38 protein-coding genes and 1 pseudogene are annotated in these 43,609 nt (G+C 63.3%); 13 read left to right on the forward strand and 26 right to left on the reverse strand.

What is annotated here, in order from left to right:
• Positions 1-265 precede the first annotated feature (265 nt).
• From V7Q39_RS04665 to V7Q39_RS04675, 3 genes are all read right to left on the reverse strand, one after another.
• Positions 266-2,404, reverse strand: a complete 2,139-nt coding sequence (locus V7Q39_RS04665) for a DEAD/DEAH box helicase (protein ID WP_333815359.1) — start codon at positions 2,402-2,404, stop codon at positions 266-268.
• Positions 2,401-3,285: a HamA C-terminal domain-containing protein gene (locus V7Q39_RS04670; protein ID WP_333815360.1), complete on the reverse strand. Its 885-nt coding sequence runs from the start codon at positions 3,283-3,285 to the stop codon at positions 2,401-2,403. Before V7Q39_RS04670 ends, V7Q39_RS04665 begins: the two co-directional genes overlap by 4 nt.
• Before the next feature lie 191 nt (positions 3,286-3,476).
• Positions 3,477-4,067 carry a recombinase family protein gene (locus tag V7Q39_RS04675; RefSeq protein WP_333815362.1) on the reverse strand — a complete coding sequence of 197 codons (591 nt, stop codon included), beginning with the start codon at positions 4,065-4,067 and terminating at the stop codon, positions 3,477-3,479.
• A gap of 569 nt (positions 4,068-4,636) precedes the next feature.
• Between V7Q39_RS04675 and V7Q39_RS04680 the strand changes: the two are divergent.
• From V7Q39_RS04680 to V7Q39_RS04690, 3 genes and pseudogenes are all read left to right on the forward strand, one after another.
• Positions 4,637-4,792, forward strand: a pseudogene (locus V7Q39_RS04680) (DUF4236 domain-containing protein); the annotation flags it as partial.
• A 144-nt stretch (positions 4,793-4,936) separates the two neighbouring features.
• Positions 4,937-5,827, forward strand: a complete 891-nt coding sequence (locus V7Q39_RS04685) for a hypothetical protein (protein WP_333815412.1) — start codon at positions 4,937-4,939, stop codon at positions 5,825-5,827.
• A 250-nt stretch (positions 5,828-6,077) separates the two neighbouring features.
• A complete protein-coding gene (locus tag V7Q39_RS04690) occupies positions 6,078-6,758 on the forward strand; it encodes a hypothetical protein (RefSeq protein ID WP_333815364.1) in 681 nt (226 codons plus the stop codon).
• 307 nt (positions 6,759-7,065) lie between these two features.
• Here V7Q39_RS04690 and V7Q39_RS04695 read toward each other — a convergent pair whose 3' ends face one another.
• The 7 genes from V7Q39_RS04695 to V7Q39_RS04725 form a co-directional block, all read right to left on the reverse strand.
• Positions 7,066-9,894 carry a primase-helicase family protein gene (locus V7Q39_RS04695; RefSeq protein WP_333815365.1) on the reverse strand — a complete coding sequence of 943 codons (2,829 nt, stop codon included), beginning with the start codon at positions 9,892-9,894 and terminating at the stop codon, positions 7,066-7,068.
• A gap of 1 nt (position 9,895) precedes the next feature.
• Entirely contained in the window at positions 9,896-10,060 is a 165-nt protein-coding gene (locus tag V7Q39_RS04700; protein ID WP_333815367.1) for a hypothetical protein, read from the reverse strand.
• Positions 10,057-10,248 (reverse strand): hypothetical protein, encoded by a 192-nt coding sequence (locus tag V7Q39_RS04705; protein ID WP_333815368.1) that lies wholly within the window; start codon positions 10,246-10,248, stop codon positions 10,057-10,059. The genes V7Q39_RS04700 and V7Q39_RS04705 overlap by 4 nt, the downstream gene beginning before the upstream one ends.
• A 228-nt stretch (positions 10,249-10,476) precedes the next feature.
• Complete coding sequence (locus tag V7Q39_RS04710) at positions 10,477-10,653, reverse strand: hypothetical protein (protein WP_333815369.1); 177 nt, start codon at positions 10,651-10,653, stop codon at positions 10,477-10,479.
• 95 nt (positions 10,654-10,748) lie between these two features.
• Entirely contained in the window at positions 10,749-11,108 is a 360-nt protein-coding gene (locus V7Q39_RS04715; protein WP_333815370.1) for a hypothetical protein, read from the reverse strand.
• Between the two features lie 428 nt (positions 11,109-11,536).
• Positions 11,537-11,995, reverse strand: coding sequence for a hypothetical protein (locus tag V7Q39_RS04720; protein ID WP_333815371.1), 459 nt, complete (start codon positions 11,993-11,995; stop codon positions 11,537-11,539).
• The gene (locus V7Q39_RS04725) at positions 11,992-12,543 is read right to left on the reverse strand and encodes a hypothetical protein (RefSeq protein ID WP_333815372.1); all 552 of its coding nucleotides are present in this window, start codon (positions 12,541-12,543) and stop codon (positions 11,992-11,994) included. The genes V7Q39_RS04720 and V7Q39_RS04725 overlap by 4 nt, the downstream gene beginning before the upstream one ends.
• Before the next feature lie 211 nt (positions 12,544-12,754).
• On the opposite strand from V7Q39_RS04725, the gene V7Q39_RS04730 reads away from it, so the two are divergent.
• Both V7Q39_RS04730 and V7Q39_RS04735 read left to right on the forward strand, forming a co-directional pair.
• Complete coding sequence (locus V7Q39_RS04730; RefSeq protein WP_333815374.1) at positions 12,755-12,988, forward strand: hypothetical protein; 234 nt, start codon at positions 12,755-12,757, stop codon at positions 12,986-12,988.
• A gap of 12 nt (positions 12,989-13,000) precedes the next feature.
• A complete protein-coding gene (locus tag V7Q39_RS04735; protein WP_333815375.1) occupies positions 13,001-13,510 on the forward strand; it encodes a DUF6998 domain-containing protein in 510 nt (169 codons plus the stop codon).
• A gap of 12 nt (positions 13,511-13,522) precedes the next feature.
• On the opposite strand, the gene V7Q39_RS04740 is transcribed toward V7Q39_RS04735, so the two are convergent.
• Both V7Q39_RS04740 and V7Q39_RS04745 read right to left on the reverse strand, forming a co-directional pair.
• Positions 13,523-15,190, reverse strand: coding sequence for a tyrosine-type recombinase/integrase (locus tag V7Q39_RS04740; protein WP_333815377.1), 1,668 nt, complete (start codon positions 15,188-15,190; stop codon positions 13,523-13,525).
• A 285-nt stretch (positions 15,191-15,475) separates the two neighbouring features.
• On the reverse strand, positions 15,476-17,209 hold the full coding sequence (locus V7Q39_RS04745) for a Na/Pi cotransporter family protein (protein ID WP_333815408.1): 1,734 nt from the start codon (positions 17,207-17,209) through the stop codon (positions 15,476-15,478).
• Between the two features lie 313 nt (positions 17,210-17,522).
• On the opposite strand from V7Q39_RS04745, the gene V7Q39_RS04750 reads away from it, so the two are divergent.
• The 3 genes from V7Q39_RS04750 (at position 17,523) to V7Q39_RS04760 (ending at position 22,866) form a co-directional block, all read left to right on the forward strand.
• On the forward strand, positions 17,523-18,236 hold the full coding sequence (locus V7Q39_RS04750) for an endonuclease III domain-containing protein (RefSeq protein WP_333815379.1): 714 nt from the start codon (positions 17,523-17,525) through the stop codon (positions 18,234-18,236).
• A gap of 382 nt (positions 18,237-18,618) precedes the next feature.
• Positions 18,619-19,749 (forward strand): efflux RND transporter periplasmic adaptor subunit, encoded by a 1,131-nt coding sequence (locus tag V7Q39_RS04755; RefSeq protein WP_333815381.1) that lies wholly within the window; start codon positions 18,619-18,621, stop codon positions 19,747-19,749.
• A gap of 3 nt (positions 19,750-19,752) precedes the next feature.
• Complete coding sequence (locus tag V7Q39_RS04760) at positions 19,753-22,866, forward strand: efflux RND transporter permease subunit (RefSeq protein ID WP_333815383.1); 3,114 nt, start codon at positions 19,753-19,755, stop codon at positions 22,864-22,866.
• Positions 22,867-22,878: 12 nt separating this feature from the next.
• On the opposite strand, the gene V7Q39_RS04765 is transcribed toward V7Q39_RS04760, so the two are convergent.
• The 4 genes from V7Q39_RS04765 to V7Q39_RS04780 are packed head-to-tail and all read right to left on the reverse strand — an operon-like array spanning position 22,879 to position 26,902.
• Positions 22,879-23,829 (reverse strand): GlxA family transcriptional regulator, encoded by a 951-nt coding sequence (locus tag V7Q39_RS04765; protein ID WP_333815384.1) that lies wholly within the window; start codon positions 23,827-23,829, stop codon positions 22,879-22,881.
• A 60-nt stretch (positions 23,830-23,889) separates the two neighbouring features.
• Positions 23,890-24,870 (reverse strand): glycine betaine/L-proline ABC transporter substrate-binding protein ProX, encoded by a 981-nt coding sequence (gene proX / locus V7Q39_RS04770; RefSeq protein WP_333815385.1) that lies wholly within the window; start codon positions 24,868-24,870, stop codon positions 23,890-23,892.
• A 23-nt stretch (positions 24,871-24,893) separates the two neighbouring features.
• Positions 24,894-25,832: an ABC transporter permease gene (locus tag V7Q39_RS04775; protein WP_333815387.1), complete on the reverse strand. Its 939-nt coding sequence runs from the start codon at positions 25,830-25,832 to the stop codon at positions 24,894-24,896.
• Positions 25,832-26,902, reverse strand: coding sequence for a quaternary amine ABC transporter ATP-binding protein (locus tag V7Q39_RS04780; RefSeq protein WP_333815388.1), 1,071 nt, complete (start codon positions 26,900-26,902; stop codon positions 25,832-25,834). The genes V7Q39_RS04775 and V7Q39_RS04780 overlap by 1 nt, the downstream gene beginning before the upstream one ends.
• 126 nt (positions 26,903-27,028) lie before the next feature.
• Between V7Q39_RS04780 and V7Q39_RS04785 the strand changes: the two genes are divergently transcribed.
• From V7Q39_RS04785 to V7Q39_RS04805, 5 genes are read left to right on the forward strand one after another with little or no spacing between them, the layout of a single operon-like run.
• Positions 27,029-27,748, forward strand: coding sequence for a GntR family transcriptional regulator (locus V7Q39_RS04785; protein ID WP_333815389.1), 720 nt, complete (start codon positions 27,029-27,031; stop codon positions 27,746-27,748).
• Positions 27,745-28,647 carry a dihydrodipicolinate synthase family protein gene (locus tag V7Q39_RS04790; RefSeq protein WP_333815390.1) on the forward strand — a complete coding sequence of 301 codons (903 nt, stop codon included), beginning with the start codon at positions 27,745-27,747 and terminating at the stop codon, positions 28,645-28,647. Before V7Q39_RS04785 ends, V7Q39_RS04790 begins: the two co-directional genes overlap by 4 nt.
• Positions 28,648-28,651: 4 nt before the next feature.
• Entirely contained in the window at positions 28,652-30,145 is a 1,494-nt protein-coding gene (locus V7Q39_RS04795) for an aldehyde dehydrogenase (RefSeq protein ID WP_333815391.1), read from the forward strand.
• Position 30,146: 1 nt separating this feature from the next.
• The gene (locus V7Q39_RS04800; protein ID WP_333815392.1) at positions 30,147-30,911 is read left to right on the forward strand and encodes an NAD(P)-binding domain-containing protein; all 765 of its coding nucleotides are present in this window, start codon (positions 30,147-30,149) and stop codon (positions 30,909-30,911) included.
• Positions 30,908-32,248 (forward strand): NAD(P)/FAD-dependent oxidoreductase, encoded by a 1,341-nt coding sequence (locus V7Q39_RS04805; protein ID WP_333815393.1) that lies wholly within the window; start codon positions 30,908-30,910, stop codon positions 32,246-32,248. The genes V7Q39_RS04800 and V7Q39_RS04805 overlap by 4 nt, the downstream gene beginning before the upstream one ends.
• Positions 32,249-32,377: 129 nt before the next feature.
• Here V7Q39_RS04805 and V7Q39_RS04810 read toward each other — a convergent pair whose 3' ends face one another.
• The 10 genes from V7Q39_RS04810 to V7Q39_RS04855 all read right to left on the reverse strand — a co-directional run.
• Positions 32,378-33,112, reverse strand: a complete 735-nt coding sequence (locus V7Q39_RS04810) for an SDR family NAD(P)-dependent oxidoreductase (protein ID WP_333815394.1) — start codon at positions 33,110-33,112, stop codon at positions 32,378-32,380.
• 11 nt (positions 33,113-33,123) lie between these two features.
• The gene (locus V7Q39_RS04815) at positions 33,124-33,852 is read right to left on the reverse strand and encodes an SDR family NAD(P)-dependent oxidoreductase (protein ID WP_333815395.1); all 729 of its coding nucleotides are present in this window, start codon (positions 33,850-33,852) and stop codon (positions 33,124-33,126) included.
• An 8-nt stretch (positions 33,853-33,860) separates the two neighbouring features.
• A complete protein-coding gene (locus V7Q39_RS04820) occupies positions 33,861-34,964 on the reverse strand; it encodes a mandelate racemase/muconate lactonizing enzyme family protein (RefSeq protein WP_333815396.1) in 1,104 nt (367 codons plus the stop codon).
• Positions 34,965-34,978: 14 nt separating this feature from the next.
• Complete coding sequence (locus V7Q39_RS04825) at positions 34,979-36,055, reverse strand: alcohol dehydrogenase family protein (RefSeq protein ID WP_333815410.1); 1,077 nt, start codon at positions 36,053-36,055, stop codon at positions 34,979-34,981.
• A gap of 61 nt (positions 36,056-36,116) precedes the next feature.
• A complete protein-coding gene (locus tag V7Q39_RS04830; protein WP_333815398.1) occupies positions 36,117-37,667 on the reverse strand; it encodes a trimethylamine methyltransferase family protein in 1,551 nt (516 codons plus the stop codon).
• A 132-nt stretch (positions 37,668-37,799) separates the two neighbouring features.
• Positions 37,800-38,114 (reverse strand): ArsR/SmtB family transcription factor, encoded by a 315-nt coding sequence (locus V7Q39_RS04835; RefSeq protein WP_333815400.1) that lies wholly within the window; start codon positions 38,112-38,114, stop codon positions 37,800-37,802.
• Between the two features lie 9 nt (positions 38,115-38,123).
• On the reverse strand, positions 38,124-38,327 hold the full coding sequence (locus V7Q39_RS04840; RefSeq protein ID WP_333815402.1) for a YgaP family membrane protein: 204 nt from the start codon (positions 38,325-38,327) through the stop codon (positions 38,124-38,126).
• Between the two features lie 3 nt (positions 38,328-38,330).
• Positions 38,331-39,617, reverse strand: a complete 1,287-nt coding sequence (locus V7Q39_RS04845; RefSeq protein ID WP_333815403.1) for an NAD(P)/FAD-dependent oxidoreductase — start codon at positions 39,615-39,617, stop codon at positions 38,331-38,333.
• A 19-nt stretch (positions 39,618-39,636) separates the two neighbouring features.
• Positions 39,637-42,837: an efflux RND transporter permease subunit gene (locus tag V7Q39_RS04850; RefSeq protein WP_333815405.1), complete on the reverse strand. Its 3,201-nt coding sequence runs from the start codon at positions 42,835-42,837 to the stop codon at positions 39,637-39,639.
• The coding region (locus V7Q39_RS04855; protein WP_333815406.1) for an efflux RND transporter periplasmic adaptor subunit at positions 42,830-43,609 on the reverse strand (780 nt) is incomplete at its 5' end. The genes V7Q39_RS04850 and V7Q39_RS04855, both read right to left, overlap by 8 nt.

The raw sequence follows: 43,609 nt of genomic DNA on the forward strand, positions 1-43,609 counted from the left end.
GAAAACCGTTGTAGGTTTGCGCCTACCGTGGGTTCGAATCCCACCCTCTCCGCCAATCACCCATCTAATTGATTTCAATGAAAAAGTAGCCATCTTGGGGGCTCTCCGACTCAGGCTATTGTACTCCCTATTGTACCTACAACGACACCTCCCAGCATTAAGTCAGAGCACGACGACTAAGGAAGCCCTCAGTTTCAGGTGGCTCTAGCACCGAAATACCTCAGCACCTCACCTTCACTCCTTAGAACAGTCCTACTCCTCCGCCTTAGAGCAACGCGGAGCCCCTCCGAAGGTGTTTCGTGGCTCTGGAAAGAAGCAGCCTGTCTATTGGGGAAAGTCTCCTAAGAGTGTCCTCTGAAAGTTCGGACATCTTCCTAAGGGCATCTCTATAGTTATTTTGGCGACCAACAAAATCCTGTAACCGCTCCGAGAGAGGAACCGGCACACCAAGCTCGTCCAATTCCTTCAGCCAAGGCTGTCGGAACCAAGATTCAAGCTGAAGCGCATATAACGAATAGTCAGCGCGCAAAGTCGGTCGGAGCTCGGAAACGAGACGGTTTACTGCAGCCGTTGCCGTTGCATGGTTGAACTCGCACGAGCTTAAGAATTCCAAGGCCCTGTCAATGCCTTCTTGAACTGCGTCACCTGAGAACGTCTCTTGAAACCATTGAATAAAATCTGGTAGCGATCCAAGCTTCATCAATTTATCCCACGCCCACACCATTTGCTTTACTGTCAACCTAGCGGACTTGTCTCCTTTAGCAGAAAGGAGCGGTCGAATTACCGTCGCTAACGCAATCTTCTGATTGTAGTCAGGAAATCCATTCCACTCAAAGCTCTGAGGTCTCTCAACGAGCAGCTTCCTAATTGCACCCTTTGTCTCTTGGAGCGCATGACCTCCAAAATGCCCGAACTGTTTCAGCGTCTCAAAATTTACTTCGTACTCAAGTGGCAGGGCGAACTGTTTCTCAAGAGCCGCGCCATCAAGATCACCGGAGTCGTAGTTCATAAGTATATAGTCATCTGACTCACTTGGATCGCCAAAAACCGGAACTTCAACAGTTAGTTCGTCTGGCAGAGGAGGCGCATGATAAAGAAAAACCCGCCCGACAAAATGACGCATCATTCGACCCACACGACCACGAATATTGGCAAACGAGAAATAGTCAAACGGCCGAGTACTAATCTCTTTATCAAAAACGAAAACATTCTCAGCGGAGGTATTGACCCCCTCGATAAGCGTAGAGGTACATAACATGACGGGAAGCTCACCGTCATTGAATAGTTTTACAAAAAGCTGTGCAAGCGCCCGAGGTATCTTGCCATGGTGCAATGCAATACCGTTCTTAACAGCATCGGTTAGCACCCAATCGGGATGATAATTCGCAGCTATCCATTGGCTAAGCTCCGTGCCGACCTCACACTCTTGAGAATAGCCTGCTGAAAGCAAGTCTTCCAACAACCGTCGGGAGGCCGGAGGCGATTTAGAGTATACAAGAGACTGTTGCTCACCGACAGATCGCAGATCATTTAAGAAAGTTCCAAATTTCTCATCGCTCGTCGTTCGATCAACTGTATTAAGCGTTACAGTCTGATAATCTGATCGAATGAAATTGATGCGACTCTTCCACGCAGGCCCTCGACTCAAAGCGGTAATATTTGGACCTGCGAGGAGAAACTGCTTGCATACTCGCTGTGCGCGATAAAGTGCCACATTCAGCGTCCGAAACCTCAAGTCCTCGCGGCGCGGATCAAGCTTGTAAAACTCGTCTACAAAGAGAAAGTCAATTTTCGAAATTTCATCGCGATTGAGATAGCGCTCTTGAGTAAGCACATAAATTGCACGCTCTGCCACGCGAGAATCGGACGGTTTCGAGATTACCTGATATCGGTCCCCAAAGTTTCTTTCTAGTCGTCTCCGAGTTTCATCAATCAACGCAATAGTTGGAACAATCGCAACAACAGTCTCCGGGCCAGATTGCTGAACAAATGCGTCAACAATCAGGCTCTTCCCAAAGCTAGTCGGAGCACTTAGGGCGACGTTTTCCCCGGCCAGCAAGTGGGATAGCACCTCCATCTGTTTTGCATGGAGATAGACTTTCTCGTCCAAACCAACAGAAAAGGATTCTATGAGAGAGGCGCGGAGAGGGTTTAGCTTCTCGATATCAACGTAGGGATACAGCCCACACTCTTCCGCAAGGTGCTCGATTGCACCGTGTGAACCGTATGGAACAAGGCCCCGCTCGCTTGCATCAAGTAGACGAATGGCAATCTCGAGTGCTTCTTGGTCCTCATAGCGATCTGACTTGGAAATCTTGCTCGCTTCGAGAATGGCGTCAAACACGATATCCCCTGATAGTGGCAACCCATCTTCGATTTTGCGAAGAGTCTCCATCACGCTCATTGGAACGCCTCCAGTTTTTTGTCAAAGTGCTCGATAAGGTCATTCTTCAGAAAAATTGGAACAAAGATAACTTGAATTCTGATCGGAATTCCGACCGCTTCCTTCTCAAGATATTGGAGTAGTGCATCGCTTTCCGCCTGAAGTTCCTGAACGTAAGTGTCTGAAAGCGCCTTATGACCAGCGACTGTTTTGCTTTCATAGGAAACGAGCACCGGAAAGACTGACCGCTTCAAAAGGATGTCGCTCGATGTATTCTTGTGAAAGAGGGCCCGAATCTTTTCTGCATTTGGAATGTGGTCGGGCACGTGCCCGTACAACATCGCTTTCTCTGTGTCCAAAAAGGTTGGCAGGAGATGCTCACGGATTGACTTAATTGCGTCATCTATTCCCCGCTTTGAGTCTTTATAGAACTTAGATTCTCCGAGCCACAGCTCGAAATCATCATCGGAATAGACGACGTGTACTGCATCAAAGCCCTTTACAGTATCGTTGTGGCTCGTTTTGAGAACCAATTTGCACAGAACTGGTAGAGTGCCGAAGTCCTGTACGCATGCAATGTGCAAGAGTATTTCACCAATCTCGCCCCTGTTCGCGGTCTTCTTCGTCCGGTAGACGTGTGCTGCTGCAAGCTCTATCCGCTCCTCCCAGTTAGACACGTCGAATGTGTCTTTGCGAGCTTGGTCTAGAGCGACCTGCGGAAGCCAAGCAAACAGATGAGACGCAAGCTTCTTGGAACGCCAAGCCTCGCCCTCGTACCCTGCGCAAAGCACCAGAGCCTTGGTTTCCTTCTCGCAACACTTACAGCGAGCTTCAAGAAACCGACTAGGTATTTCCGACACTACTTGCCTCGCATTTTCTATTCTTGGTTTAATATGCGACACGTTGGCTCTCGGAGCAAGCGAGCACACTGCTAGAACAGCACGCGCATGACGTCTGAGACGCTTTAGTTGCTGTGCAACCTGCTCGCGGCCACTACCCGGCCACATGACCGAGGCTAGTACGCCCCCCCTTGGGTCCCTACCGGCCTCTTCTCTTGCCTCACTGTAGGTCCACTCTCTTAGGTGTACGTTAGTTAGCTGAGCTGACTTGCGCGGTTCTCGACGTCTTTCATATATCGATAGACAGACGATCTAGCGATCCCCAACACCTTCGCAATCTGTGTTGGCGTCTTTCCCACCGCCTTCAGCTTCGCCACCCTATCTCCATCGATAGTTGCGGGACGACCCTTGAAAGGGCTAGCGCTACCCTTCGCGAGAGCGGCGTCGATCCCCTCACGTTGGCGTTCGGCACGGATAGTCGCCTCAAACTCGCCGAATGCACCAAGAATAGTAAAGAACAACTTGCCGCCGGGCGTACTGGTGTCAATTGGCTGATCGAGAACCCGAAGACTCACGCCCTTGCTTTCGAGCGTTTCAGCAATCTGCAGTAGGTCGCGAGTGCTTCGGGCAAGTCGGTCGAGACGGGTGCATACAACGGTATCACCTTTGCGGATTCCACGGGTGAGCATTTCCTCAAGAGCTTCCCGGTTCTCGCGCTTCCGACCGCTGGCCTTCTCCGAGTACAGGTGTTCCGGCTCGACGCCTGCGTCCTTCAGTGCAGCCTCCTGAAGATCGAGAGACTGAGCACTGCTCGATACCCGCGCATATCCAATCAACTCGCCCATGTACGCCCTCCCTGTCTCGTATGACTGTCCGAAAATAGTCTACCGTCCTATAAATGATTCTCCAAGTCTATTCGGACAAAAACGTGGGCATTCTGGGCGAGCTTTTTGAGTATACTCCAATCGGACAGGTGAGCGAGAAGGACAGTTTTCAGATTCTTGTCGGCCAATCTTGGGACAGGCAACGAAGTACGGCTCACTTCTGTAAACCGGTCGGAACACTCCAGTGTGAGGTCTCCGTCTCGGGGCGTGTTGCGGGATGTTATCTGGAATCTGCCGCGCGCGGCTTCAGGCGCGGTTGCAACCGGTTGCATCGATTTAAGACGCCGAAGGCACATTGCACGCGCCTGCGTGAGTAGACGGCAGTATCTAGAGAAATCGTATGAAAACAAGTTCATGCGGATGTTCCAACCCGCGTCAAAGAGTCTTCCGCCGAAGCTTCAAACGGCCCCAACTGCAACGGTCAGGAGTTGCAGTCGACGCGGTCGACAGCACCTGTGGGGAGTTTTTAGACATTCTCTCAATCCATAAAACTCGGCTATAAAGTCACTAGGTCCTATTCAGGTTGCGGAATGACATTGCGTTTCAGGCAGACATTCACCCTCTTCCCCGGTGTCCGGATCAATGTCGGGAAGCGAGGTATCAGCACAAGCATTGGAGTACCCGGCGCGACGGTGAACATAGGCAAGCAGGGGGTCCGCACCACGATAGGAGCGCCCGGTACGGGTCTGTCCTATAGCTCGCATGTGGTGCCCTTCGGACGGGGGGGAGGGACTGCCCCTGCGTCGCGTGGGTTCGACGGTCCGCCGGTCGAGACGCCAGCAAACGGCAACACGCCTGAGTCCGCGCGGGTCTACATGCCGCAGGCCGGTATGACTGAGATTTCCAGTGCGTCTGTAGAGGTCCTTACCAGCAACTCTCTACTGCCGTTGCGGGACCTCATAGCCAAGGCGCGGGAGCAACAGGCACAGGTCAAGGCCGACCTTATGGAAGCGCGTGGCGAGGAAGTCCAGCAAAGGGGGGAATTAAACCGGCGGAAGGGAAGCCTATTCCGATGGTTTTACAAGCAGCGCATTGCGGAATTGGAGGTCGCATTGCCGATCACGAAAGCGGAGGTGGAAAGGCTGGCAAGCTGGGAAGGTAATACGAAGATTGAAGTCAGCTTTGAATCGGGGGACGCTGCCCAGCGTGCCTATGCAACTGCCGTCCGCGCCTTTGATGTGCTGAAATCTAGCAACAAGATTTGGGACGTTACTGCGGATCGGGCCACCAATCAGCGTGTGGAAAGATCACTCACGGATCGGGTGGTGAACCGCCACCCCGTGACCTTCGAATTCAGTTCCTCGGACCTGATTCAGTTTGCGGGACGCGCCATGCGACTCCAGAACGTCAACGGCGACGATGTACTAATCTATCCCGGTGTGGCCGTGATCCCACGGGCGGACGGAGTGTTCGCGCTTATCGACGTTCGGCAACTACAGGTCAGCTTCCAAGGGGTCGGCTTCCATGAGACACAAAGCGTACCGCCGGATTCCAAGTTGGTAGGACAGACGTGGGCCAAGACGAACAAGGACGGGTCCCCTGACCGGCGGTTCAAGGACAACTACCAGATACCTATCTGTGCTTATGGTCAGGTCAGTTTCCGGTCGGACACGGGCATGCGGGAAGACTACATGGTATCCAATGCGGACGCGGCTCTTGCGTTCGTGGAGGCGATCAAGGCCTATCAGAAGGCGCTAGCAGAGACGGATGCCTCGGAATGAAGAAAGACGAAGCCGAAACAGCAATCCGCCACCTCGCCCACAAGTGGGCAGAGGCAACGGGCGTCCAGCCGGGGGCTGGGAAGCTCCGTAGCTTCGGCGCGTTCCGTTCATGGTTGGATGACAAGGGGTATGGTCACTATCTGGACTTCCGATCTGTTCGGGGTGCAAGTGCGGATGCCGAGACGTGGTTTGACCAAGAGCTAGGTCAGGCAGGGTGGGACTAGGAACGGTAGAGGCGCGGAAGACTGGAATGTTTCAGAGATACTATCAGACGATTGCAAGAATTGCTGCAGGGACCTCGTCGCTCCTCATGCTTGCATGGTTTCTATGGCCAAGGAACACGCCACTTCAGGAGAGAGAAGAAGCGTTCTTTGCGTTTGTGATCGCTGTGGTTTTCTGGCTTCTTACTGAGTTCAAGGAAAGCGATGAGGTAATTTATCGAGCTGCGACAAAGAATGATATTAGGCTTGCCAGAGAAATTGCATCTTACTCGGCCGACAAGTTCAAGACAATGCTCTTGGATCACGATTATCATAATGCGATCAGCCCTCAGTATCTAACCGAGATGGGCATGCTGATCAGTGAGCATGATTCAGGTGTAGCGTTTTTTCAGGATCGCCGCGTGCAACCGATGTTTGTGGATTTCTGCTTCTCTCTAGACCGTTTCGCCCGATTTATGGCAGAGCATTCGTCTCCCAATCGCTTTGGAAAGAACTCGATTATTCCCGAACATATTGCAAGCTATGGCGAATTACCTCACCATGTCCATAAAGAGATTTCAGAAGCAAATTTGCTTGCCTCTGCGGCATGGCGGATGTTACTTCCCTTGATCAAGGTGATAAAGGATCGAATCCCTGAAGCATTCGACGACCCAATCGAATATCGTTGGTTTAGGTCCGAGAGCATCTATCGGGATCGGAAAACCCGCTGACGCGGGTCACCCAACCCGGCTGGCATTGGCTAACGTGGGGGCGCGAACGTGGGGTTGTCTGTACTTCCCACTTCTCTGAATTGTTTCTCTATCTTGTTGTATTTGTTGTTGTTGTTGTAAGAAAATAAACTGTATAAGAAAAAGCCGTGGGGCGGAATAGGGCCTGTGACTGCCCCACGCCAGCCATTCACGCAATTTGAAAATCCCTTGCAACACGCAACGTTCACAACATTGCTTATATTTCAGTAACTTAGGAAAGTCGGTTTACAACACCCGCAACAGAAAAGGCGGCTGACGCCGCCCTCGCTCAATTCTCTGCCTCTCGACCCGTTCTGTCATGGATCATGTCTCGGATCGTCGGCACACCCGGCAAGCTATACATTGGCGTATTGAACGCGAAGGGCTGCCACGCATATTCGGAATCTCCCGCGCCTTCGTCGAGGGTCTGCCGCTCGCCCGTCGCACGTGCCGGTTTCGGTCTATCCAACTCCACCCCGAAGAGGCGCTTCCAGACAGCTGCAGCGGGGCGCATGTCGCTGTCATACCGCCCGGCAAGGCTGCGAACCCATTCGTCCAGCGCACGGGCCGGGATACGGTTTTCCCCGTCGCCGAACACAACGCGGAAAGTTTGCTGCCCTTCGCGCCAGATGAATTCGCCATCTTCCAGCAACTGCAGGAATGCCTTGTCCGATGCCCGGAGCGATTCAACGAACATGGCTTTCCGGGCGGTTGTTTCAGGAGCGGTCCTGACGTCCGTCCAGTCGAGACCCGCGTCAGCGGGGTTCCACCGCCCCAGCCATTCGGCATAGGCGCACATCGCCGGGCCTTCGATATGCTCATAAAGCTTTCTGAAACCGTCGCGATTGCCTTTCATGGCCTCGGAAACGTGCAGGACCATGTAGCGGCGCTCGCTGTTGTTGCCTTCGATCCGCACGGCAGTGTTGTGGTTGCTGTCGATAATGATGCGGAAGAACACGTCCATCTGGACGGACTGGACCTGCTTCGCCTCCACACGCATGTCTCGCTGTGTGGCCATGCCCTTCAACTGATCTGCTGCCTCGGCAGACTTCCCGAACACGGCTTCTTCGGACACGACACACAAGGACGTTGCCAGCGAGGGGCCAGCGAACCGGCCTAGCAGATGTTCCGGGTGTGTGGCGAGAAGGTCGTAAGGCTCTACCAGCCGCCTGGCGATCCTGCCGAATGTGCCCTTGCCGACGCCCCCGTTGCCATACAGAACCAAAGCCGTTCCCGGCCTCTCCCAAGGTCGCTGGACCATGTGCGCGAAGTAGAGAGTGACCCATTTGTAGGCCTTGTCATCCCCGCCGCAGATCACGTCGCGGATGAAGTCTTGAATCGGGCTGGGATCACCCGCTGCAGGGATCAGCGCCAACAGGTTCTTGTCATATAGGTTCACGTCGTATTCGCGCGGCCGGTCGGAGGGATCGAAGACAACGCGGGAATGGCGTTTCGCCTCATCCGTCCACCACCTATCAACAGGGTTGACCCATACTGTCTTCTTGTTTTTGCCCTCGCCCACTTCTTCGGGCCACGCCTCGTGGGCATAGAAGTCTCTCAGCGCGGGCTTAGTCCAGAATTCGAGAACGTCGTCCCCCGCCAGCATTCCGGCCCGGTCAACGTTGCGGATCACCAGAACCTTGCCCTTGTAATTCACGAGCTTGAACCGGGCGGAAAGGCTGGCCAGCTTCTGTTTCGCGGTCTTGCCAAGGGGCGCGGCGGGATCGAGGCTAGACTTCGCCGGGGATTCCTCGATGACTTCTCCGTCTTCCAACTCTTCGTCGGACAGCGGCACAAGGTAATCGTCCGACACGAGACCGGACTCGTCAAACCACCCATCGGAAACGGCCTTGTGCAGCATGTCGAGGCGGTCATGCCCACTGCATGAGTTGTGCTTGCAGGCCCACACAAATCCGGTGTCTCCGTCTGCGTCGCGGACATGGCATCCGGTGTCGTCGGGGTCGCCTGCGTTTCCGTGCCATTCGTCAAACGGACATTCGACCACCAGAAACCCGCCCTTGTCTTCCCTGACCTTTCCATCTGCTTCCAAGTTGATCAGACGGGCGATTTCCAGCCGTTTAGCGTACTTCGCCGCCCAAGCCTTTGCCGACATTCCGGCTATCTCGCGTCCGTCCGCTTCGGCCCCAGCGCCCGCTTTCTCGAAGGCGTTCCGCCTGCTGGACTCACCTTCCGGCAGTTCTTCGAAGGTCAGGGCGCGGCCCCGGACAATGTCGATCACGCCTTCCCGTCCGGGCGGGTGTGACGGCATGTAGAAGGCGCGCGAGACGTCGATACACGACTCGTCGATCACAAGCCCCAGCTTCTCTGCCAGCCCCAGCAACTTCCTTTTGTAGAGGTCGCGGCCATCCCGCACCTTCCGCGCAATGCGTCCAATCTCCACCGGCTTGTCGAGTACGAAGACCATTCGGAATTTGTCGAGCGGATCGTGGGCAATCTCGATCATCACGCCCAAAGGCGTGTGGATGTATGGGGTCGCGATACGGACAGAGTCTACATGCCACGGGCGGTACTTGCCCGTTGCAGTCATCCATTCCCTTACATCGTCGTCGGTCGGGTCACCCTCACGCCCTGCCTTGTCCATCCACGCAAGAACCTTGTCGCGTTCGATGTGGGATTTCTCCGCCTGATCGTTGAACGAGGTATAGGCAAGGCAAGCAATCCCAAGCGCCGCCACACTCTCCACCGCATCCAAGTAGAAGTCCCCGGACTCGAGGTCCAAGGTCATGCATTCCTGCGTCACCATGGCATTGGCGGTACGTTCCTTCCCCGCAGACGCCCCGAAGACGATAGGGAAGTACCCTTTTGCCTTGCGCTCAAGGTGACGCGACAGGCCACATTCCGCCCCGCGCCCTTCCTTGACCTTCTGCCCCTTGATCCAGTCGCGCAGGGTGCCCGTGGCATTGGTCCAGCGCTTCTGTTCCACATCCTTCTTGAGGTCATCGGGAAGAAGGAAGGTCATGGGCCGGTCAAGCAGGACCTGCCATTCCGGCGAGTCTTTCCCGCTGACGCGGGCATTGTTCAATTCGGTTTCGACGCTGCCCAGCAACGGGTCGTCATCTTCAATCAGGGCGAAGTCAGAGGCAGTCTGTTTGTTCAAGTCATGCGTCTTTCGTGGTCAAAGTCTCTGCCGTCTCGGCAACACGCCGCGCCAGCTTGGCGACGTGGCGGAAGGCCCCTTGCTCCCCCCTTTCCACCAGTTCGGCGGAGAGGGTCAGGATTTCCGTCTCGGCACGTTCGCGGGCAGTGAGGTCGATCAGGTTCATCCTGCGGCCCCCACATCGGCCATCTTGCGCAGCATCTGCGAAACGCTGGCACTCGAATGCCCGGCGTCTTCCAGAACGGCGGCGAGGACCAAGATTATCTCACCTACAGGGCGGGGATCGAAGCCATCCCATTCGATAGCTTCCAGCGCCTTCCGGGCGGCGGCGGCGTATTCGTTGGCATAATCCATTTTACTTTCCTTTCTATTTTAGGTGCGTCAGTGCACATAGTCCTTGTGACACGATTCGGGGGCACGGGTCAACCGTGGTGTCTGAAAAAGTGTTTAATATCAGCGATTAAGCTTGAAGCCGAAGTTGAGGCTTCTGCGTGAACCGTCCCCGCGCCTACCTCTTCGGCTTCAAGCTGAATTCCCGACTTTCACATTTTCGCACAGAATTCAGCTTCAAGCCGAAAAAGCTCACACGCGCTCATCCACGACCCACCCGGTCAGAAGGTTTGACAGGTCCGCATCGCGGTTCAGCAACGCGCTACCCGCGAGCTTCTGGACTTCCCCACGCTCCACCCGGTGCGCAATCTCCGCAGCAAGCGCTGCCTCTTCGGCTTCAAGCTGATCAGCCGTCCAGCCATCGCGCACCTGCGCGGCTGCCCGCCATTTTGCTTTCCATACCTCGCGGGCGGCATCGCGGCGGCGATCTTCGGCGACTCGCTTTGTGGCGGCGCTACTCTGCGTTATAGCTCCGCCCCGACGATGTACGGGCGGCAGAGGCCCAACGGGTCAAGCGCCTTGATTGCGCGGCGTAGCGCCGGGGCCAGTGCCTTCACGTTCACTTCCTTGCAGGGGGTTGGGTCGTAAGTCGACCGGGGCTTGAACCAAAGCCCATCGGGATCGGGATCGAACTGACGACGCCGCAGGACGCGGTAGGTGTACCGGTCGCCGATGACTTCGGCGAGGTCATCAAATTCGACCATCCACGGATGCGTCAGGTTCGGGGACATATGTTCATAGAGCAAGTTGCTAAACTCCATGACTAGATCGTGGTCGATTGCAGCCGTCATCGCACCCGCAGATGCGGGGTCAAAGTTGTTCATGTTCATTCTCTTGGATGTTGGTGGTGGGGGCGGGCCGAACCCTACGATGGCCCGCCCAAGGGCGCTGACAGCGCCACGATCAGCGGCGTCTGCGTCTGTGTGTATCTGCGGCCTCAGCCTCTGATATCGACCTGTGCTGCCCCGCCGTGAGGGGGGCCGCAGGGCGAGGTTCAGGCGGGGCGAGCTTGACCACTTCTGCGGCAACGGGCTTCGTCACCTTCCGCTGGACCGGGTAGAGTTGGTCAATGTCCGCGCCCGGATGCACGGCCTGCAGGACCTCATTTGCCCACACCGCTGAAAACGTATGACCCGTCACTGTGAAGGTGAATTTGTCGAAGCCTGTGCGTTTCCATGTTGCGACAAACCCGCCGTTGTTTCGGGTCAGGGCGATCAGGCGGTTAAGTATTTCGTCACTGCGACTCATTTGATCAAACCCCACTTTCTGCCCAACGAAATCTTACGGCCATCACCGGGGGCAGCCCGACAAGAAATTGCAGTTTCTGCTCATCCGTAAGCGAGTCGATAGGCAACGGCCCTTTGGGGGCCTTAAAGCCGTTTGCTCGGGCTTCCGCAAAGTTGCGCGCCGCAGTGCGGGCATCCGGCAAGGATTTCTGCTCTTGCGGGCTGGTCTCCTTTGCGGGCTTTGACTTCGCCGGGTTTCGCGCCTTCACTTTTTCCAGCGCAGACAACTCGTCCATATAGTCATCCAAATCATGCCGCCCTAGCGTTGCCGCCCGTGCCGCCGTGATCGAAGCCACGTCATCGTGATCCAAGTGGACGCCAAACAGTTCGCGGGCAGCAGAGACAATTTCACCTGCTACTTTCACCCATTTTTCCGAGAGAACAGGGGACGCGTTTACCATCTCAAAGAAGCTTGTATTGCTCATGCTGCCGCCTCCAATTCTTCCGGCTCATAGGTCGAATTGACCAAGGCGAAAGCCGGGGCGAAATGTTGGAAACTGATCCTATTGGGAAGTCCCAGAACCACGTGGCGCAGCACGTCACTGTGGAGCAAAACCTTGCGGTTAAGCGTTTCCAAGAAAGGCATATATGCGGCCCCGCCACGTGCGCTCGCAAGGCTGGCAGTCATAGCATTCCGAACAGCCGCGTAGCGCTGGCGCATCGGCACCGTAAGCCATTGCTCCAGCCTTTCAGCGCTCGCCATGACAGAAGGACCACTGCCCACGTTAAGGCTCATGTCGTCCTGTGCCGCTCGGATGAGCGGGCCAATGTGGATAGATTTCGTCACCTTCGAGAGAACATCGGCAAGCTGATAGCTATGGTGCGGGCGGCCCTTACCAGCGCCCGGCAGGTTCTTCACCGGAAGATTTTTCAGTCTCCGGGATACTGTTTGGAGATTGCATTTCCACGCGGGCGCAATAGCCCGCCGGGTGATGGTGAGAGGCATCGTTATGTCCATGATTAGGTAAGCCATCTGTGCCCCCCGGGCACTTCTGGTATGCTCGAATACTGCCTTAAAACGAATCAGAAGTCAAGCAAAGTGCGATTTCGGTTCAAGGCTAGTTTCGAAAAGTCAATAGGAATCTATCAAAAGTTGGCAGGGCGGGCAAGGGGTTAGGACGGAACGGCTTTCCCGTAATCTGGCCCTCAGCTATGCCTGTCGCGATGTAACATAGGAGCTACTGATGTTTTTCACGAAGGTTGGTCTGGGCGTCGCGCGGTTGGCATTTTGGCTTGGCGCGGCAAATGTAGTGATCGGTGCGATAAGCGCCTTCACGGATGGCGGTCCATCTACCGTGGCGGGTATGTCGCCGGGTAGACTTATGAACTCGGGCCTGTACGGTATGCTGATCGGGGTTGGCCTCGGAATCCTTGCCGAAATCTCTCAGTCGATTGCCGCAAAAGTTCAACAAGATTGAGAAAGGTTTCTCATGCTGACGTTCTCACTACCCCCTGCCATCGCCGATCTAGTAAGCGCTCGTAATCGCGTCCGGGATCACTACTGGCAGATGTTCGACAGAGGCGGCCACCAGACCCGATTGAACTTCACTCTCGATGGGAATCTCGTTGGCGATATCGGGGAATCACTAGCGGTCGAGTTGTTCGGCGTCCGACTTGTTGACAGCAAATCGCATCCCGGCATTGACGGCTATGCGCCAGACGGGAGGTCAGTTCAGGTCAAGGCGACAGGGAGCGGACTTGGTCCGGCGTTTCGCCCGGTTGAGTTGAGAGCAGAGCACCTACTTTTCTTCGATCTTGACTTCGACAAGTGCCAAGGAGTCATCAGCTACAACGGGCCAGAGCATTACGTAATCCAAACCCTCCCAGCCGTCTGGACGGGGCAGCGTCTTGCCTCTAGACGGCGCATCCGAGACCTTGATGCAGCGCTCGCGGAAACTGAGCGCCTGCCGCTGATAGCAACGCAGTCTGTGCTGTCGTGATCGTGCCCCGCGTCAGCGGGGTGCAGGAAGGCAGTTCATCACGTCCAGATACTTTCGCTTTTCGTCCAGCCAATCCGCGTCCCCGCCGTACCGCCCGGCATGTGGATTGTCGTCAGCGTGACCCATGATTGCGTTGCGGACGTGCTCAGGCATCCCTGCCCTTCTGGACTCCGCTGCCCACGAATGGCGAAGGCTGTACAAGACTTTACGCGGGTCATCACCCGCCACCTTGGCCCGCAGATGGTCGGTCCACTCTCGACTGATCGGGTGCATGTACCGCCCCCGCATTTCGACAGGCTGGCCAGTACGTTCCGCTTCTCGCAAGTCCTTCGGTCGGACCTGCGGCGCGAAGGTGGGGAATAGGAGAGCGTGGTTGTGACTCCGGAGGTGTGCTTCAAGGATCGGCAGAAGTTGCGGGTGGATGGGGACTTCCCGAATGCTATGGGCGTTCTTCGTCACCTTGGCGCGCGCGTCATCCTCCGTTTCGTCATTCGTGATCCGGATTGACCGGCGTTTCAGGTCGATATCGACCCGGCGAAGCTGACAGATTTCTTCTGGTCTGCCTCCCGACCAGATCAGGCATTGCAGTGCCGTCATGAGGTCCGCGCCCCGGCCTTTCGCTGTGCGTTCCTTGCGGCTTGCCCATAGCTCGGTCGAGATGTCCACCAGCTTGACCACTTCGTCAGGTGTGAAGCTTTTCCAGCTTCGCGACGTCTTGGGTCGCTTGTCTTCTGGCGGCTTCACCCCGGTTGCCGGGTTGTTTTCGATCAGGTCGCGGGAGACGGCGAAGGCTAGCATTGCCCGTACCGAGTCCAGCCGCTTCGCAATCGAGGTCGGAGACAGCGGCTCGCCCTTGTGGGTCAACGTCATGACGTGTTCGACGTATTCGACCACATGGCGCTTGGTCACGGCGGACAGGTGAAGGTCGCCATGCAGCCCAGCGAATTCCCGCACGTATTGCTCATGTTTTTGCCATGTCATGGGGGCCTGTTTCTTGAAGGCTTTCCAGCGCGGCAGAAGCTCGGTCACTGTGCAGTCGTCTTTCGCCCTGACTGCGGCCTCAAGCTCGCGCTCGCCCCGGTATGCGCGAAGGTCGGCAAGCTCGCGCTGATCAGCGTCTTTAGCTGTTTTCGCGAGACGCTTTGCTGAGGCAAGCGCTACCCGCGCGCGGGCCTCAGGTAGAGTAAAGCCGACACGTCCAGCCTTCACAGCTTCGCGCATGTCTGCCGGATCAGAGTGGGCAGACCACGCCAAATCGTCGCGAACTTCACCATCCACAAAGATCGGTGGTAACTCCCGCCAGTCGGACCGGCGCATGGGATCGACAGAGTAGGAAACTCGCGCGCCCTCATACTCGCGCAGTTCCAGTTCCGGCGGAGGCTCCACCGTAGGAGGATCGAAAGACGCGGGGTCTGCCTGATACGCCCTCACTTGGTCTATGAAAGCTTGCAGGCCTTCCTCGCCCAAGTCGTCATGGTCCGAAAGCTCTTCGTTATGCTGGTGCGCCCATGCAGCCGCCTCGGCTTCAAGCGCTGCGCTCCCATGTCCCTTGAGGGCTATGACCCAAGCCGTTTTTCCCCCGAACAACGGACGATACTTCGCCGGGATAGCACGTCGATAGTACGCCCGCCCGTTCTTCCAAACGATGTAGTTCTTCCGGCGTCGGGGCACGAATGACATGGCGATTCCAGCCTTATTGCACCTGCTTAATGTACCACTATTGTACCTATCTTCAAGCCGATACTTGCGCTTCAAGCGCATGTCAAATATAAAAAGTATAGTTCTTTCAATGCTTTAAATCTTGTCGACAGATTGGAAAGCGTTGCCGAAACACCACACGAGAGTCTGAATCCCACCCTCTCCGCCACAGGTCATCGCTTCCTTCCCCAGAGCCGTTGCGCCCACGCATCGCCTTGCGATGCAAGGGGCTGGCCCTTCCGCGTCCTCAGGCCAAACCCGTCCGCTTCATTCCACTTTCCTCAGCCGCGTGGGAAGCAGGTCTCCCCGCTTCTTTAGGATGGGATAGGCCGAGGCCTCGATCAGATGGCTGCTGACGCGCTTGAGGTCGCGCAGCGCATCTAGATGCAGGGCGCTGGTCTCGACCGTCTCGACGTTACCCGAACGCAGCCGATCGAAATGCGCGGCAGTCGCCTCGTCCTCCAGCCGCCGAAACGCTTCCTTCTCGGATGCCAGCGCGCGCGCGTCCGCGATGTCGCCGCTCAGGAACACGGCGGTGGACTGCCGCAGCGTCTCAAGCAGGCGATCCACCTGGGCGACCAGATCGGCGGTTCCTTCCTTCGAGAAGGCAACGCCGCGCTTGATCCGCCGGCTGGCGACGCCGAGCAGGCCACGGTCGATCAGGTCGCCCGCCTGTTCCATGTTGATCGAGAAGGTCAGGATGCGGGCCAGTTTCTCATTGGTCGCCTCGTCGAGGCGGCCGGTGTCGATTGCCAGCAGATTCTCCTTGATCGCCCGATTGAGGTGATCGAGCCGGTCATCGAGTGCGCGGGTTTCCTCGATCTGCCTGCGGCTCGGATTGGCGAGCGCATCGCGCAGGCCCGAGATCATCTCCTCCAGCACATCGGACAACCGCAACGCCTCGCGCATCGCACCGCCCAGCGCTCCGGCAACCGGCGCACCCGCCGCGACCGGCCGCAGATAGCGCGGCGCGTCCGGTGCGCTCTCCTGCGGACGCGAGGGCAGAAGTCGTTCGAGCAGGCGGGCATAAGGCGTGAGCAGCGGGAAGAGCAGCACCGCCAGCACAAGGTTGAACCCCGTGTGGAAGTCGGCGATCGCCCGCGCCGGCACGGTCTCGAAGCCGGTCACGAACGGCGTGACCCAAGGATAGACGGCGAGCACCGCCAGCACGGCCATGATCCGGCAGAGAAGGTTGCCGAGCGGCAGGCGCCGCGTGGCAGGATCATGGGCAGCGCCTTCGAGCACGGGATTGATCGCCGTGCCGATATTGGCCCCGAGCGCCAGCGCGATCCCCGCCGGCACGGTCAAGACGCCGTTCGTGGCGAGAGACATCGCAAGCAACACTATCGCGACGCTCGAATGTGCGGCCCAGGTCAGCGCGATGCCGATCAGCACGATGAAGACGATGTGGGTCGAGAGCGCGGTGAGAAACTCTCGGGTCAGCGGGTTGGCCGTCACCGGATCGAGCAGCGTCAGGAACTGATGCAATGCGAACAGGATCAGTCCAAGCCCGATGAACACCCGCCCGAAGTCCCGCGTACCGGCCTGCGCCCGCCTGAACAACAGATACCCCGCGAGCACAAAGATCGGTGCCACCTGCGAGACGTCGAAGGCGAAAATCTGGACGATCAACGTCGTGCCGACATTGGCTCCGAGCATCACCGCGAGCCCCGGCACCAGCGCCACCAGCCCTTCGGCCGCGAATCCCGTCACCATCAATCCGGTGGCTGTGCTGCTCTGGAGCAAGGTGGTGACGCCGAGACCGGCAGCAAACGCGCTCAGCCGGTTGTGCAGGCGATGCGCGAGGAAGGAACGAAGCCCGGCACCGAGCGCCCGCTGGGCGCCGGTCTGCACCATGTGGACACCCCACAGCAGCAGGGCGACGGTGCCGGCAAGGTCGAGAAGGGTCAGCGTGATATTCGTCGGTCGATCCTCGCGGAAAGGCTGTCGGCAGTGCCGACACGCCTCGTGAAAATGATCCTCGTAAGGCCCGGTGTCCAGACAAGACTGACATGATCGTCATATGTTAGCCGCTCCGCCCGCGAACAGGCATGACGGCCCCCCTGTCCTCGCCATCCGATCCGGCCCGCCCGAGAATGCGCCTGTCGGCGGTGCGGCCGGTCGTGCATCACGTCGACGAGCGTCACGCCACTTCGCAACTCCACCGGAGCTCTCCGAAGAGCCGCCCACACCACAGATTGTCGCCTCTTCCGGGCTTCTGGACCGGATTTGCCAGGGTGACGGACTGTTGATCGCCTGCCGGATGGTTTTACCTTGCAATGTTCCCTTTATGTTCGCATCATCGGCCATGCAGATGCTGCTCGGCTTCGGTGCGGTCGAAGACATGGAATGGGTGCGGGACCGGCTCAGGGCCCGCTTCGGCCAGCCCGGTCCGATCCCCGTCCGAAAGCCCGTCGACCAGCTGGTGAAATCCCTGATCAGCGGGCGTACGCGCGATGAGGTCTCTTTCCGCGCCTTTCGCCGCCTTGTTGACGCCTATCCCGACTGGTCCGACGTCGTCCTCGCCCCTGCCCCGCGGATCGAGGCGATCATCCGCGATGTCACCTTTCCCGAGCGCAAGGCACGCCAACTCGGCGGCGCCCTTGCCGCCATAGCGGCCTCCCGCCCGGATTTCGACCTGATGTTCCTCGGCTCCTTGGGCGTTCCGGCAGCACTTCGATGGCTGGAGCGCCTGCCGGGCGTCGGGCGGAAGGTCGCGGCCTCGACCCTCAACTTCAGCACCTTGCGGATGCCAGCATTCGTGGTGGACACGCATGTCCTGCGGATACTGGGCGAGTTCGGCTTCGTTCGCAGCAGCGCCGGCACGCGAACCGCCTATGACCGGACGATGGAGATGTTGCCGGGCTGGAGTGCCGCCGATCTGGCGGACTTCCATGTCCTGATGAAAAAGCTGGGGCAGAACATCTGCGTCGCCGGGAGCCCAGACTGTCCACGCTGCCCGATCGTCAAACGATGCAAGGCCTCCGCAGCCGGTTTGCGACTTCCGCCGGACGGCATTGCAAGATAGCGCAAGCTTCGTGACCATGTCGTCGCGTCTCGACCCTCGGACAAGGCCGTCAAGGGAACCTCCGCCCGCCTTTCCGGTTAACCCTCTGAGCAGCGCGGGGCTTGTCAACCGGACGCGACGGCATGTGGGACATCATTGGTTTTTCCGGTTTCCCCGATGGCCATGGGATCGGCACCCTCCACTACCCCGTCAGCCCCGCGTTTGCTCGTCCGGTGCCTCCACCGGCCCGCCCTTGTCGCGCGGCATCCCGCGCGGCATCCGCAGTGACCCATATCTTCGGCCATTCAACATATTGTTGGTTTGCCATTCTTGACCGGGACGCCATGTTGGGCACACACCGCTCTTGGTGATCCCCGCAGGCAGGAAGAAGGCAGCCGACCGGATGAGGGTAGTTCCGCAGCTCGTGACCATAGCGCTGATCGCCGTGGTCGCCGTCCCGGTGTCCGCACGCCTGGTTCCGGGCACGCGGCCCTGGCTGGACAGCGCGGGCCTCCTGCACCCGCTGGTCGTGGCAGGCATCGTTCCCGACCATGGGGCAGAGGACGGCAAGCACCAGGGGAACGCAGGCCGCGGGCCCCCCGTCATCGCCGACGAGGTGCAGATCCACCCCCTGCGCGACGTGATCTCGGCCATCGGCTCGGCGCGCGGCATCCAGGCGGTCGAGTTGTCCTTCGGCGTGACGGGCCGCCTGAAGGCGCTGCGCGTCGCGCCCGGCGACAGGGTGGCGGTCGGCGACGTCATCGCCGAACTGGACGCCGAGACCGCCCAGCTCTCGGTCGAGCGGGCGCGGCTGGTGCTGGAGGATCGGCAGAAGACCTTCGACCGCCTCGGCCAGCTGGCCCAGTCCGGCACCGCGACCGCGCTCCAGCGCCAGGATGCCGAACTTGCCCTGCGGACCGCGGCACTGGAGCTGCAGGCGGCGGAACGCGACCTTGCCGATCACCGGCTGGTTGCACCCATCTCGGGATATGTCGGCCTCGTCGAGCCGCAGGTCGGCGATCTGGTCAGTTCGAGCACCACGATCACCCGGATCGAGGACCGCTCCAGCCTTCTGGTGGATTTCCGGGTGCCAGAGCGCATCGCCGCCCTGGTCCGCGTCGGCGATGCGGTGCAGGCGACCGCCATCTCCACCCCCGGCGAGGTGATCGAGGGCCGGATCGTCGCGCTGGACAACCGCGTCGACGAAGCCAGCCGCTCGCTCAAGGTGCGGGCGATGATCGGCAATGCCGACGACCGGCTCCGCGCGGGGATGGCTTTCCGCATCGACCTTGCCTTCACCGGCGACAGCTACCCCGCCGTCGACCCGCTGGCGATCCAGTGGGGCGCGGACGGGGCCTTCGTCTGGGCGGTGCGCGACGGCAAGGCCCGGCAGGTGCCGATCCGCATCCTGCAGCGCAACGCCGCCGATGTCCTGATCGAGGCCGCCTTCCAGCCGGGCGATCTCGTCGTGACCGAGGGCGTGCAGACCCTGCGGCCCGGCGCCGAGGTCTCCGTCGCCCCGCCAAGGACCTGAGCGATGGAGCAGGGTCCTTCCGAGCTTGCGGGTCACCGCACCGCGCTTTTCATCCGGCGGCCGATCCTGGCTTTCGTCCTGAACGCGCTGATCGTGATCGCCGGCCTGGCGGGGCTTCTGGGCGCCGATGTCCGCGAACTCCCCGACGTGGACCGGCCGGTCGTCTCGATCAGCACCAGCTACACCGGCGCCTCGCCCGAAACCATCGACCGCGAGGTGACGGCGGTCATCGAGGGCGCCGTCAGCCGGGTCGCCGGGGTCAAGTCGATCTCTTCCTCGTCCCGCTTCGGCTCCAGCCGGGTGACGGTCGAGTTCCGCGACGACATCGCCCTGGACGTCGCCGCCACCGACCTGCGCGAGGCGGTGGCCCGGGTCGGCAACAGCCTGCCGGACGAGGCCGACGCCCCCCGCGTGGTGAAGTCGGACGCGGATTCCGATGCCATCCTGCGCATCGCCCTGACCTCGCCGCGCCGCACGGCGGACGAGCTGACCGCGCTGGTGCAGGATGTCATCGAAAGCCGCCTGCTGTCGCTTCCCGGCGTGGCCGACCTGCAGATCTTCGGCGACCGGGAGCTGGCCTTCCGGGTGGACGTCGACCTGATGCAGCTTGCCGCCCGGGGCCTGGCCCTGTCCGACCTGCGCGCGGCGCTTGGCAATGCCGCCTTCGACAGCCCCGCCGGGGCGCTCAGCTCCGACCGGCAAAGCCTGCAGGTCCGCGCCACCGCCGCGATCCGCACCACCCAGCAGATCGAGGCGCTGACCATCGCGGGTGACGTCCGCCTCGGCGATGTGGCGCAGGTGACGCTGGGCCCCGAACCCGGCGCCTCGGTCCTGCGGGCGAACGGCCAGACCGGGATCGGGCTGGGGATCATCCGCGCCGCCAATGGCAACACGCTGGCGATCTCCGAAGCCGTGCGCCAGGCGATCACCGACCTGCAACCCCTCCTGCCCGCCGATGTGCAGATGTTCATCACCTCGGACAGCGCCGATTTCATCGAGGGCGCGATCCACGAAGTCGAGATTGCCCTCGGCCTCTCGGTCCTGATCGTCACCGCGGTGATCTTCCTTTTCCTGCGCGACGCGCGGGCGACGCTGATCCCGATCATCGCGGTGCCGGTCTCGCTGATCGGCACGATGGCGGCGATCTGGCTGGTCGGGTTCTCCGTCAACATCATGACCCTTCTCGCCCTGGTCCTCGCCACCGGCATCGTGGTCGACGACGCCATCGTGGTCCTGGAAAACATCGTGCGACGACGGTCGGAAGGGATGGGTGCGCGCGCGGCCGCCGTCCTCGGCACCGAACAGGTGTTCTTCGCCGTGCTCGCCACCACCACGACGCTCGCCGCCGTCTTCGTGCCCTTGTCCTTCCTGCCCGGCCAGACCGGCGGCCTCTTCCGCGAATTCGGCTTCACCCTGGCGATCGCGGTGCTCCTGTCCTCGGTCACGGCGCTGACGCTCTGCCCCGTCCTTGCCGCCCGAATGCTGCGCCCCCACGCCGCCTCGCATGGCGTCGTGACCCGCTTCGGCGACCTTCTGGCACGCCTCTACGCCCGGACGCTGCGCCTCTGCCTTGCCGCCCCCCTCGTCGCGGTCGCCGTCGCGCTTCTCTTCGCCGCCCTCGCCGTCGCCAGTGCGACCTCGCTGAAACAGGAGCTGACCCCGGCCGAGGACCGGGCCGCGATCCTCATCTCGGTCCAGGCCCCGCAGGGTGTCGCGCTCGATTACACCGACGCCCGGATGCGCGAGATCGAGGCGCTGGTCGACCCCCTCCGCGCCTCGGGCGAGGTGAAGAGCGTCTTCGCCATCGCGGGCATGGGTGGGCAGCGGAACCGCGGCTTCATCGTGGTGACTTTGGCGGATTGGGCCGACCGCAGCCGCAGCCAGCAGGAGATCGCCGCCGAGATCACCGAGGGCCTGAAAGGCGTGATCGGCGTGCGCACCTTCGCCATCCAGCCAAATTCGCTCGGCATCCGTGGCGCGGGCCAGGGCCTGTCGATGGCGCTGGTGGGCGACGACTACGGCAAGCTTGCCACCGTCGCCCGCACCCTGGTCGAGCGGATGGAACAGGACCCCCGCTTCGGGCAGGTGCGCCTGGGTTACGACACCACCCAGCCGCAACTTTTCGTCGAGATCGACCGCACCCGTGCCGAAGACCTCGGCGTCCGGATCGAGGGCCTGGGCGAGGCGTTCCAGGCCGTCCTGGATGGTCGCACCGTCGGCACCCTGTTCCTCGACGACGACAGCTACGACATTCGCCTCGTCTCGGCCTCCGACCCGGTCGACGATCCCGGCGATCTTGAACGCACCTTCGTCCCCTCCCGCACCGGCGAGATGGTCCCCGTTTCCTCCTTCGCCACCCTGACCGAACGCGCCGTGGCCCCCGAGCTGGGCCGCGAATCCCAGCGCCGGTCGGTCCCGATCACCGCCGCCCTCACCCCCGACTTCGCCCTCGGCACCGCCTTGACCGAGGTACGGGGCCTGGCCCGCGACCTCCTCACCGACGACATGAGCCTCATTCCCATGGCCGAGGCAGCGACGTTGGGCGAGACCTCCTCCGGGCTCCTCGTCACCTTCGGCATCGCGCTGGCCGTGGTCTTCCTGGTGCTGTCGGCGCAGTTCGAAAGCTTCGTCTCGGCGGTGATCGTGATGGCGACCGTGCCGCTCGGCCTCGCCTGCGCGGTCTTCGCGCTTCTTCTCACCGGCGGCAGCCTGAACGTCTACTCGCAGATCGGGCTGGTGCTTCTGGTCGGCATCATGGCCAAGAACGGCATCCTGATCGTCGAGTTCGCCGACCAGCTGCGCGAACGCGGCGCATCCGTCCGCCAAGCCATCGAAGAAGCCTCCATCACCCGCCTGCGCCCGGTGATGATGACCATGATCGCCACCGTGCTGGGCGGCCTGCCCCTCGTCCTCGCCTCCGGTGCCGGGGCCGAGGCGCGCGCGGTGCTGGGCTGGATCATCGTCGGCGGTCTCGGCCTCGCCACGCTTGCCACGCTCTACATCACGCCCGTGGCCTATCTGCTCTTGGCCGGGCTTTCCCGGTCACGGGCCGCTGAATCGGAACTTCTGCGCTCCGAGCTTCGCAACGTGCCCCGCGGGGAAAGCCCGGCGGAATAGGCCGCGCGCCCCTCAGGCCAGCTTCGCCCGCTGCGACAGGGGCGAGGTGCCGAAATGCGCGCGGAAGACCTTCGAGAAATGCGAGGTCGTCTGGAAGCCGCAGGCCATCGCGATCTCCGTCACCGACTGCTCGGTCTGCACCAGCAGGTTCTGCGCCTTGTGCAGCCGCATCTCCATGAAATAGTGCTTCGGCGTCGAGTTCAGATAGCGTCCGAACAGCCGCTCCAGCTGCCGGGTGGAAATCCCCAGCTCCTCGGCGATCAGGCTGGGCGACACCGGGTTTTCCAGCGCCGCCTCCATGACCGCGATGGCGCGCTTCAGATGCTCGTTGCGCATCCCGTGGCGCGACTGGATCGACACCCGCTGCGCCGCCGTGCCCTCGCGCACCGCATTGTAGACCATCTGGTCGGCCACTTCCGTCGCCAGATCCTGCCCATGCGCCTTGCCGATCAGGTGCAGCATCAGATCCGCCGCCGCCGTCCCGCCCGAAGCGGTAATGATCCTCTCCCGCGCGACGAAGACGTTGCGCACCAGGCGGACATCGGGGAATTCCTCGATGAACAGGTCGTGCCAGGCCCAGTGCACCGCCGTCTCCACCCCGTCCAGGAACCCGGCCTTCGCCAGCACATAGGCCCCCGAACAGATTGCTCCCAACGGCGTGCCCGCCGCCCGTTCGCGCCGAAGCCAGCTCAGCACCTTCGGCGTCGCATGCACCTGCGCGTTGAGCCCCGAGATGACGAACAGCCGGTCCGTCTTGCGTCCGCTCTCCATCCCCGCGTCGGTCAGCGTCACCGACCCGTTCGAGCAGGTGGCGGTCCGTCCGTCCTCGCTGACCAGGCTCCAGCGATACAGGGTTTTGCCTGACACCAGGTTGGCGATGCGCAACGGCTCCAGCGCGCAGGAAAAGGCGATATGGGTGAATTCCGGCAGCAGGAAGAAGCTGAAATGCTGGGGCTCGGTCATCGTCTTCTCCACGCAAAAGGGCCGCCCCGAAAGGCGGCCCCCAGGGTCAGTCGGCCCTTGTCACTTTGCCGCGTCGCGGGCAGCCGCCAGCCAGCTGTCATACTCTGCCTGATGCGCCTTGATCCAATCGTCGGCATGCCGCTGGATGTCGTCCTGGGTGTTCTCGCCATCCGTGATCAGCTTGTTCTCTGCCGAGATGTCGTTGATGTCCAGCGTCGCGACCTCGAACAGCTTCGCCGCCGCCGGGTTCGCCGCCAGGAAATCGTTCCGCGCAATGATGCCGATCTCGTCGACCGCGAAGCCCAGGTTCTTGCCGTTGAACTCGGTGTTGCCGGTGGCGCCATCGGGCAGCGCGGTGAACGGCACGCTCAGCCATTCCACGTCCTTGCCCGGGACCAGCACGCCCGAGACCCAGTAGGGCGTCCAGGTATAGTACAGGATCGGCTGCCCGTTCTGGTACCGCGCCATCGTGTCGGCGATCATCGCCTGATAGGCACCCTGGTTGTGGGTCACGGTGTCGCGCAGCTTGTAGGCGTCCAGCCCGGTTTCGATCACCCGCTCGCAGCCCCAGCCGGGAATGCAGCCTGCCAGGTCGGCCTTGCCGTCGCCGTCCGCGTCGAACAGCTTGGCGACTTCCGGGTCGGCCAGTTGGCTCAGGTCGGTGATGCCGCTGTCATAGGTTTTCTTGTCGATCAGATAGCCCTGCAGCGCGCCCTCGATATAATGGCCGACCTTCGACATCACCGCATCGCCGCCCGCTTCCTGATAGAAGGCATCATGCAAGGTGCGCCATTCCACCGCCATGAAGTCGGCGTCGCCAGCACCGACAGCCAGGATCGCCGTCTGATATTCGGCCTCGTTCGGCTCGGCGATGGTGTAGCCCAGGTCTTCCAGCGCCCGGAACAGGATCTTGTGCTGGAAATGCTCCTCGATCTGCACCGGCAGGATCGGGCGGACGGTCACGCCCTCGCCCGGCTTGTCCTGCGCGAAAGCGGGGGCCGCGAAGGCCAGCGCCAGGGCCGTGGTCATGAAAAGCTTCATTCTTTTGTCTCCCGGTTTTGTTTTCACTTGGTCTTCTTGAACATGGCGGTGATCAGGCCCACCGGGCCGGTTTCCCACCAATGGCGATGCCCGCGGTCCCGGCCCGATCGGCCAAGCCCTTGGGTGATCCGGTCCAGCACGATGGCCAGCATGACGATGCCCAGGCCGCCGACGATGGCCTTGCCCGCATCCAGCCGCCCCATCGCCCGCAGCACCTCGTTGCCCAGGCCCTTGACCGAGATCATCGAGGCGATGACCACCATCGACAGGCTCAGCATGATCGTCTGGTTCAGCCCGGCCAGGATCGTCGGGGTCGCCAGCGGCAGTTCCACCTTGCGCAGGATCTGCCCGGGAGACGCCCCGAACGCCCGCGCCGCCTCGACGACCGACGGATTGACCCCCCGGATACCCAGCGAGGTCAGCCGCACCAGCGGCGGCAGCGCGAAGATGATGGTCACGATCACGCCCGAGACGTTGCCAATCCCGATCATCATCACCACCGGCACCAGATAGACGAAGGCCGGGATGGTCTGCATCGTGTCCAGCACCGGGCGGATGACCGCCTCGAACCGGTCGCTCTTGCCCGCCAGCACCCCCAGCGGCAGCCCGATCAGCACGCACAGCAGAACCGAGGCCACAACGATCGCCAGCGTCGTCATCGCCAGCCCCCAGGCCTCGGGCGCCAGAAGCCCCAGCACCACCAGGCAGGCACCCACCAGGATCGCCGCCCGCCGTCCCGCCGCCTGCCAGGCGATCAGCACCAGCAGCGCCAGCATCACCATCGGCGGCACCGCCTGCAGCGCGCTCTCGATCCCCACGATCACCGTCTCGAAGAACCGCTTGACCGGCTGGATCATCTCGCGGTTCGAGATCGCCCATTGCTTGATCCCATCCGCCCATTTCGCGATCCCCAGGTCGACCGAGGCGAAGGGGTTCAGCCAGTCGAAAGCCTTGTCCGCCATCACGCAGCCCTCTCTTCGTCGCGCCCTTGGATGCCGCGCAGCAGCGCCCGCTTCGTCACCACGCCGACCGGCTGGCCCTCTGCCGCGATCAGGATCGGGTGATCCGTCCCCACCGCCAGGTCGACCAGTTCGTTCAGGTTCATCTCCGGCTTGCCCACCGGCCAGCCACCCGTCTCCTGCGGCCCCTGCGCCTGCACATAGGCGGCGAAGGGCTGCATGATCCGCGCGGCCGTCACCAGGTCCAGCTTGGAGATTCCGGCCACGAAATCCGCGACATAGTCGTCGGCAGGCCGGGTCACGATCTCTTCCGGCGTGCCGCTTTGCACCAGCACCCCGTCCTTCATGATCGCGATGCGGTCGCCGATGCGGATCGCCTCGTCCAGGTCGTGGGTGATGAAGACCGTGGTCTTGTGCAGTTCCGCCGACAGCTCCATGAACGTGCCCTGCAACTGCCGCCGGATCAGCGGGTCCAGCGCGCTGAAAGGTTCGTCCATCAGAAGGATCGTCGGATCCGCCGCCAGGGCGCGGGCCAGGCCCACCCGCTGCTGCATCCCCCCCGACAGCTCGTCAGGGTATTTCCGGTCCCAGCCGGTCAGGTCGACCATGTCGATCGCCCTGGCCGCCACCCGTGCCCGCTCGGCCTCGTCCACACCCCGCACTTCCAGCGAGAAGGCCACGTTGTCGCGCACCGTCCGGTGCGGCATCAGCGCCATCGACTGGAACACCATGCCGATCTTCTCGGCCCGCAGCTTGCGCAGCGCCTCGGCGTTCATCGCGTTGACGTTCTGGCCCTCGATGAAGACCGTGCCCGAGGTCGGTTCGATCAGCCGGTTGATGTGGCGGATCAGCGTCGACTTGCCCGACCCCGAAAGCCCCATGATGCAGAAGATCTCGCCCCGGCCCACGCTGAAGCTGGCATCCTGAACGCCGACCACGCAGTCGAACTCTTCGCGAATTTGCTTTTTCGTCAAGCCCTTGGACCGAACGGCCTCCATCGCCTGGCGCGACTTGTCGCCGAAAATCTTCCAGATTCCCTCGCAGCGGATCACGTCCTCTCGGGCATCGGCCATGCAGATTCTCTCCCCGGTTTCCGGACTAAAAACCATAAAACTTTGCTGTAGACAATATGTATTTTATCCGACTACACAGAAGAGACGCTACCTGATTCACTCGGATGATCAGGCAGGAGACACCCCGTGGACACCGATTCCCGCAGCAAGAAGACCCAGTGCATCGAGGACCTGCGCCGCAAGGTCCTGACCCAGACGCTGGAACCGGGCGCCTATCTGGACGAGACCGAGCTTTCGGAAGCCTACGGCATTTCCCGCCCGCCCCTGCGCGAGGTCCTTCGCCAGTTGCAGGGCGAAGGCTACGTCGTGCTGCACGAGAACCGGGGCGCGCAGGTCTCGCCGATGACGCACAAGACGCTGCGCAACTTCTTCTTGGCCGCGCCGATGATCTATGCCGGTGTCACGCGGCTTGCGGCGCTGTATCACACGCCCGCGCAGCTTGTGAAACTGAAGGAATGCCAATGGGCCTTCCGCCAGACCATCCGCAACGGCGATGCCGCGGAACGCGCCGTGGGCAACGAACGCTTCCACGCCATCATCGGCGAGATGGCGGACAACGAATTCCTGATGCCCTCGCTGCGTCGGCTGCTGATCGACCACACCCGGATCGGCATGACCTTCTACGATCCGCGCAAGGCCGAGATGGCCTGCGTCTCCAGCGAGGCTGCCGACCAGCACGACCAGTTCATCGCCCTGATCGAGGCGCGCGACACCGAAGCCGCCGCCGAGCTGGCCGTCGCGCATTGGGAACTGTCGCGGGCCCAGATCGAAAGTTTCGTCACCCCCATAGGGATGCAGATCCCGCTGGGCCGCGGGCCCGGAGCTGAACGCAGAGAGGTCTCATGAAGTTCGAAGGCATCTACACCCCTGCCATCACCCCGCACCGCGCAGACGGCAGCATCGACCGCGACGCCTTCGTCGCCCAGCTGGAATATCTGATGGCCCAGGGCGTCCAAGGCATCATCAACGGCGGCTCGACCGGCGAATACTACGCCCAGTCGATGGACGAGCGCCGCGAGATGGCCAGCCTCGCCCGCGACGTCACCAGGGGCCGCACGCATCTGATGGTCGGCACCGTGGCGATCCGGCTGGAAGACAGCCTCGCCATGGCCGAACATGCCGCGCAGATCGGCGCGGATTCCATCCTCATCGGCTCGCCGCCCTATTCCGTCCCCACCGAACGCGAGAACGCGCTGAACGCGCTGGCCATCGACCGCGCCGCCGATCTGCCGATCATGCTCTACAACTACCCCGGCCGGATGGGCATCAACATGGGCGATGAATTCCTCGACCGCGTCGGCCGCAGCCGAAACTTCTGCGCCATCAAGGAAAGCTCGGGCGACATCAACCGCGTCCACCTCCTGGCCCGCGACTACCCGCATATCCAGATGTCCTGCGGCATGGACGACCAGGCGCTGGAATTCTTCGCCTGGGGCGCGCGCAGCTGGGTCTGCGGCGGGTCCAACTTCCTGCCCGCCGAACATCTCGCGCTCTACCAGGCCTGCGCGGTCGAGAGCAATTTCGACAAGGGCCGCCGGATCATGTCGGCGCTGATGCCGCTGATGCGCGTCCTCGAACAGGGCGGCAAGTTCATCCAGTGCATCAAGCACGGCTGCGAGATGATGGGCAACTACGCCGGCCCCCCGCGCCCGCCCCTCAAACCCCTGAACAAGGACGACAAGCGCCAGCTGGAACAGACCGTCCGCGTCCTCAAGACCACCATCGCCCAGATCACCGCGGAGTAAGCCGATGTCCCTTCTCACCACCGAAGAATACAAGGCCATCGCCGCCGGTCTCACCTTCCCGACCCAAGCCTTCATCGACGGCCATTTCCGCCCCGCCATCAGCGGCAAAACCTTCGACACGCTGAACCCCGCCACCGGCGAAGTGCTGGCCAAGGTCGCCGCCTGCGCGGCCGAGGACGTGGACCTCGCCGTCCAGAAGGCGCGCGACGCCTTCGAGGATGGCCGCTGGTCGCGCCTGCACCCGAAGGACCGGAAAGAGGTGCTGATCAAGCTGGCGAAGCTCGTCAAGCGCAACGCCCGCGAACTGGCCGTGCTGGAAAGCCTCGACAGCGGCAAGACGATCTACGATTGCGAACAGGTCGACGTGCCGGAGACCATCAACTGCCTCACCTGGCACGCCGAGCTGATCGACAAGATCTACGACCAGGTCGCCCCGGCCAGCGACAACCACATCGCCCTGATCGTGCGCGAACCCGTGGGCGTCGTCGGTCTCGTCCTGCCTTGGAACTTCCCCCTCCTCATGCTCGCCTGGAAGATCGGTCCCGCGCTGGCCGCCGGGTGCTCGGTCATCGTGAAACCGGCCGAGGAAACCCCGCTCACCACCTTCCGCATGGCCGAACTCGCGATGGAGGCCGGCATCCCCCCGGGCGTCTTCAACGTCGTCCCCGGCAGCGGCCCCGACGTGGGCGAACCCATCGGCCGCCACATGGACATCGACGCCGTCAGCTTCACCGGCAGCACCGAGACCGGCCGCCGCTTCCTGCGCTATGCCGCCGAGTCGAACCTCAAGGAAGTCACGCTGGAAATGGGCGGCAAGAACCCCGCCGTGGTGCTGGACGATGCCGAGAACCTCGACCGCGTCGCCGCCCATGTCGTCAACGGCGCCTTCTGGAACATGGGCGAGAACTGCTCCGCCTCCTCGCGCCTGATCGTGCAGAAGGGCATTAAGGATGCGCTCCTGAAACGCATCGTCGCCCACACCCGCGAATGGCCGATGGGCGACCCGCTCGACCCGGTGAACCGCGTCGGCGCGCTGGTCTCGAAGGCCCATTTCGACAAGGTGGCCTCCTACCTGGAGAAAGGCCCCAAGGTCATCCTCGGCGGCAAGGCGGACAAGGGCTTCGTCGAACCCACCATCCTCGACACCCCCCGCGACGCGAAACAGGCGCGCGAGGAAATCTTCGGCCCCGTCCTCTCGGTCCTGACGGTCGACAGCTTCGACGAGGCCATCGCGCTGGCCAATGCAACCGAATACGGTCTCGCCGCCTCGATCTTCACCGGCAACGTCAAGCGCGCCCTCCGCGGCGCACGGGCGCTGCGGGCAGGGACCGTCACCGTGAACTCCTTCGGCGAGGGAGACATCTCCACCCCCTTCGGCGGCTTCAGGCAATCGGGCTTCGGCGGCCGCGACAACGGCATCCACGCCCATGACCAGTATACCCAGGTGAAGACGATCTGGGTCGATCTCGCCGACGACGCGGACGAGGCCGTCGACTGACATGCGCCTCGGCTTCATTGGAACCGGAGAAATCACCGCCGCGATGGTGCGCGGGCTCAAGGGCCGGGGTCACACGATCCTGGTCTCGCCGCGCAACGCCGCCGTGGCCGCAACCCTCGCCGCCGAGGTGCCCGGTGTCGCCATCGCCCCGAACGAAGACGTCGTCGCGAATTCCGATGTGGTCTTCCTCTGCCTCCTCGCCCGCGTGGCGCGGGAGGTGCTGCCCACCCTCCCCTTCTGCGCGGACCAGTCGGTCATCTCCGTCATGGTCGACGCCCCGCTCGCCACGCTGCGCAGCCTTTGCGCCCCCGCGACCGACATCGCCATCACCATCCCCCTGCCCCCGATCACCACGGGCGGCTGCCCCCTGCCGGTCTACCCCGCCTCCCCCGCACTCGACGCCCTCTTCGGCGCCCGCAACCTGATCCTCCCGCAACCTTCCGAGGCTGCGCTCAACGCCCATCTCGGCGCCTCCGCCCTTTGCTCGCCGATCCTCGACCAGCTTCTGACCGCGACCGAATGGCTGACGGACCACACCGGCAACCCCGCCGCGGCCGAGGCCTATATCGCCGCCATGATCCGCGGCTACCTGCCGGAACGGGCGCAGGAAGGCGACCTCGCCACCGCGCTGAAAAAGCTGTCCACCGAGGGCGGCCTCAACGCCACCCTGCGCGCCGCCATGGCCCCGGCGAAACAGAGCCTGCGCCAGGACCTGACCGGGTTCCATGCCCGGCTCGAACTGGACGACCCCAAAGCGCGAACATGACCGCCTTCACTGCCCGCCGCACCCCCGTCCACAAAGGCCCCGCCGCCTGGTCCGCCATCCTGCCCGGCCAGCCCGCCCCCGTTCCGCTTCCCGGCAACCAGACCGTCGATGTCGCCATCATCGGCGGCGGCTTCGCAGGCCTTGCCGCCGCCCGCCGCCTGCGCCAGCTGGACCCAACGCTCAAGATCGCCGTCCTCGAGGCCTCCCGCCTCGCCGAAGGCGCCTCGGGCCGCAACTCCGGCTTCATGATCGACCTGCCGCACGAGCTGACTTCCGACGACTACGCCGGCCATGGCGACGACCGGGGGATGATCGCGCTGAACCGGCAGGCCATCGCCTTCGCGCGCGGGGCGGTCGAGGACTACGGCATCAGGCCCGACTATTTCGACCCCATCGGCAAGGTGAACGGCGCCGCCTCCGCCACTGCCGACGCGCTGAACCGCTCCTACGCCGACCACCTCACCAGCCTCGGCGAACCGAACGAACGCCTCGACGCGCAGGGCATGGCCGACCTCACCGGCAGCCGGCATTATGTCTCCGGCCTCTACACCCCCGGCACGGTGATGCTGCAACCCGCAGGCTTCATCCGCGGCTTCGGCGAGGGCCTCCGCGCCACAGGCGTCGGCGTCTGGGAGAACACCCCCGTCACCGCCTTCGCCCGGACGGGCAGCGGCTGGGCCGTCACCACTGCCAAAGGCACCGTCACCGCAGCCAAGGTGATCCTGGCCAACAACGGCCATCTCGAAAGCTTCGGCTTCGCGCAAAACCGGCTGATGCATGTCTTCCTCTACGCCTCGATGACCGTGGACCTGCCGCCCGAGACGCTGAAGCAGCTTGGCGGCCAGCCGCGCTGGGGCGTCACGCCCTCCGACCCCATGGGCACCACCATGCGCCGGATCGACACCGCCCTTGGCGGCAACCGCATCATCACCCGCACCTGCGCCAGCTTCCTGCCGGGGATGGAAGCCTCCGACGCCGCCCTCGCCCGCGCCGCCGCCGTCCACCGCCAGAAATTCGCCGACCGCTACCCCACCCTTGCCGGGGTGAAACAGGAATACAGCTGGGCCGGCCACCTGTGCCTGACCCGCAACGCCGTCTCCATCGCGCGCGAACTGGAACCCGGCCTCTATGCCGCCACCGTCTGCAACGGCCTCGGCACCGCCCGCAGCACCCTCACCGGCATCGCCGCCGCCGAGCTGGCGATGGACCTTCAGACCGACGCCACCCGCCATTTCGCCGCCGAAGCGCAGCCCAGCAAACTGCCGCCGAAACCCTTCTCCACCCTCGGTGCCAATGTCTTCCTGCGCTTCAAGGAATGGCGGGCGGGGAAGGAGTAAGGGCGACCGATCCAGGGATGCGGCGCAGGGCGGGTGCCAACCCACCGTCGCCAGCCGTTAAAAAATCCCTAACGCCCACCGGCAAGCCCTTGAAATCATTGCGCCAAGACCCTGCCCGCGCGTGGGCACCTAGGGCAGCGACAGCTTCACCATACGCCCGCCGTCGATGGTCCAGACCTGCCCGGCGACGAAGGCGGCCTCCTCCGAGGCCAGCCAGGCCACCAGCGCCGCCACATCCTCGGGCTTGCCGGTGCGGCCCACCGGATGGATGCGACCGATGTTCGCCCGGAACGCCGCCGGGTCGGGCATCGACTCGATATAGACCTCAGACAGATCGGTATCGATCCAGCCCGGCGCCACGGCGTTGCAGCGGATGCCCTCGGCCCCGTGATCGACCGCGATGGCGCGGGTCAGCCCGTGCAGCCCGGCCTTGGTGGCGGAATAGGCGGCATGCTGCGGGTTGCAGCCGATCCCCTCGATGCTGCCGATGTTGACGATGGCCCCGCGGGTTCTGCGCAGATGCGGCAGCGCCGCCTTGATCATCAGGAATGGCGCCGTCAGGTTGACCGCGATCATCCGGTTCCAGTCGGCCAGCGCCATGTCCTCGGCCCGGGCCTCCTGCATGAAGCCCGCATTGTTGACCAGCACGTCCAGCCGCCCGGCACGCGACACCACATCCTCGATCACGCCGGCCGGGCAAGCGGGATCGGCCAGATCCGCCTCGATCGCCTCGAACTCGGCATCCGCCCCCCGCTGCACGGTGAACACCCGCGCGCCGTCGTCCCTGAGGCGCCGGGCGATGGCAAGGCCGATGCCCATCCGCCCGCCGGTGACCAGCGCGACCTTCCCGTCGAACCGTTTCATCTCCGCCCCTCTCATTTCACAGGCTTCCCGCCATTCACCTCGACCACCGCGCCGACGATGTAGCGCGCGGCGTCCGAGGCGAGGAACAGGATCACCTCGGCAATATCCTCCGGTTCCGCGATCCGGCCCAGCGGCACGGTCTTGCCAAGCTCCGCCACTGCCGTATCCGGGTCGAACCCGCGCTTGGCGAAGCCCGTGCGCAGCATCGGCGTGTTGACCTCGTTCGGCGCGACCGCGTTGATGCGGATTCCCTTCTCCGCATGGTCCATCCCCATGCATTGCGTCAGCGAGGCGATGGCGGCCTTGGTCATGCAATAGACCGCGTGCCCCGGCCCCGGTCGCAGACCCCAGCACGAGGCGACGTTGACGATGGCGCTACCGGGCGGAAGCAGCGGGATCGCTGCCCGGCAGATGCGGAACGGGGCTTCCACGTTCACCCCGACCGACAGGTCCCAGTCGGCATCGGACGTCTCGTCGACCTTGCCGCGCGTGATCACGCCCGCGTTGTTGACGATGATGTCCAGCCCGCCCAGCGCCGCCTTCGCCGCCGCTGGCAGCCCGTCGGCATAGGCGGGCTCCAGCAGGTTCCCCGGCAGATGCGCCTCGGCCTCCACCCCCGACACGTCGCGGTCGGCGACAGCCACCAGTGCGCCCTCGGCCCGCAGCGCCCGGACCACCGCAGCCCCGATGCCGCCCGCCGCGCCCGTGACCAGCGCCTTCTTCCCCTTGAGATCGCTCATCTTCTTCCTCACCCGAACGAGAGAACCGGATTGCCGAACCGGCCCTCCTCGGGCACCACGCCCAGGCCCGGCCCTTCGGGCAGCTTGATGTGGCCGCCGGTGATGTTGACGCCGGTCCGGTCGTAATTGCCCTCGATGTAGGGGGCGGCCAGCCAGACGCCTTCGTTCAGGCGCGGTTGCACCGTCGCGCCGATATGGGTGCAGGCGGCGGCGATGATGTCGCCGCCCCAGGCGTCGTCGCAGGTGTGCGGCAGGCTCCGCGCCTCGCAGATGTCGCGGAAGGCGGCCATCTGCTGCAAGCCGCCGATCCGCGTGACCTTCATTCCGAAGCCGTCGACCAGCCCCTGACCCGCCGCGCGGATCACCGTCGCCAGGTCCTCGCCGTTCTCGTCCATGTAGATGCCGTGATGCACCTGCCCCCGGATCGCCGCCAATTCCTCGACCGTGTTGCAGGGCTGCTCCAGAATGAAGGGAATGTCGGGGCATTCGCGGCTGAGGCGCAGCGCATCGCGGGTCGGCAGGCCCCGGTTGCCATCGGCGGCCAGCCGGACGCCCTTGCCCTTCACCACTTCCCACACCTTGCGCATCACGGCGATGTCCACCTCGACCGGCCGTCCGCCGATCTTGATCTGCAGGCGGGGATAGCCCTCGGCCACCTTCTCGGCGGCGATGCGCGCGATCTCGTCCGGCTTGCCCACGCCGGTCGCGTAGTAGGAAGGGACGCTTTCCTGCGCGACCCCGCCCAGCAACTCGGCCACCCGCAGGCCGGTCGCCTTGCCCATGATGTCATGCGCCGCGATATCCACAGCGGCCTTGGCATAGCGGTGGCCGTTCAGCAGGCTGTCCATCTTCCGCCGCAGCGTCAGCGGATGCAAACTGGCGCCGATCAGCCCCGGCCCCATCTCCTCCAGCGCCGCGCGGGCACCCTTGGCATGGCTCGGCGCATAGGTGGACCCCACCGGGCAGGTCTCGCCCCAGCCAACAAGGCCAGTATCGGTGACGATCTTCACCAGCGTGGTGTCGAGGGAATACACCTTGGCATTGGCCATCGTGTAAGGCCCGTTCTTGACCGGCAGGTCATGGGCGTAAACGTGGAGTTCCTTGATCTTCATGGCGTTTCCATTGGTCATTCGTCTTGGGGAGGGATCAGCACCAGCTTGCCGACATGGCCCTTGGCCAGAAAATCCTTCTGGGCCTGGACGATGTCCTTCAGCGGGTAGGTCTTGGCGACGACGGGGCGGATGCGCCCCGCCTCGATGTAGGAGACGAGATTCTCGAACACCTCGTCCTCCTGGAAGGTCGCGCCGTAAAGGGTGAGGTCCTTCAGATACAATGTGCGCAAGTCGATCTGCGCCAGTGGCCCGGCAATGGCCCCGGAAATCGCATAGCGCCCGCCGCGCTTCAGCACGTCCAGAAGCTGCGGCCAGCCCGGACCGCCGACAAGGTCCAGCACCACGTCCACGCTGTCACGCCCCAGTTCGGCGACCAGATCGGCCTCGCGGTCGATCACCCGGTTGGCCCCCAACGCCAGAACCTCGGCCGCCTTCGCCTTGCCCGCCAGCGCGATGACCGTCGCGTCCCGCAGCTTCGCCAGCTGCACGGCAGAGGACCCCACGCCGCCCGAGGCCCCGGTGATCAGCACCGTCTCGGCCCCGACCTGCGCCCGGTGCAGCATGTTCTCCGCCGTCGACCAGGCGCAGGGGATGGCGGCCAGTTCCGCATCCGACCAGTCGCAGTCGACCGCGTAAGTCTCGCGCGCAGGCGCCACGGTGAATTGCGCGAAACCGCCGTCGCATTCCGAGCCGAAGGTCCAGCACTCCCAGGGCCGCCAGCCGACATAACTCCGCAGCAGGTTCCGCACGATCACCCGCTCGCCGATCCGGTCGGGCGACACGCCCGCGCCCACCGCCACGATCCGCCCGCAGGCATCCGCCCCCTGGATGCGGGGGAAGGCCAGCGGCACACCCGACCAGCTGGCATCGGCATCGTCCACCGTCGCGAAGCCGCCCGCGCCCCCGGCGTTCGACCCTTGGCTCACCGCCTTGGAATACCAGCCGGTGCGGGTGTTGATGTCGGTGTTGTTGACCGCCGCCGCCGCCACGCGGATCAGCACTTCGCCCGGTTTCGGCTCCGGCACGGGGACATCGGTGCGATACTCCAAAGCCTCATAGCCGCCGTGGCTGGTGAGCAGGACCGCATGCATCGTCTTCGGCAATCACGCCTCCAGAAAAACGGCCGCCCCGGAAGGCGGCCAGTCGCAGGGATCAGTATTCGGTGTTCAGCTCATCCACCGCCGGGATTTCGCGCTCGCGCCGGGCGATGTAGTCCAGCAGCGCCTCGTTCACGCCGTCGTCCAGCTTCGGCTCCTCATAGTCCGCCAGAAGCTGCCGCGCCCGGTCCAGCGCGCGCTGGGTGATCTCGACGCTGCCCTCGGCCTGCCACTGCTCGATCGAGTTGTTGTCGAACAGCTTCGGCATGAAGAAGGCGCGCTCGAAGTTTTCCAGCGTATGCGGATGGCCCAGGTAATGCCCCCCCGGCCCCACGTCGCGCACCGCCTGCATCGCCTCGTCGAAATCGTCCCAGCGCGGGCCTTCCGCCATGCGGTAGCCCATCTGGCACATCTCGGCATCGACCACGAATTTGGCGACGGAACAATGCATCCCGGCCTCGTTCCAGCCTGCCGAATGCCAGATGTAGTTGGCGCCTGCGTGCAGCACTGCGTTCATCGTCATCGCGCTTTCATAACCCGCCTGGGCGTCGAAGGTCTTGGCCCCGCCCAGCAGGTTCGAGGTCCGCCACGGCACGTTGTAGAACCGCGCCATCTGGCCGATCATGAAGTTCATCTGCGAAATCTCCGGCGTCCCCGCCATCGGCGCGCCGGATTTCATGCTGACGGTCGACAGGTAATGCCCGTAGATCGCCGGCGCCCCCTTGCGGATCACTTGGGTATAGGCCAGTGCCGACAGCGCCTCGGCATTCAGCTGCGCCACCGCAGGCGCGACCGAAGCCGGCGTGTTGGCCCCGCCCAGCACGAAGGGGCTGCACAAGACCGGCTGCTTCCGCTTCACAAAGGCCCGCATGGCGCTGAGCATGGTCTCGTCCCAGACCAGCGGCGAGTTGCCGTTGCAGTTGCCGGTGGTGACGGGGGTTTCCTCCATCACGTCCTTGCCGAACAGGATCTCGCACATCGCCATCACGTCCTCGGCGTTCTTGCCGCTGGTCGTCATGCCCATGAAGGTCTTGTCGGAATGTTTCATCGACGAATAGGTGATGTGCAGGTGCCGGTGGCTGACCTTCATGTCCATCGGCTCGACGATGTGGTGCGCGGTGGAATGCAGCGCGGGCGACATGTGGGCCAGCTTGTGGAACATGTTCAGGTCGGCGATCGTCGGCCAGCGCCGCACGTCCTCCAGATCGCGCAGGAAGGGGGCCCCGGTCATCGGCACGAAGATCGACTGCTTGCCGCCGAAGGGCAGGCTCTTCTCCGGGTTCCGCGCCCGGTAGGTCCAGCCCGAGGGGATGGTGGAGATCAGTTCCCGCACGAGGCCCCGGTCCAGATAGACCCGGTCGCCCACCACCTTGGCACCAGCGCGCTTCCAGTCGGCCAGCGCGATCTCGTCGCGGAAGATCACGCCGACCTCTTCCAGGATCGACATGGAGGCATCGTCGATCTGTTCCACCCGGGCGGGGTCCATCACCTCGCAGTCCGGGATGCCGCGCTTCAGCGAGGGCAGCATGTCGAAATCCGGGGCCGAGCGGAGCGCACGGCGGGCCCCCCGGCCTCCGGCGCGGGCAGTTCTGCTGACTTCGTTCATCGCGACCCTCCAGGCGATCAGGCCGGGATATCAGCGGTCGGAACCGGCCTTCCCACAGTCACGTTGGCGAAGCGAACCGGCGATTTTGCGACATGCGCGACGACGGAATCAGGAAGACCCTGCCCGGCCCGGCTAATGCCGTTTGCAGAACGTGTCGCGCAACGCGGTGACGATGGCCGCCACCTCCTCGCGCGCCAGCTTGTAGATCACGCTCTTGCCCTCGCGGCGGGTCTGGACGATTCCCTCGGCCCGCAGCCGCATCAGTTGTTGCGAGACGCTGACGGGACTGGACCCCAGCGCCTCGGCCAGTTGGGTGACGCTCATCTCGCCATCGACCAGACAGCAGAGAATCTGCAACCGCCCCTCGTGCGACAGCGACTTCAACAGCGCCACCGCCTTCGCAGCCTGTTCCGGCGTGCCGCCGAAGCCTTCCAGAATCTCTGCCATCACCCACCCCTATTCGAAGGCGCAGCCCTTCTTCACGCCCATCGCCCGGAACACCATCGCCGCCGGGCAGAAGCCGGTAAAGGACGACTGCAACAGGTTCAACCCGACGAAGACGGTGAACCAGACGAAGAGCGGCGAGACATAGACCGTCAGCACGACGCTGAGAAGGACCATGACCCCGGCGAACCGCAGAACTGCCTTGTCAATCGACATATCTTATCCTTTCGTGGTTTCCTTGAGTTTGTCGATCCCCAGCGCCTTCAGCGCGAGGTGTTCGTAGAAGGGTTCCGACTGGCCCTTCCTCAGCTTGCGCAGGAAGTATTTCTCGAACCCCGCCTTCGCCAGGTGCACCCATTTGCCCGACGACGACCAGTTGACGTTGCGCGGCGGAATCTGCGGCTGGGCCACGAAGGCGATGCCCCCGTCGCCGAAATCCGCCAGGCAGACCGCGTTCCATGACCCCACGCTGTCCGGCGCCTTGCCGCGGACGATGTTGCCGATGTTGTGCGCCGTGGCCGTGACCATGCTCTCGATCATGAACCCGGTCTTCGGCACGCCGCAGGGCACCGGGGTCGGCCCCATCGGCGGGATCGCCACGCAGACGCCGACCGCGAAGATGTTCGGGAATTTCGGGTTCTGCTGGTGCTTGTCGACGATGGTGAAGCCGCGCGGATTGCTCAGCCCCTCGATCCCCGAGACCGGCTTGATCCCCCGGAAGGCGGGCAACATCATCGAGAAGGCGAAAGGCAGGTCGCGCTCGGCCTTCACACTGCCATCGTCGTTGATTTCCTCAACGAACATATGGCCGTCCTCCACCCGCGTCACACGGGTATTGGTCATCCACTTGATGTGCTTCTCGCGCATCTGGGATTCCAGAAGGCCCTTGGTGTCGCCCACCCCGTCCAGCCCCAGATGTCCGATATAGGGCTCCGGCGTGACGAAGGTCATCGGCACCCGGTCGCGCACCTTGGCCCGCCGCAGCGCGGTCTCCAGGATGAACAGGAACTCATAGGCGGGGCCGAAGCAGCTCGCCCCCTGCGCCGCGCCGATGACCACCGGCCCCGGGTTCGCCACCAGTTTCTCGAAGACCGATTTCGCCGCCTCGGCATGATCGATATGGCAGACCGACTGGGTGAAACCGCCATGCGGCCCCAGACCCGGCACCTCGTCGAAGGCCAGCTCCGGCCCGGTGGCGATCACCAGATAATCGTAGCTGACCGACTTCCCGTCCGCCAACGCGATCCGGTTCTCCTCCGGCACCAGCTTCTCGGCGGCAACCGGGATGAACCCGATCCCCTTCTTCGCCATGGTCGGCGCCAGGTCCACCGTGATGTCGGCCCGGTCGCGCCAGCCCACGGCGATCCAGGGGTTCGAAGGGACGAAGTGATAGGCCGGATCCTTGGTGACGACCGTCACCTTGTCCTCGGGACGCAACTGGTCCTTCAACTCGTAAGCCATGATGGCGCCGCCCAACCCGGCCCCCAGAACAACGACATGTGCCATTTCAGTCTCCTCCTTCTGATCAGGCAGTGGCGTCCGGCCCCGTGCTTCCGGATTCAGTCCGGAACACGCGATAGATCGCCGGGATGACAAGCACGGTCAGCAGCGTGGAACTCAGCAGACCGAACAGCAGGGAAATCGCGAGCCCCTGGAAGATCGGGTCCGCCAGGATCACCACCGCGCCGATCATGGCGGCGATGGCGGTAAGCAGGATCGGCTTGAACCGGATCGCCCCCGCCTCGATCAGCAGGTCGACCGTCACCCCGCCGCCGTGGCGGATGAAATCGACCAGCAGGATCGAGTTCCGCACGATGATCCCCGCCAGCGCGATGAAGCCGATCATCGAGGTCGCCGAGAACGGCGCCCCGAACAGCCAATGCCCGGCCATGATCCCCAGGAAGGTCAGCGGGATCGGCGTCAGGATCACCAGGGGCAGCTTGAACGACCCGAACTGCGCCACGACCAGGATGTAGATCCCCAGCAGCGCCACCCCGAAGGCCGCCCCCATGTCGCGGAAGGTGACGAAGGTCACTTCCCACTCGCCGTCCCACAACAGCGTGACCCGGCTCTCGTCCTCCGGCTGCCCATGCAGCGCGATCTCCGGCCTCGATCCCTCGGGCCAGTCCATCGCCTCGATCCGGTCGGCCACCGCCAGCATCCCGTAAAGCGGCGCCTCGAAATCCCCCGCCAGCTCCGCCGTCACCATCTCGGCATCGCGGCCGTTGTGGCGGAAGACCGGGAAGCTCGCCGCTTCCTCCCCGACCCGCACCACATCGCCCAGCTCCACCACCCCCCGCGCGCCCGGCAGGGCATTGGCCGGGATCGGCGTGGTCAGGAAGCGTTCGTCCAGCACCCGGTCCGCCTTGTCGCGCCCCACCACCAACGGGATCGGCAGCCGCCCCTCGCCCCGGTGCGAATAGCCGACCGTCTGTCCCCCGTTCAAAGCCGCCAGCGTGTCGAACACGTCGGCTTCCTGCACGCCATAGAACTCCAGATCGTCGGTCGAGATCGTCGCCCGCAGCCGCCGCGCCTGCACCCCGAAACTGTCGTCCACGTCCACAATGAACGGCACCGCCTGGAACGCCTGACGGATCATCCCCGCCGCCGCCCGCCGCGTCTTCGCATCCGGCCCGTAGACCTCGGCCAGCAGGGTGGAAATCACCGGCGGCCCCGGCGGCGGCTCCACCACCTTCAGAACCGTCCCCTCCGGCACTGAAAGCGAGGCCAGCCGCTGCCGCAGGTCCAGCGCGATCGCATGACTCTCCCGCTCCCGGTCGGCCTTGCCCGCCAGATTGATCGCCACCTCGCCCAGCTGCGGCTCGTTCCGGATGTAATAATGCCGCACCAACCCGTTGAAATTGAACGGCGCCGGAGTCCCGGCATAGGTCTGCACGCTCGTCACCTCGGGCAGACCCAGCACCACATCCGCCACATCCCGCGCCACCCGGTCCGTCGCTTCCACCGAGGACCCTTCCGGCAGGTCGATCACCACCGATAGCTCCGACTTGTTGTCGAAGGGCAGAAGCTTCACCGTCACGTCGCGGGTATACAGCAGCCCCAGCGACCCGAAGGACAGCGCCGCCGTGACCAGCAGGAAGCCCAGGCTGCGCCGCTTCGTCGCCAGCACCGGCCGCGCCACCGCCGCATAGGCCCGCGCCAGCCAGCCGCCGTGATGCCCGCCCTCGCCATGGCCCTGCCCCCCGGCCCGGCCGGCGATCTTGACCATCAGCCAGGGCGTGATGATCACCGCCACGAAAAAGGAAAAGATCATCGCCGCCGAAGCATTGGCCGGAATGGGCGACATGTAGGGCCCCATCAGCCCGCTCACGAACAGCATCGGCAACAGCGCCACCACCACCGTCAGCGTCGCCACGATGGTCGGGTTCCCCACCTCCGCCACCGCCGCAATCGCCGCCTCCACGCGTGACCGCTTGCGGTCCAGCCCCCAGTGCCGGTCGATGTTCTCGATCACCACGATGGCGTCGTCGACCAGGATACCGATGGAGAAGATCAGCGCGAAGAGCGACACCCGGTTCAGCGTGAAGCCCATCACCCAGGCGGCAAACAGCGTCAGCAGGATCGTCACCGGGATCACGATCGCCACCACCATCGACTCGCGCCAGCCGATCGCCAGCCAGACCAGCGCGATGATCGACACCGTCGCCAGCCCCAGGTGGAACAGCAGCTCGTTCGCCTTCTCGTTCGCCGTCTCGCCATAGTCGCGCGTGACCGTCACCGTCACGCCTGCGGGGATCAGCCTTGGCTCCAGCGCCTCCACCCGGTGCAGAACCGCCTCGGCCACCACCACCGCATTGGCCCCGGCCCGCTTGGCGATCGCCAGCGTCACCGCCGGGCCAGCCGCCCCGCCCTTCGCCCGGTGCGAGACGAGCGTATCGCGCGTGTTCTCGACATAGCGCACCCGCGCCACGTCCGAGACATAGACCGGCCGCCCGTCCCGCGTGGTGATCAGCAGGTTCGCCACCTCCGCCGGAGCGGTCAGCGTCTCCCCCGCCACCAGATCCACCATCTGGCCCTTGTCGCGCAGCTTGCCGGTGTTCAGCACCCGGTTCGCCTGTGCCACCTTCCCCGTCAGCTGTTGCAGGGTCACGCCATACAAGGCCAGCCGGTCGGGGTCCGGCTCGATGCGGATCGCGTCCTGCGCATCGCCGACCAGATAGGTCAGGCCCACATCCGCGGTCTTCGCCACCTCGGTCTGCAGGGTGCGCGCAATCCGTGTCAGGTCATTGGCCGTCACCCCCTCGCCCGACAGCGTCAGCGTCAGGATCGCCACATCGTCGATCCCCCGGCCCACGACCAGCGGCTCCGGGATCCCCACCGGAATCCGGTCGATATTCGCCCGCAGCTTGTCATGCACCCGCAGGATCGCATCCTCGACCCGGGTGCCGACCTCGAACCGCGCCGTGACCATCGCCGCATCGTCGCGGGTCGAGGAGTAGACATGCTCGACATCGTTGATCCCCTTGACGATGGCCTCCAGCGGCTCTGTCACCAGCTTGACCGCATCCTCGGCCTTCAGCCCCGGCGCCTGGACATGGATGTCCACCATCGGCACCGAAATCTGCGGCTCCTCCTCGCGCGGCAGGCTGACCAGCGCGACCAGCCCCGCCGCCAGCGCGGCAAGGATGAACAGGGGCGTCAGCGCCGAGCCGATGAAGGCCTTTGTCAGCCCCCCGGCGATGCCCAGCGGATGCCTGTCACTCATGGCCCACCTCGGCAGTCACCTCTAAGGCGGGCAGCACCACATCGCCCGCCGACAGGCCGCTGATCACCTCGACCATCTCGACCCCGTCCACCAGTTGCACCGCGCCCGGCACGATGGACCGCAGCCCCACGCCGTCCGCCCGCTGCACGCCGATGAAATCCAGTCCTTCGCGCGTCACCAGATCGGCCTTCGGCACCAGAAGCGCCTCACGCTCTCCGACCGGCAGACGCACCAGCATCCGCGCGCCGACGAAGGTGTCGGGCAGCCCCGCAATCTCGACATCGGCGACCACCCGGCCGCCCTCGATCAGCGGATAGACCCGGGCCAGCTTCCCCTGAAGGTCGCCTTCCACGCCCGAAACCTCAATCGCATCGCCCGTCTTCAGGGCACCCGCATGGCGCTCCGGCACCGAGATCCGCAGATAGGTCCCGCCGCCGCCGATGACCGCGACACCCTCGCCCGGCATCACCACCGCGCCCTTCGCCACCGGCACGTCCAGCACCCGCCCCGCGACCGGGGCCAGCACCACGCCCTCCTTGGCTTGCTGCGCGATCACCTCGGCCTGAGCCGCCAGCGCCGCGATCTGGCCGGTCAGCACATCCACCTGCGTCCGCAGCGCATCGACCCGCTGGGTCGTGGTGACGCCGTTCTTCAACAGGTCCTCGCCACGCTTCAGATCGGCCCCGGCATTGGCCAGCTGCGCCGCCAGCGCCTCCTTCTGTGCGGCCAGCGCCGCAAGCTGGAAGTCCAGCTTGTCATCGACGATCCGCGC

Origin of the sequence: Tabrizicola sp. (assembly GCF_036781545.1) — a bacterium.
Classification (GTDB): Bacteria; Pseudomonadota; Alphaproteobacteria; order Rhodobacterales; family Rhodobacteraceae; genus Tabrizicola.

Excerpts from the sequence above, each read along its gene's own strand:
- V7Q39_RS04665 (WP_333815359.1), bottom strand. The coding sequence starts at position 2,404 with ATGAGCGTGATGGAGACTCTTCGCAAAATCGAAGATGGGTTGCCACTA.
- V7Q39_RS04675 (WP_333815362.1), bottom strand. The coding sequence starts at position 4,067 with ATGGGCGAGTTGATTGGATATGCGCGGGTATCGAGCAGTGCTCAGTCT.
- V7Q39_RS04685 (WP_333815412.1), top strand. The coding sequence starts at position 4,937 with ATGACTGAGATTTCCAGTGCGTCTGTAGAGGTCCTTACCAGCAACTCT.
- V7Q39_RS04690 (WP_333815364.1), top strand. The coding sequence starts at position 6,078 with ATGTTTCAGAGATACTATCAGACGATTGCAAGAATTGCTGCAGGGACC.
- V7Q39_RS04700 (WP_333815367.1), bottom strand. The coding sequence starts at position 10,060 with ATGAACCTGATCGACCTCACTGCCCGCGAACGTGCCGAGACGGAAATC.
- V7Q39_RS04705 (WP_333815368.1), bottom strand. The coding sequence starts at position 10,248 with ATGGATTATGCCAACGAATACGCCGCCGCCGCCCGGAAGGCGCTGGAA.
- V7Q39_RS04715 (WP_333815370.1), bottom strand. The coding sequence starts at position 11,108 with ATGAACAACTTTGACCCCGCATCTGCGGGTGCGATGACGGCTGCAATC.
- V7Q39_RS04720 (WP_333815371.1), bottom strand. The coding sequence starts at position 11,995 with ATGAGCAATACAAGCTTCTTTGAGATGGTAAACGCGTCCCCTGTTCTC.
- V7Q39_RS04725 (WP_333815372.1), bottom strand. The coding sequence starts at position 12,543 with ATGGCTTACCTAATCATGGACATAACGATGCCTCTCACCATCACCCGG.
- V7Q39_RS04730 (WP_333815374.1), top strand. The coding sequence starts at position 12,755 with ATGTTTTTCACGAAGGTTGGTCTGGGCGTCGCGCGGTTGGCATTTTGG.
- V7Q39_RS04735 (WP_333815375.1), top strand. The coding sequence starts at position 13,001 with ATGCTGACGTTCTCACTACCCCCTGCCATCGCCGATCTAGTAAGCGCT.
- V7Q39_RS04740 (WP_333815377.1), bottom strand. The coding sequence starts at position 15,190 with ATGTCATTCGTGCCCCGACGCCGGAAGAACTACATCGTTTGGAAGAAC.
- V7Q39_RS04750 (WP_333815379.1), top strand. The coding sequence starts at position 17,523 with ATGCTGCTCGGCTTCGGTGCGGTCGAAGACATGGAATGGGTGCGGGAC.
- V7Q39_RS04755 (WP_333815381.1), top strand. The coding sequence starts at position 18,619 with ATGAGGGTAGTTCCGCAGCTCGTGACCATAGCGCTGATCGCCGTGGTC.
- V7Q39_RS04760 (WP_333815383.1), top strand. The coding sequence starts at position 19,753 with ATGGAGCAGGGTCCTTCCGAGCTTGCGGGTCACCGCACCGCGCTTTTC.
- V7Q39_RS04765 (WP_333815384.1), bottom strand. The coding sequence starts at position 23,829 with ATGACCGAGCCCCAGCATTTCAGCTTCTTCCTGCTGCCGGAATTCACC.
- proX (WP_333815385.1), bottom strand. The coding sequence starts at position 24,870 with ATGAAGCTTTTCATGACCACGGCCCTGGCGCTGGCCTTCGCGGCCCCC.
- V7Q39_RS04775 (WP_333815387.1), bottom strand. The coding sequence starts at position 25,832 with ATGGCGGACAAGGCTTTCGACTGGCTGAACCCCTTCGCCTCGGTCGAC.
- V7Q39_RS04780 (WP_333815388.1), bottom strand. The coding sequence starts at position 26,902 with ATGGCCGATGCCCGAGAGGACGTGATCCGCTGCGAGGGAATCTGGAAG.
- V7Q39_RS04790 (WP_333815390.1), top strand. The coding sequence starts at position 27,745 with ATGAAGTTCGAAGGCATCTACACCCCTGCCATCACCCCGCACCGCGCA.
- V7Q39_RS04795 (WP_333815391.1), top strand. The coding sequence starts at position 28,652 with ATGTCCCTTCTCACCACCGAAGAATACAAGGCCATCGCCGCCGGTCTC.
- V7Q39_RS04800 (WP_333815392.1), top strand. The coding sequence starts at position 30,147 with ATGCGCCTCGGCTTCATTGGAACCGGAGAAATCACCGCCGCGATGGTG.
- V7Q39_RS04805 (WP_333815393.1), top strand. The coding sequence starts at position 30,908 with ATGACCGCCTTCACTGCCCGCCGCACCCCCGTCCACAAAGGCCCCGCC.
- V7Q39_RS04810 (WP_333815394.1), bottom strand. The coding sequence starts at position 33,112 with ATGAAACGGTTCGACGGGAAGGTCGCGCTGGTCACCGGCGGGCGGATG.
- V7Q39_RS04815 (WP_333815395.1), bottom strand. The coding sequence starts at position 33,852 with ATGAGCGATCTCAAGGGGAAGAAGGCGCTGGTCACGGGCGCGGCGGGC.
- V7Q39_RS04820 (WP_333815396.1), bottom strand. The coding sequence starts at position 34,964 with ATGAAGATCAAGGAACTCCACGTTTACGCCCATGACCTGCCGGTCAAG.
- V7Q39_RS04825 (WP_333815410.1), bottom strand. The coding sequence starts at position 36,055 with ATGCATGCGGTCCTGCTCACCAGCCACGGCGGCTATGAGGCTTTGGAG.
- V7Q39_RS04830 (WP_333815398.1), bottom strand. The coding sequence starts at position 37,667 with ATGAACGAAGTCAGCAGAACTGCCCGCGCCGGAGGCCGGGGGGCCCGC.
- V7Q39_RS04835 (WP_333815400.1), bottom strand. The coding sequence starts at position 38,114 with ATGGCAGAGATTCTGGAAGGCTTCGGCGGCACGCCGGAACAGGCTGCG.
- V7Q39_RS04840 (WP_333815402.1), bottom strand. The coding sequence starts at position 38,327 with ATGTCGATTGACAAGGCAGTTCTGCGGTTCGCCGGGGTCATGGTCCTT.
- V7Q39_RS04845 (WP_333815403.1), bottom strand. The coding sequence starts at position 39,617 with ATGGCACATGTCGTTGTTCTGGGGGCCGGGTTGGGCGGCGCCATCATG.
- V7Q39_RS04850 (WP_333815405.1), bottom strand. The coding sequence starts at position 42,837 with ATGAGTGACAGGCATCCGCTGGGCATCGCCGGGGGGCTGACAAAGGCC.